Origin of the sequence: Kitasatospora sp. NPDC127111, assembly GCF_042677465.1 — a bacterium.
Lineage (GTDB): Bacteria > Actinomycetota > Actinomycetes > Streptomycetales > Streptomycetaceae > Kitasatospora.
This window is the reverse complement of sequence record NZ_JBHXTG010000056.1, coordinates 18,342-62,837: the sequence shown is the minus strand read 5'-3', so window position 1 is coordinate 62,837 and position 44,496 is coordinate 18,342. Positions and strand designations below refer to the sequence as shown.

The following is a 44,496-nucleotide window of genomic DNA, read 5'->3' as shown; positions in this document are numbered from 1 at the left end:
GGTGCGGACGGGAACACCCGTCCGCACCGGCCGCCCGTGCCGGTCACCGCCTCAGGAGGCCGGGATGGTCCCCAGCCGGCCGGCGTGGAAGTCCTCCATCGCCTGCTGGAGTTCGCGGTGGCTGTTCATCACGAACGGGCCGTAGTGGGCGACCGGCTCGCGGATCGGCTGCCCGCCGAGGAGGACGACCTCGAAGTTGGCGCTGCGGGTGTCCTGGGCGTCGTCGGCCCGGATGGTGAGCGAGTCCCCATCGCCGAAGACGACCGCCTGTCCCATGTGGAACGGGCGCCGCTCCGCCCCCGCCGAACCGCTGCCGGCGAGGCCGTACGCCAGGCCGTTGAAGTCGGCCCGCCAGGGCAGGGTGACCTGGGCGCCGGGGTTCACGGACACGTGGATCATCGTGATGGGCGTGTGCGTGGCGCCGGGGCCCCGGTGGCCGGCGATGTCACCGGCGATCAGCCGGACGAGCGCGCCGCCGTCCTCCGACGCGAGCAGCTTCACGCTGCCGCCCCGGATGTCCTGGTACTTCGGCGCGATCATCTTGTCCGCGGCGGGCAGGTTCACCCACAGCTGCAGCCCGTGGAACAGGCCGCCGGACATGACGAGCGACTCCGGCGGGGTCTCGATGTGCAGCAGGCCGGAGCCGGCCGTCATCCATTGGGTGTCGCCGTCGGTGATGACGCCACCGCCCCCGTGCGAGTCCTGGTGCACGAAGGTGCCGTCGATGATGTAGGTGACCGTCTCGAAGCCCCGGTGCGGGTGCCAGGGGGTCCCCTTCGGCTCTCCGGCCGCGTAGTCCACCTCGCCCATCTGGTCCATCATGATGAACGGGTCCAGGTACTTCTGGTTGATCTTGGCGAAGGCGCGGCGGACGGGGAAGCCCTCGCCCTCGAAGCCTTCCGGCGCGGTCGAGACGGCCAGCACCGGGCGCGGCCGGGCGCCTTCGGCGGGAGCCGCGACGCGCGGCAGAACGAGCGGGTTTTCGACGGTCACGGCGGGCATGTCGGCCTCCTCCGGGGGGTTCCTCTGGCCTACGTCCACGAGATTAGTTCAATCCTCAACAAGAAGCAAGTTGAACTTTGAACTATGTGGGGACGGCTGAGCCGCGCTGCACCTCCATGGTGGTCTAGCCGTACATCCGGCGCATGGTGAAGTCGACCATCTGCTCGACCGCCTTGGCGTCGAACACCATCCGGTGCTCGCCCTCCATGTCCAGCGCGAAGCCGTAGCCGGTCGGCAGCAGGTCGAGGACCTCGGCGCCGGTGACGGTGAAGTGCTTGGAATCCTTGCCGGCGTACCGGCGCAGCTCCTTCAGCGAGCTGAACATCGGGATGACCGGGGTCGGCGTGTTGTGCAGCGCCAGGAAGCCGGGCCGGTCGCCGCGCGGGCAGTGCACCTTCGAGGTGATGAAGATGGCCTGGAAGTCCTCCACCGCCATCGACCCCGTGGTGAAGGCCCGGACGGCGTCCGCGAGCGACGGCGGCGACGGCTCGGGGTAGAGGGACTGCTGCTGCGACGCCTGCGGCTGCTCGCCGTACGGGCCGGGGCCGGGCATGCCGTTCATTCCCGGCTGCGGTCCCGCCTGCTGCTGGTAGGGATCGCCCGGGTATGCGTTCTGGTCATAGCCGTACACACGGACAGGCTATCGGGAGCGCACCCGCCCGCGCTGGCGCCGATCCTGACAAGGAGTGGTCGCCCCGCCTTGTGGGACGTGACCACGTTCATAGCGGATTCACCGCCAGGGGCTTGAAACAAGTTACCGCTGGGTAGCATCATGATGCCTACTGGTGGGTACGGGGCGCCCGAACGCGGCGGTCTCCCGGAAGCGACGAACCGGAGAAAACGGCCATGGGTCACTACAAGTCCAACCTGCGGGACGTGGAGTTCAACCTCTTCGAGGTGTTCGGCCGCGACCAGGTGTACGGCACCGGACCGTTCGCCGACATGGACGTCGAGACCGCGAAGAACATCCTGAGCGAGATCGCCCGTCTGGCCGAGAACGACCTCGCCGCGTCCTTCGCCGACACCGACCGCAACCCGCCGGTCTTCGACCCGGAGACCAACACCGCGCCGATCCCGGCCTCGTTCAAGAAGAGCTACCAGACCTTCATGGACGCCGAGTGGTGGCGCCTGGGCATCCCGGAGTCGATCGGCGGCCAGGTCACCCCGAACTCGCTGATCTGGGCCTTCGCCGAGCAGATCCTCGGCTCGAACCCGGCCATCTGGATGTACTCCTCCGGCCCGGCCTTCGCCGGCGTCATCGCCGAGGAGGGCACCCCGGAGCAGCTGGAGATCGCCAAGCGGATGACCGACCGCCTCTGGGGCTCCACCATGGTGCTCACCGAGCCCGACGCGGGTTCGGACGTCGGCGCCGGCCGCACCAAGGCGATCAAGCAGGAGGACGGCTCCTGGCACATCGAGGGGGTGAAGCGCTTCATCACCTCGGGCGAGCACGACATGTCCGAGAACATCATCCACATGGTGCTGGCCCGCCCCGAGGGCGGCAAGCCGGGCACCAAGGGCCTGGGCCTCTTCATCGTCCCGAAGTTCGACTTCGACTGGGAGACCGGCGAGCTCGGCGAGCGCAACGGCGTCTACGCCACCAACGTCGAGCACAAGATGGGCCTCAAGGCCTCCAACACCTGCGAGATGACCTTCGGCGCCAAGCACCCGGCCAAGGGCTGGCTGCTCGGCGAGACCGTCGACGGCATCCGCCAGATGTTCAAGATCATCGAGTTCGCCCGCATGATGGTCGGCACGAAGGCCATCGCCACCCTCTCCGCCGGCTACCTGAACGCCCTCGAGTACGCCAAGGAGCGCGTGCAGGGCGCCGACATCTCGCAGTTCCTGGACAAGACCGCCCCGCGCGTCACCATCACCCACCACCCGGACGTGCGCCGCTCGCTGCTGACGCAGAAGGCCTACGCCGAGGGCATGCGCGCGCTGGTCCTGTTCACCGCGTCCACCCAGGACGACATGCTGGCCGCCAAGCTGCGCGGCGAGCGCGACGAGGCCGCCGAGCGCCTGAACGACCTGCTGCTGCCGATCGTCAAGGGCTACGGCTCCGAGAAGTCCTACGAGCAGCTCGCCCAGTCCCTGCAGACCTTCGGTGGCTCCGGCTACCTGCAGGAGTACCCGATCGAGCAGTACATCCGCGACGCCAAGATCGACACCCTGTACGAGGGCACCACCGCGATCCAGGGCCAGGACTTCTTCTTCCGCAAGATCGTCAAGGACGGCGGCCAGGCGCTCACCGCGCTGTCCGAGCAGATCCAGAAGTTCCTCGCCACCGCCGAGGGCGGCGACGCCCTGGCCGCCGAGCGCGAGCTGCTCGCCAAGGCCGCCGGCGACCTGGAGGCCATCGTCGGCAAGCTGCTGGCCGACCTCTCCTCGGTCGAGCAGGACGTCAAGAACATGTACAAGGTGGGCCTCAACACCACCCGCCTGCTGCTGGTCTCCGGCGACGTCGTGGTCGGCTGGCTGCTGCTGCGCCAGGCCGCGGTGGCCCTGGCCAAGCTGGAGGCCGGCGCCTCCGAGAAGGACGTCCCCTTCTACCAGGGCAAGGTCGCCGCGGCCCGCTTCTTCGCGAAGAACGTGCTGCCGACCATCACCCCGCAGCGCCTGATCGCCGAGGGCATCGACAACGAGATCATGGAGCTGGCGGAGGAGGCGTTCTGACGACGCCCGCCCGTCACGCGCGGCCCGCCCTTCCCGGGCGCGCCGCGCGCGGCACCTCCTCGACCGCCTGACCCACCCTCACGCCGGAGGGCCCGGTTCTCCGACCGGGCCCTCCGGCGTTTTCCGCGCCTCCGGAACGGCCGCCGTGAGGCGGCGTCAGCCGGCGCCGCGGGGCCTGCGGATGACCCTGTGCGACGGGTATGCACCGTTCGGTACGCGTACGTCTGGTGGAGGGAGTTCACGTTTCTGTCAGCGTTGTGCATCCGTTGGGGCGTTCCGAGTGTCATGTCCGTGTACGGGCATATGCTCAGGGGGCGAAGCCGACTCCCTGACCGGCTTTCGGCCCTCCCTCGACCCAGGAGCAGCATGTCGACCGCCGCCCGCCCGGCCTTCTTCGACCGGACGCACACCGATGACCTGATCGCCTTCCTCGGTACCTCACCGTCGCCGTACCACGCGGTCGCCAGCGCCGCGGAGCGGCTGGAGAAGGCGGGTTTCCGGCAGGTCGCCGAGACGGACGCCTGGGACGCCGTCGCCGGTGGCCGCTACCTGATCCGGGGCGGCGCGCTGATCGCCTGGTACGTGCCGGAGGGCGCCGGGCCGGAGACGCCGTTCCGCGTGGTCGGCACCCACACCGACTCGCCGAACCTGCGGGTCAAGCCGCTTCCGGACACCGGCTCCGCCGGGTGGCGGCAGGTCGCGGTGGAGATCTACGGCGGCGTGCCGCTGAACACCTGGCTCGACCGGGACCTCGGCCTGTCCGGGCGGCTCGCGCTGCGCGACGGCAGCCGCCGGCTGGTGCAGCTGGACGAGCCGCTGCTGCGCGTGCCGCAGCTGGCGATCCACCTCGACCGGCAGGTCAACGAGGGGATGAAGCTCGACAAGCAGCGCCACCTCACCCCGATCTGGGGCCTGGGCCCGGTCGACGAGGGCTCGCTGATCGCGTACGTCGCGCAGCGGGCCGGCGTCGAGGCCGCCGACGTGGCCGGCTGGGACCTCATGACGCACGACGTGCAGCCCGCCGCCTACCTGGGCCGCGACCGCGAGCTGCTCGCCGGTCCGCGGCTGGACAACCTGCTCTCGGTGCACGCCGCCACCGCCGCCCTGGCCGCCGTGGCCACCGCGGCCGCGACGGACGGCCTCGCGCTGCCGTACATCCCGGTGCTGGCCGCCTTCGACCACGAGGAGACCGGCAGCGAGTCGGACACCGGCGCGCAGAGCCCGCTGCTCGGCAACGTGCTGGAGCGCACCGTCCACGCCCGTGGCGGCAACCCCGAGGACCGCGCCCGGGCGCTGGCCGGCACCGTGTGCCTCTCCTCCGACATGGGCCACGCCGTCCACCCGAACTACAGCGAGCGGCACGAGCCGGGGCACCACCCGATGCCGAACGGCGGGCCGATCCTCAAGGTCAACGTCAACAACCGGTACGCCACCGACGGCGTCGGCCGGGCGGTGTTCGCGGCGGCCTGCGAGAAGGCCGGCGTGCCGTGGCAGACCTTCGTCTCCAACAACGCCATGCCCTGCGGGACGACGATCGGCCCGATCACCGCGGCCCGCCTCGGCATCGCCACCGTGGACTGCGGCATCGCGGCGCTCTCCATGCACTCGGCGCGCGAGCTCTGCGGCGCGGAGGACCCGTACCTGCTGGCGAGCGCGATCAAGGCCTTCCTGGAGGGCTGAACGGGCTGAAGGCGTGTCCGACGCGCCCAAGGACGGGGACGGGGCCCGCACGCGACGTGCGGGCCCCGTCCCCGTCCGGCTGTGGCGCTCCGGGCCTACTCCATGCCGGCCAGCACCAGCGGCAGCCGGCGCGCGCCGTCCGCGGCCAGCTTCACCGGCACGCCCCAGTCCTGCTGGTGGACGTGGCAGGCCGGGTACTCGATCTCCGGGTCGTCGTCGCAGGACGCGGCCATCGCCGAGACGTGCAGCACGCCCTCGGCCACCAGGTCGGAGAGCACCAGCTCGCGGGAGAGCGCGGAGTCCGCGCCGGCACCGGAGACCAGCAGCTCCGGCGGGGTGGAGCTGACCAGCAGCCGGGTGGACGGGCCGTAGCGCTCGTCCAGCTTCTGGCCGGTCGGCGCCCGGAACACCACGTCCAGCCGGAACGCGCCCGGTGCGACCTCGGTGGCGGCCCGCTGGGTGCGGTGCGCGACCGACTCGACCCGCACCGCCTCCTCGGGCAGCCGCAGCCTGGTCAGCCGGTGGCGGGCCGACTCGACCACCACGATGTCGCCGTCCACCAGGACGGCCCCGGACGGCTCGCGCAGGTCGGTGGCCAGCGTGCTGACCTCGCCGCTCGCCGGGTCGAAGCGGCGCAGCGCGTGGTTGTAGGTGTCGCTGACCGCGATCGAGCCGTCGGGCAGCACGGTGACGCCGAGCGGGTGCTGGAGCAGCGCCTGCCCGGCCGCGCCGTCGCGGTGGCCGAAGTCGAACAGGCCGGTGCCGACGGCGGTGTGGACGGTCCTCGTGTCCCGGGCGACCCAGCGGAGCGCCGAGGTCTCCGAGTCGGCGACCCAGAGCCGCTCGCCGTCCGCCGAGACGGCCAGGCCGGAGGGCTGGGCGAACCAGGCCTCGGCGGCCGGACCGTCGACCAGGCCCTCGTTGGTGGTGCCGGCCGCGACGCCGACGGTGCCGGCCTGCGGGTCGTACGCCCAGAGCTGGTGGACGCCGGCCATGGCGATCCACACCGTGCCGTCGAACCAGGCGACGTCCCACGGGGAGGAGAGGTCCACGTCGCGGGCCGGGCCCTCGGTGGCGGAGCCCTGCCACCACTGCTTGCCGGTGCCGGCCAGGGTGGTCACCCGGCCGTCCGCGAGCCGGACGCCGCGCAGCGCGTGGTTGACGGTGTCGGCGACGATCACGTCGAAGCCCAGCTCGTCACGGGCGGGGCCGGGCAGCAGGGCCAGCCCCTGCGGCTCGCTGAACCGGGGGTCGGTGCCGTCCACCAGCCCGCGCACGCCGTCACCGATCCGGCGGACGACCGTCTCGCCGTCCTCGGCCAGCTCGACCAGCGAGTGGTGGCCGGAGTCGGCCACCAGGTAGTGGCCGTCCGGCAGCCGGAGGGCCTTGCCGGGGAACTTGAGGGCGCCCTCGGTGGGCTCGGGCGCCACGTACGGGCCGTCGCCGCGGCGCAGCGTGCCCTTGGCGGCGTGCTCGGCCTCCAGCTCCTCCACCAGCCGCGCGATGGCGTGGGCGTGCCCCTCGCCGGCGTGCTGCGCGACCACGTACCCCTCCGGGTCGATCACCACCAGCGTCGGCCAGGCGCGGACCGCGTACTGCTTCCACGTCGCCAGTGCCGGGTCGTCCAGCACCGGGTGGTGCACCTCGTACCGCGCCACGGCGTCCACCACGGCCTGGTGGTCGGCCTCGTGCACGAACTTGGGGGAGTGCACGCCGACGATCACCACGGTGTCGCGGTGCTTCTCCTCCAGCTCCCGCAGCTCGTCCAGGACGTGCAGGCAGTTGATGCAGCAGAAGGTCCAGAAGTCCAGGATGGTGATCTTGCCCCGGAAGTCGGCGAGCGTCAGCTCCTTGCCGCCGGTGTTCAGCCAACCGCCTGCCCCGACCAGCTCGGGGGCGCGTACACGTGCACGAGATGCCATAACCCCATCAAACCGCACGGGGGGTGTTCGCATTCCGGGTGGCCGCCGCGAACCCCGCGCTCGGGAGCCCCGCGCTCGGGAGCCCCGCTCTACCGCGGGCGGCCGGCCAGGGCCGGTTCGGTGGGGGATCCGGTGCCGGGCTGCCGGGCGGGGGCGGCCGGGCGGTCGCCGGTGGAGCGGCGGTCGAGCCACGCGATCAGGCGGCGGCCGACCTCGATCATCGGCGTCTCCACCCGGCGGTGCAGCGCGTCGGCGGCGAACAGCGCGACCGCGCAGGCGGCGGCGGCGAACTGCGGGGTCTGCCCGGGGATCCACGGCGCCAGGGCGGCGGTGACGGGCACGGCGGAGGCCTGGAGCAGGTAGAGGCCGTAGGAGCGCTCGCCGACGAAGACCAGCGGGCGCTGCGAGAGGATCCAGCGGCCCGGACCGGGGCCCAGCAGGGTGGGCAGCAGGAGGGCGACGCCGATGCCGTAGAGGAAGATGGCGGGCGGTTCACCGCCGAAGTGGGCGGTCAGCCGCGGCAGGTTCCAGTGCAGGACGAGGAACCCGGCGCCGACCGGCAGCCCGACGGCCGGGTGGGTCAGCGGGCTCATGACCGCGAAGCCGCGACGGCTGTGCAGCACGACGGCGAGCAGGGCGCCGATCAGCAGCACCGAGTAGTGCAGCCCCATCCCCTTCCAGATCTCGTTGTACGGCACGAGGGTGAGGACGATGGCCGCCACGGCGAGCGGGATGCGCAGGCGGTGGGAGACCAGGCTGACCAGGATCAGCGCGAGCGGCCAGACCAGGTAGAACTTCTGCTCGATGCCGATGGTCCAGGTGTGCAGGTACGGGGTGTCCCCCGCCAGGTGGTACTCGTTCATGAAGCCGAGGTAGTGCGGCAGGTGGTCCATCAGGACGTTCCAGCCGTACCCGGACCGGTAGACCGCGATCATGGTGATCAGCAGTCCGATGTAGTACAGCGGCACTATGCGGAAGATCCGCCGGAGGTAGAAGTTCCGCAGCGAGATCCGCCCGGTCCTGTCCTTCTCACGGAGCATCAGCGTCGTGATCAGGAAGCCGGAGAGGACGAAGAAGGTGTGGACGCCGATCCAGCCGGAGAGGAACCGGGACTGCGGGCCGCCGTAGTGGAAGAAGACCACGATCACGGCGGCGATGGCGCGCAGGCCGTCCAGTGCGTCGAACCTCCTCATCGCGAGGAATTCGGCGTGGGTCAGTCTGCGCATGGCGGGTCTCCGGGCAGGACGGGGGCGCCGTCGGGGCACCTGCGGGGGGCGCCCTCGGTCAGGGCACCGACATCATGACCGACCCTGACGGTTCTTGACCATCCGGTGGTGGACTGTGACGGTTCCGTGTGCGGCGGACCGTCGGGCCGGGAGACCCGGGGAGGCGTCGGCCCTCGGCGGATGACGCGCGGGAGGAGGCGGCGCCCTCCCGGCCGAGCAGCGGCCCGGTACGGGAGGGGCCCCGGTTCCCTGCCCGGGCCGGGGTGCCATGGGATATGTTTTGCCGATCTTTGACCGACGGACCCCGGGGGCAGACAACCGTGAACGACATCCTGCACGGACTCGGCGTGGCGGCCGCCTTCGGCGGCGTCGGCGTGTTCCTGCTGCTCCTCGGCGTCGGCCTGGTGGACGTGCTGACGCCCGGGAAGCTGGGCCACCAGATCTGGGTCGAGCGCAACCGCAACGCCGCCGTGCTGCTCAGCTCGGCGCTGCTCGGCATCGGCGGCATCGTCTTCACCGCGATCCTCTACACCTACGAGGACTTCGGGAAGGGCCTGCTCTCCACCGTCTGCTTCGGCCTGCTCGGGCTGGTGCTGATGGCCGTCGCGTTCTGGGTGGTGGACCTGCTCACGCCGGGCAGGCTCGGCGCCATCCTGGTCGACCCCGAGCCGCACCCGGCGGTCTGGGTCTCGGCCAGCTGCAACCTCGCGGTCGCGGCCATCGTGGCCGCGGCGATCGCCTGACGGCACCCGCCTCCGAGGCTCTGCCTTCGAACCCCCGCCCGCGGGGCGCCGGGACGGACCCTAGCCCGCCGAGCGGTCGGTGACCGGGCGGCGGCGCTGGGCCGGGTCGCTGAGGGTGTGCGGCTGCCAGGCGCCGTCCGGGTGGTAGAGGTCGGTGCCGGGCGGGACGATCGCGTCGATCCGGTCGAGAGCGGCGTCGTCCAGGACGAGGTCGGCGCCCTTGAGGGCGGCCGCCAGCTGCTCCCCGGTCCGCGGGCCGATGATCACCGAGGTGACCGCCGGGTGGGCCAGCGGGAAGGCCAGCGCCAGCTCGGGCAGGGTCCGGCCGAGCTCCTCGGCGAGCGCGGTGAACTCCTCGACGGCGTCCAGCTTGGCCGCGTTGCCCGGCAGCGCCGGATCGAACCGGGCCGGGGTGAGGGCGGCCCGGCCGGTGCCGAGGTCGATCGGCCGCCCCTTGCGGTAGCGGCCGGTGAGGAAGCCGGAGGCGAGCGGGCTCCAGGTCAGCGCGCCCATGCCGAGCCGCCGCACCACCGGCAGCACGTCCCGCTCGACGCCGCGGGCGAGCAGCGAGTACGGCGGCTGCTCGGTGCGGAAGCGCGGCAGGCCGCGGCGTTCGGCGACGTGGTGGGCCTCGACCAGCTGCTCGGCGGGGAAGGTCGAGCAGCCGAAGGCGCGGATCTTGCCCGCCCGGACGAGGTCGCCGAGCACCGAGAGGGTCTCCTCGACGTCGGTCGTGTGGTCGGGCCGGTGGACCTGGTACAGGTCGATCCAGTCGGTCCGCAGCCGCCGCAGGCTCTCCTCGACCTCGCGGACGATCCAGCGCCGCGAGTTGCCGCCCCGGTTGCGGCCCTCGCCCATCGGGAAGTGCACCTTGGTGGCGAGCACGACGTCCTCGCGGTTGCCCCGGCTCTGCAGCGCCTTGCCGACGATCTCCTCGGACTCGCCGGCCGAGTACATGTCCGCGGTGTCGACGAAGTTGACGCCCTCGTCGAGGGCGGTGTGGATGATCCGGGCGCAGTCGTCGTGGTCGGGGTTGCCGACCGCGCCGAACATCATCGTGCCGAGGCAGTAGGCGCTCACCTCGATGCCGGTGCCGCCGAGGACGCGGTAGCGCATGGTTCAAGTCCCCCTGGTCTGGTGGTTGCCGCCCGTCCCGGTCGGGACCGCGGTGCTCAGGCCCCGACGCTAGAGGCTGGAGTGCGCTCCAGGGCAAGGCCGTTCCGCCCGGGCGCGGCCCGTCCCCCCGGAGGGGGAGCCGGTCCTCCGGGCGGCCGAGGTCCGGGCGGGGCGGCCGGTGCGAGCGTGGGGGCATGACGACGGGTCGGTGGCAGGCGGGACGGGCGGCGGGCGGCCGGGGCGCGCCCGGGTGGGCGGGGGACGGCTCGGGGCTGGCCGTTTGGGGCGGGGCGTACGCGGGCTTGGGGGCCGGCTACGCGGGGAGCGGGACGGCGCTGTTCGGCGCGGTCTGGACGGGGTGGGCGGTCGCGGCGGTCGGCGTCGCCGCCGCCCTCGCCGGGGCGGTGGTGCGGGTGCGGGGGCCGCGGCCACTGCTCCGGCCGGTGCTCTGGGCGCTCTGCGGGCTGGCCGTCGCGGGGGCGTTCGGCCTGCTGATGGACGTCATCACGCTGGTCTTCGGCCAGGGCGTGGACAGCGGGCCGGGCGCGGCCCAGCACGCGTCGTCCGCGCTCGGCGCCGTTCTGCTGGCGGCCACCGCCGGCACCGGCCGGCCGGGCGTTCGGACGGCCGCGGACCCGCACTCCGCCCTGGCCCCGGTGCCGACCGCGGCCCCGGTGCCGACCGCGGCCCCGGGGCCGGTCCAACTCGCGGCGCTGTCCGGGACCTTGGCCTTCGTGCCGTACATCGGGATGAAGCTGACCTGGGCGCTCGGCGGCACCTTCGCCGGCCTCAGCGGCGCCGAGACGCTGGCCGCTGCGAAGCGCAACGGCGCCTCCGGGCTCTGGCTCACCCTGCAGTCCTGGGGCGTGGACGGGACCGCGCTGCTGGCGGCGCTCGGCGTGTTCCTGCTCTGGGGCCTGGTCCGCCCGTGGGGGCTGGTCTTCCCGCGCTGGACCCTGCCGCTGCGCGGCCGCCGCGTCCCGCGCTGGCTGCCGCTCACCCCCGCTCTGCTCGGCGCCGCCACGCTCGCGCCGTACGGGATCTTCGGCGTCGGTTACTCGGCGCTCGCCACGACGGGCGTGGTGACCGTGCCGCGCGGGGACTTCCCGACCGAGGCGGACGTGCTGCTGGTCTGCTGGATCGGCCTCGGTGCCTTCGCCGTCTACGGCGTGGCCCTGGCGGTCGCCGCCCGCTCGTACTGGCGCCGCTCGGGCTGACGGCTTCGGCCTGACGCCGTCGGCCTGACCGCCGAGGCGACCGTTTTGCGGAACCGGCAACAAAGCTTGCCGCCGCCTCGGGGGCCGTCGCAGCCTGGCGGTGGAGGTGGCCGCCGCACGAGGACGTCGACCAGGCGCTCACCGCCGCCTCGCTGTGAAGCCGGCCCCGATCCGAACGGAGTACGCCATGCGCACCCCCGCCCAGCACCACGGCCACCAGGGCCACGCCCACCACGCCCACCCCGGCCCGCACGATCACCACGCGTCCTCGGCCGACACGGACTGGTCGGCGCTCGCCGTCCTCCTGGAGCGCGAGGGCGAGCTGCACACCCCCGCCTTCACCCGCGCCGCGCAGTGGCTGAGCGACCTGCTGGACGGCGCCCCCGTCGGCCGGGTGCTCGACGTGGGCAGCGGCCCGGGTGTGGTCGCGGGCCTGCTGGCCGACGCCTTCCCGGCCGCCGAGGTGGTCGCCGTCGACCGGTCGCCCGCCCTGTTGGAGCGCGCCCGGACCCGCTCCGGCGGCCGGCTCGCCACCCGTCAGGCGGACCTGCCGGCCGAGTTCGGCCTGCTCGGCACCGCCGACCTGGTCTGGTCGTCCAACGCCGTCCACCATCTCGGGGACCAGCAGGCCGCGTTGACCGCCCTGGCCGGCGCGCTGCGCCCGGGCGGTCTGCTCGCCGTCGCCGAACGCGGGCTGCCGCTGCGCTTCCTGCCGCGCGACATCGGCCTCGGCCGCCCCGGACTGCAGGCCCGGCTGGACGCCGCGCACGAGGACGCCTTCACCGCGATGCGCGCCGAACTCCCGGGTGCCACGGCCGAGGTGGAGGACTGGCCGGCCATGCTGGCCGGGGCCGGCCTCGTCCCGGCCGGTTCGCGCACCTTCCTGGTGGAGTGGCCGGCCCCGCTGCCGGCCGCCGCCCGCGAGCACCTGCACGCCCAACTCGACCGGCGCCGCGCGCAGGTGGCCGGGGGCCTGGACGCCGAGGACCTCGCGACCCTCGACGCCCTGCTGGACCGGGACGCCCCGACCGGCGTCCTCAACCGGCCCGACGCCTTCTACCTCACCGCCGTCACCGTGCACACCGGCCGGAAGGCGGCCGACGCGGGCTGAGCCGACGGCGGGGACGGGGTGGGCGCCGGCCGGGCCGCCCGCCGCCGTCAGAACCCGGACGCCAGCTTCAGCGTGACGGCGCCCGCGATGATCGAGGCGAAGGAGAGCAGCTTCGGCAGGGTGATCCGCTCCTTGTAGAGCAGGGCGCCGAAGACGACGGTGCCGATCGAGCCGAGCCCGGTCCAGATGGTGTACCCGACGCTGACGTCCAGCGTCCGCAGCGCGAGGCTGAGGGTGAAGATGCCGCCCGCGGCCGCGACCAGGGTGAGGACGGACGGCCAGAGCCTGGTGAAGCCGTGCGTGGCGTTGGTGCCGAGGGCGAAGGCGATCTCGAAGACGACGGCGATCGCGAGGAAGAGCCAGGCCATGGTGGTGCACTCCTTCGTGGGACGGGCGGGGCTTGGTGGTGGCGGGAGCCGGGGGTCAGCCGACGGGCTGGTGCCGGGGCGTCGGGCTCGCCGGCTGCTCCGAGGCCCGCCCGGTCGCCCGCGCGGCCGCCGGTCCGTCGGCCGCCGTGCCGAACCGGTCGGCGAGCTTCAGGCCGAGCACCCCGCCGATGATCAGGACGAAGGCGACGACCTTCCCGGCGTTCATCGATTCGTCGAAGATCACCGTGCCGAGGACGACGGTGCCGACCGAGCCGATCCCGGTCCAGACGGTGTAGCCGACGCCGACGTCGAGGGTCTTGAGGGCGAGGCTGAGGAAGAAGATCCCGCCCGCGGCGGCCGCGGCCGTCAGCAGGGACGGGCCCAGCTCGGTGAAGCCGTGCGTGGCGTTGGTGGCGAGCGCGAAGACCACCTCGAAGACCGAGGCGATGAGCAGGTAGATCCAGGCCATGGGAACGGAAACCCCCCGGGTCGCAGTCATTGCATGTATGTGCAAATTGTTTCCGGCTGGGCAAGAGCATGCATGTACAAGTAACCTGTGTCAACCGTCGCACCCGGTGAGGAGCCGCCCCCATGTCCACGGAACCCAGCCCCACCAGCGGTGATGCGGACGCCCGGATGTGGAGCCGGCTCACCGCTCTGCACGCCCACGTCGAGGGGCGCCTCGCCACCGCCCTCCAGCGCCGGCACGGCCTGGGGCTCTCCGAGTACCGCGCCCTCGGCTTCCTCGCCGAAGCCCCCAGGGGCGAGCTGCGCATGCAGGACCTCGCCGCCGGGCTCGGCCTCAACCAGAGCTCGGTCACCCGTCTGGTCGCCCGCCTGCACGCCGCGGACTTCAGCTACCGGGACTCCTGCCCCGACGACAAGCGCGGCGTCTACACCGTCATCACCGCCGCCGGCCGCGCCCGCCACCAGGAGGCCCGCACCACCTACGAGGAGACCCTCAGCGCGGCCCTGGACGAGGAGGTCGCCGCCGCCCCCGACCTCGCCCCGCTGCTCGGCACGGCCCGCAGCTCCCTGGGGCGGGGCTGACCGGCCCGCTGCTCCCCGGGGCGACCGGCGCGCGGTACCGTCGCGGCATGCCGGCAACCACCCCTGACGTCGTCGTGGTGACCACCACCCACGCAACCGAGGACCAGGCCCGCGCCCTCGCCGCCGCCGCCGTCCGCGAGCGCCTGGCCGCCTGTGCGCAGGTCCAGCCGATCCGCTCGCTCTACTGGTGGGACGGCGAGGTCCAGGACACGTCCGAGTGGCGCGTGGACCTGAAGACCCGCGCCGACCTCGCCGACCGCCTCACCGCCTTCATCGGGGCGCACCACGACTACGACACCCCGGAGGTGGTCGTCGTCCCGGTGACCGGCGGCAGCCCGGCCTACCTGCGGTGGGTCGCCACCGAGACCGCCGGCTGACCCCCGGCCACCCGGCCGGGGGTCGGTCACTCGCCCGATGCCGGCCGCCCGACGCCGGCCGCCCGACGCCGGCCGCCGGACGCGGGACGCCCGGCGCCAGAACGCCTACTCGCCGCCGCCGAAGCGGGCGGTCCAGGCGGCCAGGTCCTCGTCGGTGATCTTCGCGAAGAGCACCGGCGGAACGGTGAACGCCGTACCGGCCGGCACGAAGCCCAGCGCGCGCGCCTCCTCCGCGCTCACCCACGCCTGCGTACGCGTCGGCGCGTCGGCCGGCAGCGCGAAGGCCTCGCGCATCGCCCGCGCCGCGGCCGGGATGAACGGCTCGGACACCACCGCGTACAGGTGGATCAGGTTCATCGCCGTCCGCAGGGTGAGCGCGGCCGCCTCCGGGTCGGTCTTCACCTGGAGCCACGGCGCCTTCTCGTCCAGGTAGGCGTTGCCCGCGCTCCACAGCGTGCGCAGGCTCTGCGCCGCCTTGCGGAAGTTCAGCGCGTCCAGCTGGGCCTCGTAGTCGGCCAGCAGCTCGGCGATCTGCGCGCCCAGCCGCTCCTCCGCCTCGCCCGCCGCGTGCCCGGCCGGGACGTCGTCGCCGAACCGCTTCCGGCTGAACGAGAGCACCCGGTTGACGAAGTTGCCGAGGGTGTCGGCGAGGTCCTTGTTGACGACGGAGGCGAAGAGGTCCCAGGTGAAGCTGGAGTCGTCCGACTCGGGGGCGTGCGCCATCAGGAAGTAGCGCCAGTAGTCGGCGGGCAGCAGCTCCAGCGCGACGTCCGTGAAGATGCCCCGCTTCTGGCTGGTGGAGAACTTCCCGCCGTAGTACGTCAGCCAGTTGAAGGCCTTGACGTAGTCGACCTTCTTCCACGGCTTGCGGGAGCCGAGGATGGTCGCCGGGAACATCACCGTGTGGAACGGGACGTTGTCCTTGGCCATGAACTCGGTGTACCGGACGGTCTCGTCGGCCTCGTACCACCAGGACTTCCAGTCCCGGAGCTCGCCGGCCGGCGCCGCGTCCGCCCACTCCTTGGTGGCGCCGATGTACTCGATCGGGGCGTCGAACCAGACGTAGAAGACCTTGCCCTCCGCCGCCAGCTCCGGCCACACGTCGGCCGGCACCGGCACGCCCCACTCCAGGTCACGGGTGATCGCGCGGTCCTGCAGGCCCTCGGTCAGCCACTTGCGGGCGATCGAGGAGGCCAGCACCGGCCACTGGTCGCCGTGCGCGCCGACCCACTCCTCCACCTGCTCGGTCAGCTTCGACTGGAGGAGGAAGAGGTGCTTGGTCTCCCGCACCTCCAGGTCGGAGCTGCCGCTGATCGCCGAGCGCGGCTCCAGCAGGTCCGTCGGGTCGAGGACGCGGGTGCAGTTCTCGCACTGGTCGCCGCGCGCCTTGTCGTAGCCGCAGTGCGGGCAGGTGCCGACGATGTACCGGTCCGGCAGGAAGCGCCCGTCCGCGTTCGAGTACACCTGGCGGATCGCCCGCTCCTCGATGAACCCGTTGGCGTGCAGCTCGCGGGCGATCTCCTGGGTGATCTCCCGGTTCTGCGGCGACGAGCTGCGCCCGAAGTAGTCGAAGGACAGCCGGAAGCCGTCGTACACCGCCTTCTGCTGGTCGTGCGCCGCCGCGCAGAACTCCGCCACCGGCAGCCCGGCCTCCTGCGCGGCCAGTTCGGCCGGCGTCCCGTGCTCGTCGGTGGCGCAGATGTACAGCACCTCGTGCCCGCGCTGCCGCAGGTACCGGGAGTAGACGTCCGCCGGGAGCATCGACCCGACCATGTTGCCCAGGTGCTTGATCCCGTTGATGTACGGAAGGGCGCTGGTGATCAGGTGCCGAGCCATCCTCGGATGCTCCAATTTCTCCCGCACGCACCCCTACCCCGGAGTGCCGTGACAGGCGCAGGGTTCTGGGGCCGCAACGGGAGCCCGCCACACACGCCGGCTCCCGGGCTGCCGCACAGAGCGAAGGTCCACTGTGGGCGCCCCAATCGTATCGAAACCCGGCCCGCCCCCCGCCCTCCGTTCCACCAGCCGAACACCGGGCCGCCGGTCGCCCCCCTGGTCGGAGCCGGTTCGCCCGCTCGGAGCCGGCCGCCCCTCGCGCCGGGCGAGGGGTCACCGGAACGACTCCGCTACGCGGCGCCGAAGTGGTCGAACTCGCCGGCCTTGACGCCCTGGAGCCAGAGGGCGAACTTCTTCTGGGTGGTGACGACGACGGTGTCGGGATCGTCGGACTCGCGGATCTCGATCATGCCGTCGGCGCGCACGCGGACCTCGACCGCGTTGCCGCCGTCCTGCGTGCCGGTGCTCGGCTTCTGCCACTGCTGGGACATCGCTACCTCTCCGATTCCGGGCCGTGCTCGATGTGTCGGGCCACTCCCCGCGGCACCGGCAGTGTCGCGTGCCGGGGCCGGACCGCGCCACGTCCTCCGCCCGGCCCGGACGGCTCCCGTAGCGTCGGCCGGGGGCTTGACCTCGTGGAGGCGCTTGCCGATGAGTGGGGGTGTGGAACTCATCGGGGCGTACGGCGGAGCGGTGCGGGCGGTAGCGGCGGTCGCCACCTGATGGCCGTTCTGCTGCTGGCCGGGCTGTTCGTCTCGCTGGTCTTCGTGGGGTGGCTGGCCTGGGTGGTCAACTCCCAACCGCGCGCGGCCGGCGAGCGGCAGCGTCCCGCCGCTCAGCCGGCGGCGAGCCGCTCCGTCAGCCGCTCGCGCGCGGCAGGCCACTCGTCCCGCAGCATCGAGAAGTACGCGGTGTCGCGCCAGACCCCCGTGGCCCTCCGCTTCTCCCGGCGGTGGACGCCCTCGTACTGGGCGCCCAGGCGCAGGATCGCGTTGCGGGAGCGGTCGTTGAGCGCGTCCGTCTTCCAGAACACCCGGCCCATGCCCAGCTCCTCGAAGGCGTACGTGAGCAGCAGCAGCTTCGACTCCGTGTTGACCGCCGTGCGCCAGGCCGACCGGGCGTACCAGGTGCCGCCGATCTCGACCAGCTCGTCCTCCGCGTTGAACGCGTAGTACCCGGTGACGCCGACGGCGCGCCCGCTCTCCAGGTCGATCACCGCGAACTTCACCGCCGTGCCCGCCGCCACCTCCGCCAGCCGGATGTCGAGGATCGCCCCCAGCTCCTCCTCGTTCGTCGGCGCGGCGAACGGGATCCAGCGCCAGACGTCCGGGTCCGGGCCGACGGTGGCCCAGAGGTCGGCGAGGTGGTCGCGGACCAGCGGCTCCAGGCGGACGTGGCGGCCGGTCAGGGTCACGGGAGCGGGAAGCTTCGCAGTCATGATCCCGAAGGTAGCGGCACTCTGCACTAGATGCAATGAGATATTGCCTTAGTGCAAATGCCTCGGGGTAAAGGGAAGGCCCTGCGGGACGCGAACGTCCCGCAGGGCCTTCTCGCGGCACTCGGGCGGCTCAGATGAACGAGTTGATCTGGATCGTCTCGTCGCGGCCCGGGCCGACGCCGATCGCCGAGATCGGCGCGCCGGACATCTCCTCCAGCGCCTTCACGTACGCCTGGGCGTTCTTCGGCAGCTCGGCGAAGGACTTCGCCTTGCTGATGTCCTCGTTCCAGCCCGGCAGCGTCTCGTAGACCGGCTTGGCGTGGTGGAAGTCCGACTGGTTGTACGGGAGCTCCTCGACCCGCTGCCCGTCGATCTCGTAGGCGACGCAGACCGGGATCTGCTCCCAGCCGGTGAGCACGTCGAGCTTGGTGAGGAAGAAGTCGGTGAGGCCGTTGACCCGGGTCGCGTAGCGCGCGATCACCGCGTCGAACCAGCCGCAGCGGCGGTCACGGCCGGTGGTGACACCGCGCTCGCCGCCGATCCGGCGCAGGGCCTCGCCGTCCGCGTCCAGCAGCTCGGTCGGGAACGGGCCGGAGCCGACGCGGGTGGTGTACGCCTTCAGGATGCCGATGACGCGGTCGATCTTGGTGGGGCCGATGCCGGCGCCGGTGCAGGCGCCGCCCGCGGTCGGGTTCGAGGAGGTCACGAAGGGGTACGTGCCGTGGTCGACGTCGAGCAGGGTGCCCTGGCCGCCCTCCAGCAGGACGACCTTGTCGGCCTTCAGGGCCTCGTCCAGCACCAGGGTGGTGTCGGCCAGGAACGGCTTGATCTTGTCCGCGTAGCCGAGGTACTCCTCGAGCACCAGCTCGGCCGGGATGGCGCGGCGGTTGTAGAGCTTGACCAGCAGCTGGTTCTTGTCGTGCAGCGCGGCCTCGATCTTCTGCCGCAGGATCGACTCGTCGAAGAGGTCCTGCACGCGGATGCCGACGCGGTTGATCTTGTCCGCGTAGGTCGGGCCGATGCCGCGGCCGGTGGTGCCGATCCGGCGCTTGCCGAGGAAGCGCTCGGTGACCTTGTCCAGGGTGCGGTGGTACGGGGTGATCAGGTGGGCGTTGCCCGAGATCAGCAGCTTGGAGGTGTCGATGCCGCGCTCGTTCAGGCCGTTGAGCTCGGAGAGCAGCACGCCCGGGTCGATGACGACGCCGTTGCCGATCACCGGCGTCACATTCGGGCTGAGGATTCCGGAAGGCAGCAGGTGAAGTGCATACTTCTGGTCGCCGATGACCACCGTGTGACCGGCGTTGTTGCCACCCTGGTAGCGGACGACGTAGTCGACGGAGCCACCGAGGAGGTCGGTCGCCTTCCCCTTGCCCTCGTCCCCCCACTGAGCGCCAACGAGCACGAGTGCCGGCACAGGCGTACACCCCTTCCGGTTGGGGCATCCTGCGTAGGCCGCAGTCTGCCCCGAGATAGACGAAGCCCCTGGCGCAATAGCGCAAGGGGCTCTTGCACCGAGAGATTACCTGAGGAAGGACCGGTCGTGTCGTCCCTGTCCACGCCTGCGAACGGCGGCCCAGAGCCGCTCCTGCTGCTCCTCGACCCGGCGGCCCGGCAGACCGACGGCGAGTCCGTGCGGATCGCGAAGGACGTCCTCTGCGGAGGGGCGGACGTCAAGGTGGCCTACCCGGAGAGCCCGTCCGAGCTCGACCGGGTGCTTTCGCACCGGGGTCGGCGGCGACCGGTCGTGATCGGTTCCGATCTTGCACTGCAGCGGGTGCTCCAGGCCCTGTACCGGCAGCGTGAGCTGGGAGCGGACCCGGTGGGCATGGTCCCGGTGGGCCGGACGGGCGAGCTGGTGGCCGCCCGCGCGCTGGGCGTGCCGGGGGAGCCGGTGCCGGCCGCCCGGGCGGTGCTCTCGGGCGTGCCGCGGAAGCTGGACCTGCTGGTGGACGACGGTGGCGGGGTGGCGCTCGGCGCGGTGCGGATCTCCGGCAGCGGGACGCGTCGCACGGTGGGCCGGACGGGTGGCTGGCGTTCGCTATGGGCGAAACTGGCTGCGGCCGAGCAGGGGACCTCACTCACCTCCGGCGCCGGGCCGGCCGGGGGAGCGGAAGCGGCCGGGACGGGTGCCGGGAGGAGCGAGCAGAGTTCCCGCCTCCGGGTCGAGGCGGACGGGAAGCTGCTCGCCGACGTCCACCGCCCGGTCCGGGTGGTCCAGGTGGTCCTGCCGGCCGGCGAGGCGGTCGGCGCCGGCGTGATGGAGATCGTGGTCCGCGCGCCCGGCGCACTCGTGCGCGCCCGGGCGGCGACCCTCTCGGTGGCGGGGCGCGGATTCGGCTACGAGGTGGACGGCCGCCCGGTGGGCCCGGTCCGCGCCCGCACCTGGACGGTCCACCCGGGCGCCTGGGGCCTGCTGCTGCCGGCCTCCTAGCCGCCCGGACCGGCCCGGGTGAGCAGGCTCACGTTCCGCGCCGTCCACCCCGGCTCCGTCCGCACGCGAAACGCCCCAACGGGCGCGAACCACAAGGGCAAGCGCCGTCCCGCCGAATTCCGCGACCCCGAAATCCGCCCCGGGTAAGGGGTTTTGTCTACGCGCGTTGCCGGCCGATCGCCCAACAATCCCGGCCGCCCGGGTTCCGGAAGCCTGTGCCAACTGCCCTAGACTCGAAGGCGTGCCACGTGGTGACGGAAGACTCAACCACGATCTTCTTCCCGGCGAGAAAGGCCCCCAGGACGCTTGCGGCGTCTTCGGTGTCTGGGCTCCCGGCGAGGAGGTCGCCAAGCTCACGTTCTTCGGCCTTTACGCCCTGCAGCACCGCGGTCAGGAATCCGCGGGCATCGCAGTGAGCAACGGCTCCCAGATTCTCGTCTTCAAGGACATGGGACTCGTCTCCCAGGTCTTCGACGAGGCCTCGCTGGGGTCGTTGCACGGGCATATCGCCGTCGGACACGCCCGCTACTCGACCACCGGTTCCTCGGTCTGGGAGAACGCCCAGCCGACCTTCCGGGCGACCGTTCACGGTTCGCTGGCCCTCGGCCACAACGGAAACCTGGTGAACACCGCCGAACTGGCGGCCATGGTCGCCGAACTCCCCGGCGAGGAGCACGTCTCCCGCTCGGGCCGGACGGCCGCGACCAACGACACCGACCTGGTGACCGCGCTGCTCGCCGGCCACCCGGACCTCTCCATCGAGGAGACGGCCAAGGTCGTGCTGCCCAAGGTCAAGGGCGCGTTCTCGCTCGTCTTCATGGACGAGCACACGCTCTACGCCGCCCGCGACCCGCAGGGCATCCGCCCGCTGGTCCTCGGCCGGCTGGAGCGCGGCTGGGTGGTCGCCTCCGAGACGGCGGCGCTCGACATCTGCGGCGCCTCCTTCATCCGCGAGGTCGAGCCCGGCGAGCTCATCGCCATCGACGAGAACGGCATGCGGACCTCCCGCTTCGCCGAGGCCAAGCCCAAGGGCTGCGTCTTCGAGTACGTGTACCTGGCCCGCCCCGACACCTCCATCGCCGGCCGCAACGTGCACCTCTCCCGCGTGGAGATGGGCCGCAAGCTGGCCGCCGAGGCGCCCGTCGAGGCCGACCTGGTGATAGCCACCCCGGAGTCCGGCACCCCGGCCGCCATCGGCTACGCGGAGGCCAGCGGGATCCCGTACGGCTCCGGCCTGGTGAAGAACGCCTACGTGGGCCGCACCTTCATCCAGCCCAGCCAGACCATCCGCCAGCTGGGCATCCGGCTCAAGCTCAACCCGCTGCGCGAGGTCATCCAGGGCAAGCGCCTGGTCGTCGTGGACGACTCGATCGTCCGCGGCAACACCCAGCGCGCCCTGGTCCGGATGCTGCGCGAGGCCGGCGCCGCCGAGGTCCACATCCGGATCTCCTCGCCGCCGGTGAAGTGGCCGTGCTTCTTCGGCATCGACTTCGCCACCCGCGCGGAGCTGATCGCCAACGGCATGACGGTCGAGGAGATCGGCCGCACGCTGGGCGCGGACTCGCTCGCCTACATCTCGATCGACGGCATGATCGAGGCCACCAAGCAGCCCAAGGAGAAGCTCTGCCGGGCCTGCTTCGACGGGGAGTACCCGATGGAGCTGCCGGACCCGGCGCTGCTCGGCAAGCTCCTGCTGGAGGCCGAGATCAAGGGCGGGCAGCAGCCCCCGGCGGTCCGCGGCAAGCCGACGAGCGGCAGTGACCTGGACGGCGTCCAGTCCCTGCTCGGCGGTGCCGGCGCGGCCGACGCCCTGCGCCGCCCGTAAGAACCCACGGTGGGGTCCCGCGAACCGGGGCCCCACCGCTGTTCCAACCCCCACCAGACCCGAGAGGGCCGCACCGCAGTGACCACGAACCAGAACGGCGCCACCTACGCCGCCGCCGGCGTCGACATCGAGGCGGGCGACCGCGCCGTCGAGCTGATGAAGCAGTGGGTGAAGAAGGCCAACCGCCCCGAGGTGGTCGGCGGTCTCGGCGGCTTCGCCGGGCTCTTCGACGCGTCCGCCTTCAAGCGCTACGAGCGGCCGCTGCTGGCCTCGGCCACCGACGGCGTGGGGACCAAGGTCGCCATCGCCGCCGCCATGGACAAGCACGACACCATCGGCCACGACCTGGTCGGCATGGTCGTGGACGACCTGGTGGTGTGCGGGGCCGAGCCGCTGTTCATGACCGACTACATCTGCGTCGGCAAGGTCGTCCCGGAGCGGGTCGCCTCGATCGTCAAGGGCATCGCCGAGGGCTGCGCGCTGGCCGGCTGCGCCCTGGTGGGCGGCGAGACCGCCGAGCACCCGGGCCTGCTCGGCCCGGACGAGTACGACGTCGCGGGCGCCGGCACCGGTGTGGTCGAGGCGGACGCGCTGCTCGGCGCCGAGCGGGTCCGGGCCGGCGACGTGGTGATCGCGATGGCCGCCTCCGGCCTGCACTCCAACGGGTACTCGCTGGTCCGCCACGTGCTGCTGAACCAGGCCGGCTGGAAGCTGGACCGCGAGGTCGAGGAGTTCGGCCGCACCCTCGGCGAGGAGCTGCTGGAGCCGACCCGGATCTACTCGCTGGACTGCCTGGCGCTCACCCGCGCCACCGAGGTCCACGCCTTCTCGCACGTCACCGGCGGCGGCCTGGCGGCCAACCTGGCCCGGGTCATCCCGGACGGCCTGCACGCCCGCCTGGACCGCGGCACCTGGACCCCGCTGCCGGTCTTCCGGACCGTCGCCGAGGTCGGCAAGGTGGCCACCCTGGAGATCGAGAAGACGCTGAACATGGGCGTCGGCATGGTCGCGGTCGTCCCGCCGCACTCGGTGGACGTCGTGCTGTCGATCCTGGAGGACCGCGGCGTCGAGGCCTGGCTGCTCGGCGACATCGTCGAGCGCTCGGACGAGCACGAGGGCGGTGCGGCCCTGTACAACGCCTACGAGGGCTTCACGGCGGGCTGAGCCCGGCCGGTCCCGGCAACAACGGAAGGGCCCCTCCGGCGACGGCCGGAGGGGCCCTTCCCGCACGTCCGGGACTTCCGGGTGCCGACCTCGTGCGGGAACGCCGAAAACCGGCCCGGCGCTCAGGGCACCGGGGCCGGTCAGGCCAGACTGGGACTACGCGCGGCGGCGGGCCTGGGAGGGCCCGGTGCCCGAATCGGTATCGTCGTCCTCGTCGTCGTCGGCGTAGCGAGCCGCGTACTCCGCGTACGGGTCGTCGTCCTCTTCCTCTTCGATCGGCTCCGGCTCGATCGAAGCGGTAGAGGGCGATACGCCCAGCTCGTTGGACAGACGGTTAGCGTCGAAGCCGCCGCTGTTGTACTTCAGCTGGCGGGCGACCTTCGTCTGCTTGGCCTTGGCCCGGCCGCGCCCCATGGGTCGACCCCCTCAACGGTGGGGCTCACGGCCCCGAGTCTGACACGTGTTCATGTTCGGGATCGGCCTGCCCGGAGTAGGAGAAGCCGTCCCTTGGAGCATTAACGGTACCTGTTTCCGCCGCCGGACGGTACGTCGTCGGTGTGACGTGGCGCGCACCGGCCGCACCCGAGACCAGGTCTTCCCAGGTCAAGGGAGGGTTTGCGGCAGTTTGCACGCTGTTCGGAGGTGTCTCAGGTCCGTCGTTCCGGGATCGATTATCCCCCCAAGGGGGACCTCGGATCACCCGATCGGGCGCAGAAGTGAGAATCCGGTTCCACATTGTGATGCGCGGGGGACGGATGCCGACCGTCCCCCGCGCACCGCGGGCCGCAGCGGGCCGCTACCGGCCGGGATCAGGCGCGGCGGGCGCCGGGCAGGAGCACCGAGCGGAGCGCGCTGATCTCCCGCATCCGCTTCTCGGCCAGGCGGTCGGCGGCGACCGCCGGCGGGACGCCGTCGGTGGCGGCCCGGGTGAAGATCTCCAGCGTGGTGTCGAAGATCTTGGTCGCCTTGTTCTTGGCCCGGTCGAAGTTGAAGCCCTCGATCTCGTCGGCGACCTGGATCACGCCGCCGGAGTTCACCAGGTAGTCCGGGGCGTAGAGGATGCCGCGGTCCGCGAGGTCCTTCTCGACGCCCGGGTGGGCCAGCTGGTTGTTGGCCGCACCGCAGACCACGGAGGTGCCGAACTCGCCGAGCGCGGCCACCGAGGCGTCGGTCAGCGCGCCGCCGAGGGCGCAGGGGGCGTAGACGTCCAGCTTGGCCTGGAGCAGGGCGGCGGTGTCGGCGACGACCTCGACCTCCGGGTGGGCGGCGCGCACGCGGTTCACGGCGGCCTCGGAGACGTCGGTGATGACGACGGTGGCGCCGTCGGCGACCAGGTGGCCGACGAGGTAGTGGCCGACCTTGCCGACGCCCGCGACGCCGACCCGCTTGCCGCGCAGGGTCGGCTGGCCCCAGCGGGCCTGGGCGCTGGCGCGCATGCCCTGGAAGACGCCGAAGGCGGTCAGGATGGACGAGTCGCCGGCGCCGCCGTGCTCGGGCGAGCGGCCGGTGACGAACTCGGTCTCGCGGGCGACGACGTCCATGTCCTGCACGTAGGTGCCCACGTCGCAGGCGGTGATGTAGCGGCCGCGCAGGGACTCGACGAAGCGGCCGTAGGCCCGGAGCATCGCCTCGTTCTTGTCCTTGTTCGGGTCGCCGATGATGACGGCCTTGCCGCCGCCGAGGTCGAGCCCGGCCAGCGCGTTCTTGTAGGACATGCCGCGCGAGAGGTTGAGCGCGTCCTCCAGCGCCGCCTCCTCGGAGGCGTACGGGAAGAAGCGGGTGCCGCCGAGGGCCGGGCCCAGGGCGGTGGAGTGGATGGCGATGATCGCCTTGAGTCCGGAGCTGCGGTCGTGGCAGAGGACGACCTGCTCGTGGCCGTCGCCGGGGGCGCCGTCCTGCTCGGTACGGAAGATCCTGCTCAGCACGCCGGGTGCGGGGTGCGTGGCGGACGCGGTCTGTACGTCGGTCACTGTGGTGACTCCAGTATCGAAGGCCCGCTGCTGTGGTGCGGGCGCCTAAGGCGAAGCGTAGTCGCGCGGGCGCCTGGGATCTGCCCTCTTGCCCGAGCTTGGGCCGGTTGTCCGCGTGGTGAGACGGGGGCGTGCGGAGTGCGTCCGCGAACGGCGCCCGGGCGAAGCCCTCCCGGGGGAGCGCGGCGCGTGCGACGATGCAGCACGTGACCGTCGTACGCACCTCGGTACTGCCGCCCTACGCCGCCCACCTGCGGGTCTACGAGCCGCTGGCCGCCTACCCGGAGCCGGAGCGGGCGCGCTGGCAGGCCTACGCCGCGGAGCACGGCCCGGACGCGACCGAGGCCGGGCAGCCGGTGGCCGCCGCGGTGCTGGAGGAGCAGCGGGCCGCGCTGGCCGAGCTGGTCGGGCGCACGCCGCGGCCGCTGCCGGAGCGGGAGAGCGAGCGGGCCTTCGTGCGGGCGCTGGACGGGGTGCTGTACGTCTGTCCCTGGGCCACCAGGCTGCGCAGCTGGCAGGCGCTGGAGGAGCTGCGGGCGGGGGCTCCGGTGGCGCTGGTGGACACCGCGCTGCCGCCGGCCACCCGGGCGGCCGCGGAGTCGGACCGGGAGCGCTGGCGGGCCGATCACCCGGACGCCCGGCCGTGGATCCTGACCAGCCGGTGGGAGGTGCCGGTGCGGTGGTTCCTGCCGTTCGGGGAGGAGGACCGCTGCTTCGTGCCGGCCGGGGAGACCGGCGGGGCCGGGGCGCCCGCGCGGGGGGAGAAGGGGGAGGAGGCGGCCCTGTTCTACCTGACGCCGATGGCGCAGGCGCGCCGGCGGGTGGCCCGGGCGTACCGGGCGCTGCGCGAGGCGGTGCCGGAGGGGGAGCTGGTGCGCGGGGCGGAGCAGGTCGGGCGGTGGCTGGAGGAGTTCCACCCGCGCTCGCTGGTGGAGCTGGACTACGGGGGGCTGGTGCATCTGCTGGGGCCGGCGCGGCTGCTGGCGGACCGTTCGGCGGGGGAGCTGGAGGACGGGCTGCGGGCGCTGCGGGCGGGGGACGCGGCGGAGGCGCTGCGGGCGTACGAGGAGCTGACGGGGCGCTGGCGGTCGGTGCAGGCGCTGCGGTACGCGAACTGAGCGCGGGGGCGGGCTGGGGCGGGGCCGCCTGAGTGGGCGTCACCGCTGGCCGGCTCGGGTGTCGGTGGTACTTGTAAGACTGGGAGGGTCCTAGGGCCTGATCGGTATGACCAAGGTCCTGGTTCGGGTCAATAGCTGCCGAACGTGACACTACTCACCGTTGACGCGAACTTACCCCTATGTGCAAAAATGGGACAACCAGCCCAAGTTCACGTGAGCGTGCCCACTTTTGGGTGGTTCTGGATCCGATGCGTGCTTTGCGAGGAAATGGCGGGTCTGGTCCTCCTGTAACCGGATGTTACTGTCGAGTGACTGTCCGTTATGGGGTGGTCCATCGCCATCCGTCGGCCTTGAACCCGTGAGGGGTCAATTTTGGCGGTTTGGTCGATAGGGCTGGACGGATGGTGTAGTTGTAGACACCAGGACAAGCCGTTCGTCCTATAACCGACTCGACCCGTCTATGCCATTTCGGGCATCGCGGGCCAAGGTGCAGAATTTGAAGGATAGAACCGCCCTGGTTCGGTTCTCCCGAGGAGGCCGCTCATGACCGCTCGTACCCCTGATGCTGAACCCCTGCTGACGCCGGCAGAGGTCGCCACCATGTTCCGCGTGGACCCCAAGACGGTTACCCGTTGGGCCAAGGCGGGCAAGCTCACGTCCATTCGCACGCTCGGCGGGCACCGCCGATACCGCGAGGCGGAGGTGCGCGCTCTGCTGGCCGGTATTCCCGCTCAGCGCACCGAGGCCTGATCGGCCGAAGGCTCTTTCAAAGGGGCCGCTTACCGGACTCCGCCGGGTCCGGTAAGCGGCCCCTTTGTCGTGCCCGCCTACCGGCCGCCCGGTCGGAATGTTGAACTCCAGATAACGATTTGATGCCCGTGAGGCGGGGGGGATTTACAGTTAATAGATGTACAATTTTACATATTAAATTACTGCCATCTTGGCGGGGGTGCCGAGGAGGGGCTTCCAGGAAAACCCGAGTGACGACGATCACACGGACGGTTACTTGTGGTCTAGACCTAGTCGGGTGTATAGGGGCGACCGGCCAAACGGCGAGAGGCCCGGAACCAAACGGTTCCGGGCCTCTCGGCAACGGCGATCCCGACGGGACTTGAACCCGCGACCTCCACCTTGACAGGGTGGCGAGCTAACCAACTGCTCCACGGGACCAGAGTTTTCTGATCCGTTCGCTTTGCTTGCCGCGCTGCGAACAAGACAGATCGTAGCCCATGTGGGGCCCCCAGGTCGAACTGGCTCCTGAGGGCCCCCGGCCCGCTGAGCTGGGCGGCCTCACAGCGTCGCCCGGGCCGCCTCCATCGCCTTGGTGATCCGCTTCTCGGAGACCGGCGTCGGCGTGCCGAGCGACTGGGCGAAGAAGCTGACCCGCAGCTCCTCGATCATCCAGCGGATCGCCCGCACCTCAGGGGACGGCTCCCGCCCGGCCGGGACGGCCGCCAGCAGCTCCCCGTACTCCTGCTGCACCTGCTGGACCTTCAGCAGCTGCTGGGCGTCCCGCTGCGGGTGGTTGGGCAGCGCCTCCAGCCGGCGGTCCACCGCCAACAGGTAGCGCTTGAGGTCCGGCAGCCGCTGCCAGCCGGTCTCGGTGACGAAGCCCGGGTGCACCAGTGAGGCCAGGTGCAGCCGGATGTCGTTCACCGCGGACAGCAGCACCGGGCTGCTCACCGTCTTCAGCCGGGTCGACGCCCTGTGGAAGGCGATCAGGGCCGTCGCCGTCTTCAGCGTGGTGTCCGCCGAGAGGTCGTACAGGTCGGCCCGGACCTTGTCGTGCAGCTTGCCGAAGGCCGCCTCGTCCCAGGCCGGCCCGCCGGCCAGGGTCATCAGCCGGTCGGTGGCACAGGCCACCACGTCCTCGAACAGCGCCGGGACCGAGCCGTGCGGGTTGTACGAGAGCGCCAGCTTCGCCTGGTTGCCCAGCCGGCCCTGGATCGACTTGGCGGGCGAGGTGGTGGTCAGCACCAGCAGCCGCCGGGTGCCCTCCCACATCGCCTTGGCCTGCGCCTCCGGGGTGTCGAACAGCTTGATGCCGACCGCGTCCCGCTCGTCCACCAGCGCCGGGTAGGCGCGCAGCGAGTGGCCGCGCGAACGCTGCTCGAAGGTGCGCTGGAGGACGGGCAGGGAGGACGGCCAGGCGGTCAGCCCGGACTGCTCGATGCCCCGGCCCGAGGCGGCCGAGGAGAGGGTCTCCTTCAGCTTGGGCTTCAGCCGGAGCCGCAGCTCCTCCAGGTCCTTGGACTCGGCGAGCTTCTTGCGGCCGTCCACCACCCGGAAGGTCACCTTGAGGTGGTCCGGCACCCGGGCGTCGTCCCAGGCCTCCGGCGGGACGGTGACCGCCGTCAGCCGCTTGAGGACGTGCTCCAGGGTCGGCAGCAGCGGCTCGGCGGAGCCGAACGTGTTCGCCGCCTGGCGCTCCCTCACCTCGCGCAGCGCCGCCTTGGCGAAGTCCGGCGCCGGGACGAAGTTGCGCCGGATCGCCTTCGGGAGGGACTTGATGTAGGCGGTCACCAGCTCCTCGCGCAGGCCCGGGATCTGCCAGTCGAAGCCCTCGGCGGTGACCTGGTTGAGCACCGGCAGCGGGATGTGGACGGTCACGCCGTCCGCGTCGCTGCCCGGCTCGAACTGGTAGGTCAGCTTGAAGCGGAGCTTGCCCTGCTGCCAGTGGTCCGGGTAGTCCGCCTCGGTGACGCCGTCGGCGGCGTCGTTGATCAGCATCGACTTCTCGAAGTTGAGCAGGTCCGGCTGGTCGTGCCGGGCCTTCTTCCACCAGGAGTCGAAGTGCCGGGTGGAGACGATGTCGTCCGGCAGCCGGCCGTCGTAGAAGTCGAACAGGGTCTGGTCGTCGACCAGGATGTCCCGGCGGCGGGCCCGGTTCTCCAGCTCCTCGACCTCGCTGAGCAGCTTGCGGTTCTCGGCGAAGAACCGGTGGTGGGTCTCCCAGTCGCCCTCGACCAGCGCGTTGCGGATGAACAGCTCGCGGCAGAGCTCGGGGTCGATCCGGCCGTAGTTGACCTTGCGCTGGGCGACGATCGGCATCCCGTAGAGGGTCACCTTCTCGTAGGCCAGGACGGCGCCGGCCTTCTTCTCCCAGTGCGGCTCGCTGTAGCTGCGCTTGGTCAGGTGGCCGGCCAGCGGCTCCACCCACTCCGGCTCGATCTTCGCGTTGATCCGCGCCCAGAGCCGGGACGTCTCCACCAGCTCGGCGGACATCACCCAGCGCGGCGGCTTCTTGAACAGGCCGGAGCCCGGGAAGACCGCGAACCGGGCGCCGCGGGCGCCGCCGTACTCGCGCTTCTCCACGTCGAACAGGCCGATGTGGGAGAGCAGGCCGGCCAGCAGCGACTGGTGGATCCGGTCGGCGTCCGGCTCGGCGTCGGGGTGCGGCTCCTCGATCGTCACGCCGAGCTGCTTGGCCACCGTGCGGAGCTGGGAGTAGATGTCCTGCCACTCCCGTATCCGCAGGTAGTTGAGGAACTCGGCCTTGCACATCCGGCGGAAGGCCGAGGAGGAGAGCTCCTTCTGCTGTTCCCGGACGTAGCGCCACATCGCCAGGTAGGAGAGGAAGTCGGAGGTCTCCGACTGGAAGCGGCGGTGCCGGTCGTCGGCGGCCTGGCGCTTCTCGGTGGGGCGCTCGCGCGGGTCCTGGATGGAGAGGGCGGCGGCGATCACCATGACGTCGCGGACGCAGCCGTTCCGGTCGGCCTCCAGGACCATCCGGGCCATCCGCGGGTCCACCGGCAGCTGGGCCAGCTGCCGGCCGAGCGGGGTGAGGCGCCGGCGGACGTCCTTCTCGTCGGGGTTCAGCGCGCCCAGCTCGTGCAGGAGGTGGACGCCGTCCTTGATGTTGCGGGAGTCCGGCGGGTCCAGGAACGGGAAGGCGGCGATGTCGCCGAGGCCGGCGGCGGTCATCTGGAGGATGACCGAGGCCAGGTTGGTGCGCAGGATCTCGGCGTCGGTGAACTCGGGGCGGGAGAGGAAGTCCTCCTCCGAGTACAGCCGGATGCAGATGCCGTCCGAGGTGCGGCCGCAGCGGCCCTTGCGCTGGTTGGCGCTGGCCTGGCTGATCGCCTCGATCGGGAGCCGCTGCACCTTGGTGCGGTGGCTGTAGCGGGAGATCCGGGCGGTGCCCGGGTCGATCACGTACTTGATGCCCGGGACGGTGAGGCTGGTCTCGGCGACGTTGGTCGCCAGCACGATCCGGCGGGAGTTGGAGCGCTGGAAGACCTTGTGCTGCTCGGCCGAGCTCAGCCGGGCGTACAGCGGGAGGACCTCGGTGGACTTCAGCTTCAGCCGGTTCAGCGCGTCCGCCGTGTCGCGGATCTCGCGCTCGCCGGAGAGGAAGACCAGGATGTCGCCGGGGCCCTCGGCCTGCAGCTCCTCGGCGGCGTCGCAGATCGCCTGGATCTGGTCGCGGTCCCGGTCGGCGTCGGAGGAGTCGGCGTCGTCCACGTCCTCGCCGTCGTCGACGAGCGGCCGGTAGCGGACCTCGACCGGGTAGGTGCGGCCGGACACCTCGACGATCGGGGCGTCGTCGAAGTGCCGGGCGAAGCGCTCCGGGTCGATGGTCGCCGAGGTGATGACGACCTTGAGGTCCGGGCGGCGGGGCAGCAGCTGCTTGACGTACCCGAGGATGAAGTCGATGTTGAGGCTGCGCTCGTGCGCCTCGTCGATGATCAGGGTGTCGTACTGGCGCAGCTCGCGGTCGGTCTGGATCTCCGCGAGCAGGATGCCGTCCGTCATCAGCTTGACCAGGGTGTCCTGGCCGACCTGGTCGGTGAACCGGACCTTCCAGCCGACCGCCTCGCCCAGCGGCGTCCGCAGCTCCTCGGCGACGCGCTCCGCCACCGTCCGGGCGGCGATCCGGCGGGGCTGGGTGTGGCCGACCAGGCCGCGGACGCCGCGGCCCAGCTCCAGACAGATCTTCGGGATCTGGGTGGTCTTGCCGGAGCCGGTCTCGCCCGCCACGATCACCACCTGGTGGTCGCGGATCGCGGCGAGGATCTCGTCCTTCTTCTGGCTGACCGGCAGCTCGGCGGGATAGCTGATCTCGGGGACGGCGCCCCGGCGCCGCTCGACCAGCAGCGCGGCGCGGTCGATGTCGGCGGCGATCTCGGCGGCGATCTGCTGACGCGCCTCGGGCTTGCGGACCCGGCGGGCCCCCTCCAGCCGGCGCCCGATCCGCACCTCGTCGCGCAGGGTCAGCTCGGGGAGACGGGCGGCCAGCTCGCCGATGCTCGGTCCCTGGGCGGGGGCGTCGGCGGACTGGACTGCGGGAGAACTCACTGCGGGCATCCCTCTAGGTTCGCAAGGAGGCGGGGTGGAGCGCACCCCGGTTTTCGAGCCCCTCCAGTGTCACAGCCGCCGCCGGGGATGTGCGAACCCCGTCCGGGGCGGCGTGGGGGTCGGGGCGGGCGGGTGCGGGGCGGTGCGGGGCCGGTCCGGGGTGGGTGGGGGCGGGTGCGGCCCGCGGGGGGATGGTGCGGCCCGGCGTCCGGGGGCGGGCAACGGTTTCGGGGGCCGGTGGGCTCTGGGGGAGTGAGGAGGTGCTCATGGGAGCCCAGAAGATCGTGCGGGACGAGGAGTTCCGCGCGTTCACCGGCGGTGCCTGGACGCGGCTGCTGCGGACGGCCTACCTGCTGGCGGGGGACCGGTACTCGGCGGAGGACCTAGTCCAGCAGGCCCTGGAACGGGCGTACGTCGCCTGGGGACGGGTCCGGGCGGCCGACGACCCGCACGCGTACGTGCGCCGGATCCTGGTCAACGAGCACGCCCGGCGGTTCCGCCGCAAAGCGTCCGAGGAACTGGTCGTCGCCGTCCCCGACCGGGCCGCGCCCGAGGGGGCCGACGGCTACGCGCGGCTGGACGAGCGGGCCGCGCTGCTCGCCGCCCTCGGCTCGCTGCCGCCCCGGCAGCGGCAGGCGGTGGTGCTGCGGTACTGGGAGGACCTCAGCGAGTCCCAGACCGCGGACGCCATGGGCTGCTCGGTCGGGACGGTGAAGAGCCAGGCGGCCAAGGGCCTGGCCAAGCTCCGGGTCGCCTCCTCACTCAGCGGGCTGACGAGCATGGGAGGCAGGAAGTGAACTTCGAGGACATCACCGGGGGCGTGGGCGGGAGCGGGGAGCCGGTCGGCGGTGACGCCGCGGCTGTGCGCGGACTGGGCGAGCTGGCCGAGAGCGCCGAGTTCGGCCCGGCTCCGTACGACCGGCTGATCGCCGGGGGCCGGCGGCGGCTGCGGCGTCGGCGGCTGCTGACCACCGGGGCGGTCGCGGTGCTGGTCGCGGCGGCCGTCGGCGGGGGGACGGCGCTCGGCGGGCTCGGCGGGGGCCGGGCCGGGGGAACGGCGGTGGCGGCCGGGCCGGCCGCCACCGGGTCCGTGCCGGCTGCCTCCACGTCGGCCGCTTCCGCTGTCGCGACCGCGACCGCGGCCGTTCCCGCGCGGGACCCGTTCACCCCGGTCCGGGTCATGGTCGGCCACGGCACCGCGAACGGGAAGGAATGGCAGGCCTGGGCCGCCCTCTGGCCCGCCGCCGACAAGGAGCAGGCCTTCCGCCAGGCGCAGCTGGAGTGGGAGGACCGGCACGCCGCCATCCCGCAGCTGCCGCCGCCCACCGAGGCGGACGCGCTCCGGCGCTGGAAGGCGTCCGTGGACCACGTGAACCTGTACCTCACCGTGGACGGGAAGCGCCAGGTCAGCGACACGGCGCACGACACGCCCGCGCCGTCGGCCCCGGGCGCCGGCTCCCTCACCGGCGGCGTGTCGCCGCAGGGGGCGCTGCTCGGGTTCAAGGGCGGGGAGATGGGCTCCTCGCCGGTGCTGGTGGCCGGTGTCCGGCCGGACGTGGTGCGGGCCGTGGCCACCTGGGCCGACGGCAGCACCACCGAGGGCACCTCGGTCGCGGCCGGCGACTCCCCCGTGCGCTGGATCGCCATCGCCAAGAAGCCCGGCGTCGAGGCCGAGAAGATCACCTTCTACGGCGCGGACGGCGCGGTGCTGGGCACGGATCACAACTGGTTCCACTGATCGCCGGTGGTGTGCCGCCGCTCCGGCCGTGACGGCCGGTCAGTGGATCGGGGGGCGGCCTCGGCGCGTTGGTCCAGCGACCCGGCCGAGGGCCGTCCGCGCCTTCGGGGGCCAGCCGGCCCTCCGAAGGGGCGGACGGCTGACGGCGCGTCCGGTGCGTCCGGCTGGTGCGGGCCGGGCTAGTCGTCGAGTGCGGCCTGGTCGGGGCCGGGCAGCCAGTCGCGGGCCGGGTCGTACTCCAGCCACCGGCTGCGCCGGGCCTCCGCGCCGAACGCCCGGAGCAGCGGCTCCAGTTGGGGGTGCGGCTGCTCGTCACCCGCGCCGTCGCCGGCCCGCCAGAGCAGCGACCAGGCGTACAGCGGGGTCGGGTCGGCCAGCGGGACGGTCCGCACGCCGGGGCGCCCGGGCGCGGCGGGCAGGTCGGGGACGGGGCAGTCGGCGGGGAGGAGGGAGAAGCAGGTCGGGTCGGTGCGGACCCGCTCCACGAAGTGCTCCAGGCCCAGGTTGGTCGAACCCGTCCGGGCGGCGATGCCGAACTGCTCGGCGAACCGGGTCAGGAAGTCCAGCCGGTCCACCGCGGCCGGGTAGCGCAGCACGCTGTCCCGCAGGTCGGCGGGGCGCAGCACGTCCCGGCCGGCCAACGGGTGCTCGGTGCTCAGCAGCGCGTCCACCGGCTCCAGCCGCACCAGCCGGTGCGCCAGCCCCGCGTCGCGGCCGTCCGGCAGCGGGTGCACCCGGCCGAAACCGGCGTCGCTCTCGCCCCGCAGCAGCGCCGCCGCCACCGAGGGCAGGTCCCGCCCCGGAACCGGCTCCACCTCCAGGCCCGGCACCCCCTCGACGGCCTGCGCGACCGTCCGCATCGGCGCGTACAGGTGCCCCCAGACGTCGATCCGGAGCGGGCGCCGGGTGCAGGCCACCGCCGCCACCGCGTGGTCACCGTGGACGAGCAGCCGCCGGGCCGGCTCCAGGAACCGCCGCCCGGCCTCGGTCAGGCCGACCCCGCGCGCGTCCCGGTCCAGCAGCCGCGCCCCGAGCGCCGCCTCGAGCCGGGCCACCCGCTTCGACAGCGCCTGCTGGCTGATCGCCAACCGCGTGGCGGCGCGCCCGAAGTGCAGCTCCTCGGCCGCCACGGCGAACGCCCGGACCTGGGCGAGATCGAGATCCATGGGGGTTCAGCGTACGGGCTCCTGTTCCGGTGGCGGCCGTGCCGGTGGGTGGTCCGTGCCGGTGGGCGGCCGTGCCGACAACGATCGGTTGTCGTGCCGGCCGGGCGGTTGTTGGACCGGGTGCGGGCGGCAGCGGTCTGCTGGGGGCAGCGCCTCGGCCGGACCGGCCGGCGAGGGGCCGAGGGAGGGCGAAGGAACGTGAAGGCACTGACACCGACCGGACGGGCGGACGAGACGGTCGGGTTCGCCGAGGTGGACCAGCCGCGGCCCGGGCCGGGCGAGGCACTGGTGAAGGTCGAGGCGTTCTCGGTGAACCGCGGCGAGACCTTCCAGCTGGAGGCTCCCCGGCCGGGCTGGCGTCCCGGCAAGGACATCGCCGGCCTGGTCGTGCAGGCCGCCGCCGACGGGTCCGGCCCGGCGGTCTGCCGCCGGGTGGTCGGCCACCCGCCCGCCGGCGGCTGGGCCGAGTACGTGTGCGTGCCGACCGGCTCGCTGGCCGAGCTCCCGGACGAGCTGGACAGCGTCCGCGCGGCCGCCCTCCCGCTGGCCGGGCTGACCGCGCTGCGGCTGCTGCGCACCGCCGGCGCGCTGGCCGGCCGCCGGGTGCTGCTGACCGGCGCCTCCGGCGGCGTCGGCCACTACCTCACCGAGCTGGCCGCCGCCGCGGGCGCCGAGCTCACCGTGGTCACGGCCTCGGCCGAGCGCGGCCGGCGGCTGGCCGAGCTGGGCGCGGCGGAGGTCGTGCACGAGGTCGGAGCGGCGCGCGGCCCGTACGACCTGGTGCTGGAGTCGACGGGCGGCCCGAACCTGCCACTGGCCCTCGCCCGGCTCGCCAGGCGCGGCACGCTGATCTGGTTCGGCCAGGCCTCCCGGACGCCCGCGACGCTCGACTTCTTCGGCTTCTTCGCGGGCCCGGAGTCCGCCACGCTGCGGCATTTCCACTACGCCGACTCGGACGTCGCGGACGGGCCGGACCTCGCCACCCTGGTGCGCCTGGTCGGGGAGGGGAGGCTCACCCCGGAGATCGGCCGGGTCGCGCCCTGGACGGAGACCGCCGCCGTCCTCACCGACCTCCGGGAGCGCCGGATCCGCGGCAAGGCCGTGCTCACCCTGTCCTGATCCCGTGCCCGTGCCCGTGTCCGTGCCCGTGTCCGTGCCCGTGGCCGTGCGCGTCCCCGTGCGCGTCCCCGTGTCCGTGCCCGTGCCCGTGCGCGTCCCCGTTCCCGTCCTCGTGGCCGTCGCCCGAGGCTGACCTCCCCCACCCCGCGAGCAGAGAGCGCCACGCCATGACCGCCGCCCCCGACCTGTCCTTCCTCGACCACCCCGCGCTGCTGCCGGCCTTCGTCGAGGAGAACCGTCCGCGTGCCACCGGCGCCGGGCTGGACCCGTACGAGTACACCCGCGTCACCGCCGCCCTGCCGTCCCTGCTCGCGTGGCCCGAGGCCTGCCGCGCCGCCGCCCTGCGCCACCTCGCCGCCGCCGACCGGGCCGCGGCCGAGGGCCGCCAGCGGACGGCCGGCGAGGCGTACCGGACAGCCGCCCGCTGGTTCCACTTCGCCGCGCTGCTCCCGCACCCCGACCGGGCCCTCGCCGCCCGCGCCGCCGGCGAGGCGGACGAGGCGATGCGCCGCGCGCTGGCCCACCTGGAGCCGGCCGCCGAGCGGATCGAGGGCGAGGCGTTCGCGGGCTGGCTCCGCCGCCCGGCCGGGCCCGGGCGGCCGCCGGTGGTGGTGGTCGTGCCGGGCATGGACTCCGGGAAGGAGGAGTTCCACGCCGTCGCCGAGGCGCTGCTGGCGCGCGGCACGGCCGTGTTCGCCCTGGACGGCCCGGGCCAGGGCGTCCTCGCCGCGACCAGCACCCCCGAACCGGACTACCACCGCGTGGTCGGCCGGGCGATCGACGCCCTGACGGCCCGGGACACCGTGGACGCCACCCGGGTCGGCGTGATCGGGCTCAGCCTCGGCGGCTACTACGCCGCGGTCACCGCCGCGCACGAGCCCCGGGTCCGCGCCACCGCCGTGGTCAGCGGGCCGTACCGGCTGGACTGGGACGCCCTGGTCCCCTTCGTCACCGCGACCCTGACCCAGCGCTGCGGCGGCCCGGAGGCCGCGCGCGCCTTCGCCGACCGCGTCGACCTGACCGCCCTGGCCCCGGCGATCAGCGGCCCGCTGCTGGTCGTCGAGGGCGGCGAGGACCGGATCCCCGGCGTCACCACCGCCGAATCCCTCGCCCGTCGCGCCCCCGACGCCACCCTCCTCCTCGTCCCCCACGGCAACCACCTGCTCGGCAACGCCCTCGCCGACTGGCTCCCCGCGACCGCCGACTGGCTCACCACCCGGCTGGCCGGCGGGGGCGCGACGGACAGCGCGGGTCAGTAGGGCAGCAGCCCGTCCGTGACCAGCTCGAAGCCGAACGGCGCGGGGACACGCAGCGTCTCGCCGAACTCGATGTCCTCGCGCCGGTGGTACCTCGTGCCGTCCGGCCGGCTGAACAGCGTGACGGTCTTCTGCCGGGCGTCCACCAGCAGGTTCAGCGGGATCCCCATCAGCGGGTAGTCGCGGACCTTCCCCACCCAGTTGTTCTCCGGGTTGGAGGGGGACCACCAGCTCGACGGCGATGGCGGCGAGCTCGGCGGGGACGTGGTCGTCGGTCGTCTCCAGCGCCTCCCCGGCGAGCCGACCTTCGTCGGCGTACCCCAATCACCCGAAAGGAACGCGCCGGTACCCACCGTCCATTCCTGACGAGCAGTCAGCAATGCTCCAATCCCGGCCGTTTCGCGGCCGAGGCCGGAAGCGTAATGTGCGTGTTGTGATCGAGCTGAACTTCCGGGCGATGGATCGGAATCGCCCGGCAAAGTCGTACGTGGTGCTGGCGTTGGTCGTCCTGGTCGTCGAGGGGTCCGCCGCGTTCACCCGGCTCGGCGCGGTGGGATTCTCTTGGCTGACGGGTGGGATCATCGCCCTCCTCGCTCCGATAGTCATCGTGTCGAACCGGAGCTGGAGCAGGGTCGGGGCCGACGGAATAACCATCTGTTGGGGCCTCGGGCGCGGCCGCACCTACCCCTGGCGCGAGATCCGGTGGATCGACGTGCGCGAGACCAAGGGCCAGAGCTCGTCGTCGTACGCGGTCCGGATGTTCCTGGAGGGCGGGCGGCGTCGTTCGCTGCCCGGGCTCTATCGCAGCGACGCGCATCCCGCCCCCGACTTCGACGAGCAGTTCCAACGGATCGTGAATTGGTGGGAGCTGAGCACGGACCAGGCCGCGCGGGTCCGGCCCCCGAAGCAGTTCCGGGACCGGCTGACTCCTACCGTGCTCGCCCTCGTCTTCGTCTTCGTACCCGTCGTCGTCGTGGCGGTCGTCGCTCTCGTGATCCTCGCGCCGCACTAGTCTCCTGCGCCAGGCGCACCCTGCAACGTGGGCGCTTGCGCCTACGACTCCGAACCGACGGCGGCAGGCTCACCGCCCAACACTTCCATGATCGCTTCCCTGGTCCAGGCCCCGGCGACGCCGGGCTGGGCGCTCAGGTCCCTAGCCGCATCCTCCATGGACCACCCGTGCGCCTCGCTCAGCCCAGACGTGAAGTTGCGGAGGTAGGCGGCGGACGGGCGGGTCACCACAGCGTCCACGCGGGTACGAGAAGATCACCGCGCTGAAGGCGCGGGACCACCAGGAGATCCCGACGCCCGACACCATCGTGAAGGCGGCCGACTACCTGAGCTACTGGCTGGCCACGGTCGTGAAGGTGAACCGGCGCCCGAAGACCCACCAGGGGTACGAGAGCGTCGTCCGGGTGCACCTGGTCCCCGGGCTCGGGAACAAGAAGCTCCGGACGCTGCGCGCCGCCGACGTCCGGACGTGGCTCGCACGGGTCGCCGGCACCTGCCAGTGCTGCAAGAACAGGTGGGATGCGGCCCGGCCGAAGCCGGAGTGCTGCGCGGCGGGCGAGTGCTGCGAGACGCGGCTCTCGCGCCGGATGGTGCAGTCGATCCACGCCGTCTCGCGGAACGCGCTGGAGAGTGCGTTCGGGAGGAGCTGATCTTCCGGAACGTCGCCAGGCTGGTGCAGGTGCCCACGCCCGGCTATGGCACCGGGAAGGGGCTCACCGTCCCGCAGGCACGCCTTCTCCTGAAGCGGCCGCCCCGGACCGCTCGCACGCCCTCTACGTCCTCGCCCCGGACCCTGCCGCTCCCGCCGCGCGTCCAGGAGGCACTGAGCGCCCCGGGAGCGGCAGGCTCAGGAGCGGGTGGCGGCCGGTGAGCGGTGGACGGAGTCGGGGCTCGTGTTCACGAGCAAGGTCGGGACGCCGATCGAGCCGGACAACCTCCGGCGAAGCTGGTACCCGATCCGGGACCGGCTCGGGCTCGCGCTCCGCTTCCATGATCTACGCCACACGTGCGTGACCCTGCTGCTGGACCTCGGGGTGCCGCCGCACGTCGTCCGGCAGATCGCCGGCCACAGTGACATCGGGGTGGCCATGAAGATCTACGCCCACGCGCCCCTGGACGAGCAGCGGAAGGCCCTCGGGTCGCTCAGCGACCGGCTCTCCTGAGCCGTTGGCGTACCTGCTGGCGTACAAGACATGAAAACGGCCCCGGAGAGTGATCTCTCTGGGGCCGTTTTGCCTTTTCAGGCGCCTGTGGCCAGGGCCGGGGTCGAACCGGCGACCTTCCGCTTTTCAGGCGGACGCTCGTACCAACTGAGCTACCTGGCCGTACTGCACCGTCTCCTGCGAGACGAGCGATCCCGACGGGACTTGAACCCGCGACCTCCACCTTGACAGGGTGGCGAGCTAACCAACTGCTCCACGGGACCTTGTGTGGCGTTGTTCCACTAGGTCTTGCGGCACTGCACTTTACTACGGTACTGCGTGCCCCCAACGGGATTCGAACCCGTGCTACCGCCTTGAAAGGGCGGCGTCCTGGGCCACTAGACGATGAGGGCTTGTGGTCCGTTCGGCTGTTTCCAGCGTTCCGGGGACGTCGAGAAGCATATGGGATGGCGAGCCGAACGCCAAAACGGGTTTCGGCCGACCGGGCGGGCGGGGCCGGAGCCCGGTCAGGACCAGCCGAGCTCGTCGAGTTCGTGGTCGTCGAAGCCGAAGTGGTGGGCGACCTCGTGGATGACGGTGGTGCGGACCTCGTCGACCACCTGTTCGCGGGTGTCGCAGTGGCGCAGCGTCGGGCCCAGGTAGACGATGATCCGGTCGGGCAGGACGCCGGCGTACCACTCGCCGCGCTCGGTGAGCGGGGTGCCCTCGTAGAGGCCGAGGAGTTCGGGGTCGGAGGGGTCGGGTTCGTCCTCGACGAAGACCGCGACGTTGTCCATCATGGCCGCGAGCTGCGGGGGAATCTGGTCCAGGGCGTCGCTGACCAGCGTCTCGAACTCTTCCCGGGTCATCTCCACCGGATCATTGTCGGGTCTCGGGTGACGGTGTGCCAGGCGGTCGGGCCCGGTGTTTCATGGGCCCATGACGACCTCGGACGGCGCCGTGGGCGGCGCGGTGGGCGGTGCGGTGGGCGGGTCGGGCGGTGCGGTGGGCGGCTCGGGCGGTGCGCCGCGGGTGGCGTCCCGGCCGCCGGTGCCGCGGCGCCCGCCGGTGCTGCGCGGGCAGGGGCCGGCGGTGGCGGTGGTGGCGCTGGGCGGGGCGATCGGGGCCTCGGCCCGGTACGGGGCCGGGCTGCTGTGGCCGGGCGGGCCGGCGGACTTCCCGTGGACCACGTTCGTGGTGAACGTGCTGGGCTGCGCGGTGATCGGCGTGTTCCTGGTGGTGGTCACCGAGGGGCGTCCGGCGCACCCGCTGCTGCGGCCGTTCTTCGGGACGGGCGTGCTGGGCGGGTTCACCACCTTCTCGACGTACGCCGTGGACGTCCGGCGCCTGCTGGTGGAGGGCCGGCCGGGCCCGGCGGTGGCCTACCTCGGGTTGACGCTGCTGGCGGCGCTGGCGGCGGTCTGGGCGGCGGCCGGGCTGACGCGGCGTCTGATGTCGCTCGGCGGAAGGGAGGAGCGATGACCGGGTTGACCGGACCCGCGCTGCGGCTGACCGTGCTGGTCGGCGAGAACGACCGGTGGCACCACCGCCCGCTGTACAGCGAGATCGTGCACCGGGCGCGGGCCGCCGGGCTGGCCGGGGCGAGCGTGTTCCGGGGGATCGAGGGGTTCGGGGCCTCGTCGCTGGTGCACACGGCGCGGCTGCTGTCGCTGAGCGAGGACCTGCCGGTGGCGGTGGTGATCGTGGACACCGAGGAGCGGGTGCGGGCCTTCCTGCCGCAGCTGGACGAGCTGGTGGCGGAGGGGCTGGTGGTGCTCGATCCGTGCGAGGTGATCCGGTACGTCGGGCGCGGCGCGGACGGCGCGGACGGCGCGGACGGCGCGGGCGGCGCGGGCGGCCCGGACGGCGCGGACGGCCCGGACGGCGCGGACGGGCGGCCGGCCGCCGGGTCCGGCGGGGGCGGACGGCCCGGGGCGGGGGGCACGGAGTGAACTGGCTGCTGGTGGTGGCCGGGGCGGTGATCGGTGCGCCGCTGCGCTACCTGACCGACCGTGCGGTGCAGTCCCGGCACGACTCGGTGTTCCCGTGGGGCACCTTCGTGGTGAACGCGTTCGGCTGCCTGGTGCTCGGCCTGGTGACCGGGGCGGTGACGGCGGGCGCGGCGTCCTCGCAGGTCCAACTGCTGCTCGGGACGGGGTTCTGCGGGGCGCTGACCACGTACTCGACCTTCTCGTACGAGACGCTGCGGCTGGCCGAGAGCGGGGCCGGGCGGTACGCGCTGGCGAACGTGGCGGGCAGCGTGGTGGTGGGGCTGGCGGCGGTGTACGCGGGGGCGGGGCTGGCCTCGGCGCTCTGGGGCTGAGGCGGGCGGTCGGCGGGGTCCGGCCGGGGGGTGCCCGGGGCTGCTGGGGTGCCTGTGGCTGCTGGGGCGTCTGTGGCCGTTGTGGCTGTCGGGGCTGCTGGGTGGGCGGTTTGGGCTGGTTCGCCCCCGTACGGCTGCGCCGGCCGGATGGCGCCGGGTGGCTTCCTGGCGGGCGGACCGTGTCCCGTGGCCCCGGGCGCGCGTTGGGCACCGGAAGTGGCCGGGCACGGTGCGCGGCCGGTGAACGGCCCGGGTGGGGCGGCGGAGAGGGAGCACGGTGGCGGCTATGCGTGCGGTGCGTGAGGTGCCTTCGGCGCGTGAGGCGCGTTCGGCGCGCCCGGTGGGTCCGGTGCGCCCGGCGGTGGCGCGTCCGGCGGTGGTGCGGGCGGTGGCGGTCCGGGAGGCCGCGCCGCGGGCGGTGGCCGTGCGGAACGGCGTGGTGCGGGCGGCGGCGGTGCTGGCGGTGGCCGGGCTGGGCCTGACCGGATGCATGTCGGTGGGCCCGGCGACGGACCAGAAGCACGGTTCGGCGCCGGTGGGGCAGGCCGGGACGCCGGGCAAGGCCGCGGGCGGCGGGTCGGCCTCGCCGAGCGGGGGCGCCCACCAGGGTGGTGCGTCCGGGCGGCCGGAGCGCACCGGGGGCGCGCAGGCGGGAATCACGCCGGGGGCGGGCCTGACCCCGACGCCGGGCGGGGCGGTCGTCGGCGCGAACGGCGCGTCCGACGGCGCGGGGACGATGCCGGGCGCGGCGCCCGGCGAGGTCGCGCCCGGCGCGAACGGGGCCGCCGGGGGCGTGAGCGCCGGTACCGGGCCGCATCCGGGCGGCGGGTCCTCCTCGGGCGGGGCGAGCGGCGGGGCCGGGGCCACCGGCGGCACCGCCGGTACCGGGGGCGGGACCGGCGAGGGACGGTCCGGCGGGGGCACGGCCACCAGCCCGGCCGCGAGCCCGAGCGGACGGCCGTCGCCCACCCCCGAGCCCGGGCACACCACGCCCGCGCCCACCGACCGGCCGACCCAGGAACCCTCCGCCGGGAGCTCCGGATCTTCGGTCCCGAGCCCCGGACCGGTCGGGCATTAGCGGCCTGGCCAGCACGTTTGCCTCCGATCCCGAGGGTCCTCTATGGTGGTAGATCGTTCGTTTGATTCATTTGACTGGCGCCCTACTCCCATCTGGCGCCCTTGGCGCGTTCCGGCGATCCGTGGCTGACCGCATAGAGGCGGTTGTGAAACAGAACCCCGGACTTTGGCGCGTGCCACTTCCGGAAGGTTTTGCATGTCTCTCGTTGACGACGCCCGCTTCGCCATGCCCGCGAACGAGTCCGCCGCCGATGTCACCACCCCCGAGACCGACGCCGAGCTGATCGACGTCACCGTCGACGCCGCCTCCGCCGAGGTCGTCGCCGAGGCCACCGAGGCCGTCGAGCGCGCCGCGGAGGCCGAGTCCGCCGCCGAGGCCGAGGAGGCCGCGGAGGACGCCGAGCCCACCGTCACCTTCGGCGACCTGGGCCTGCCGGACGAGGTCGTCCGGGCCCTCGCCAAGCGCGGTGTGACCACCCCGTTCCCGATCCAGGCCGCGACCATCCCGGACGCCCTGGCCGGCAAGGACGTGCTGGGCCGCGGCCGCACCGGCTCCGGCAAGACCCTCAGCTTCGGCCTGCCGCTGCTGACCCGCCTCGCCGACGGCGAGCGCACCCGGGCCAAGCACCCGCGCGGCCTGATCCTCGTCCCGACCCGCGAGCTGGCGATGCAGGTCGCCGACGCCCTGGAGCCGTTCGGCTCGGTGCTCGGCCTGCGCCTCAAGGTCGTCTGCGGCGGCACCTCGATGTCCAACCAGATCTACGCGCTGGAGCGCGGTGTCGACGTCCTGGTCGCCACCCCCGGCCGACTGCGCGACCTGATCAACCGCGGCTCCGCCAAGCTCGACGACGTCCAGGTCGCCGTCCTCGACGAGGCCGACCAGATGGCCGACATGGGCTTCCTGCCCGAGGTCACCGAGATCCTCGACCAGGTGCCGGCCGGCGGCCAGCGCCTGCTGTTCTCCGCCACCCTGGAGAACGAGATCGACACCCTGGTCAAGCGCTACCTGAACAGCCCGGTCACCCACGAGGTCGACCCGTCGGCCGGCGCGGTCACCACCATGACCCACCACATCCTCGTGGTGAAGCCCAAGGACAAGGCGCCGATCACCAACGCGATCGCCGCCCGCAAGGGCCGCACGATCATCTTCGTCCGCACCCAGATGGGCGCCGACCGCGTCGCCGAGCAGCTCATCGAGGCCGGCGTGAAGGCCGACGCGCTGCACGGCGGCATGACCCAGGGCGCCCGCACCCGCGTCCTCGGCGACTTCAAGGACGGCTACGTCAACGTCGTCGTCGCCACCGACGTCGCCGCCCGCGGCATCCACGTCGACGGCATCGACCTGGTCCTCAACGTGGACCCGGCCGGCGACCACAAGGACTACCTGCACCGCTCCGGCCGCACCGCGCGCGCCGGCCGCTCCGGCACCGTCGTCACCCTGGTGCTCCCGCACCAGCGCCGCGGCGTCTTCCGCCTGATGGAGGACGCGGGCGTCGACGCCTCGCGCCACATCCTCGACCACGCCTTCGACGCCGAGGTGGCCCGGATCACCGGCGCCCGCTCGCTGATCGAGGTCCAGGCCGAGAGCGCGGCCGGCATCGCCGGTGCCGCCGAGCGCGAGCTCGCCGAGATGACCCGCCAGCTGGAGCGCGCGCAGCGCCGCGCCACCGAGCTGCGCGAGGAGGCCGACCGCCTGGCCGCCCGGGCCGCGCGCGAGCGGGCCGAGCTGGGCATCGAGGACGAGGCGCCGGCCGCCGAGGCCGACTCCGCCGAGGCCGCGGAGGCGCCCGCCGAGACCGCCGCGCCGGCGGTCGAGGAGCGCACCCCGTCGTACCGCGAGGTGCGGACCGAGCGCCCGGCGTTCAGCCGTGACCGTGACCGTGACGACCGTGGCGGTCGTTCGGGTGGCTTCGGTGACCGTGACCGTGGTTTCGGTGGCCGTGACCGCGATGACCGTGGTGGCCGTTCCGGTGGCTTCAACCGTGACGACCGTGGCGGCCGTTCGGGTGGCTTCGGTGACCGTGACCGTGGTTTCGGTGGCCGTGACCGCGATGACCGTGGTGGCCGTTCCGGTGGCTTCAACCGTGACGACCGCG

Annotated in this window: 40 protein-coding genes, 4 tRNA genes and 1 pseudogene; 24 read left to right on the top strand and 21 right to left on the bottom strand. The window is 72.8% G+C overall.

Annotation, left to right across the window (positions count from 1 at the left end; all coding sequences use genetic code 11):
- Window positions 1–51 precede the first annotated feature (51 nt).
- Window positions 52–1,002, bottom strand: coding sequence for a pirin family protein (locus ACFVHB_RS28400; RefSeq protein ID WP_380327899.1), 951 nt, complete (start codon window positions 1,000–1,002; stop codon window positions 52–54).
- Between the two features lie 124 nt (window positions 1,003–1,126).
- On the bottom strand, window positions 1,127–1,633 hold the full coding sequence (locus ACFVHB_RS28395; protein ID WP_380327897.1) for an SseB family protein: 507 nt from the start codon (window positions 1,631–1,633) through the stop codon (window positions 1,127–1,129).
- Window positions 1,634–1,848: 215 nt separating this feature from the next.
- Here ACFVHB_RS28395 and ACFVHB_RS28390 point away from each other — a divergent pair, with 215 nt between their 5' ends.
- Both ACFVHB_RS28390 and ACFVHB_RS28385 read left to right on the top strand, forming a co-directional pair.
- Entirely contained in the window at window positions 1,849–3,678 is a 1,830-nt protein-coding gene (locus tag ACFVHB_RS28390; protein WP_380327895.1) for an acyl-CoA dehydrogenase, read from the top strand.
- Between the two features lie 366 nt (window positions 3,679–4,044).
- Window positions 4,045–5,358 carry a M18 family aminopeptidase gene (locus tag ACFVHB_RS28385; protein ID WP_380327893.1) on the top strand — a complete coding sequence of 438 codons (1,314 nt, stop codon included), beginning with the start codon at window positions 4,045–4,047 and terminating at the stop codon, window positions 5,356–5,358.
- Window positions 5,359–5,453: 95 nt separating this feature from the next.
- Here ACFVHB_RS28385 and ACFVHB_RS28380 read toward each other — a convergent pair whose 3' ends face one another.
- Window positions 5,454–7,280 carry an NHL domain-containing thioredoxin family protein gene (locus ACFVHB_RS28380; protein ID WP_380327891.1) on the bottom strand — a complete coding sequence of 609 codons (1,827 nt, stop codon included), beginning with the start codon at window positions 7,278–7,280 and terminating at the stop codon, window positions 5,454–5,456.
- 89 nt (window positions 7,281–7,369) lie between these two features.
- Window positions 7,370–8,506 carry an acyltransferase family protein gene (locus tag ACFVHB_RS28375; RefSeq protein WP_380327889.1) on the bottom strand — a complete coding sequence of 379 codons (1,137 nt, stop codon included), beginning with the start codon at window positions 8,504–8,506 and terminating at the stop codon, window positions 7,370–7,372.
- A 320-nt stretch (window positions 8,507–8,826) separates the two neighbouring features.
- On the opposite strand from ACFVHB_RS28375, the gene ACFVHB_RS28370 reads away from it, so the two are divergent.
- Complete coding sequence (locus tag ACFVHB_RS28370) at window positions 8,827–9,249, top strand: DUF350 domain-containing protein (protein WP_380327887.1); 423 nt, start codon at window positions 8,827–8,829, stop codon at window positions 9,247–9,249.
- Between the two features lie 60 nt (window positions 9,250–9,309).
- Here ACFVHB_RS28370 and ACFVHB_RS28365 read toward each other — a convergent pair whose 3' ends face one another.
- Entirely contained in the window at window positions 9,310–10,365 is a 1,056-nt protein-coding gene (locus ACFVHB_RS28365) for an aldo/keto reductase (RefSeq protein ID WP_380327885.1), read from the bottom strand.
- Window positions 10,366–10,559: 194 nt separating this feature from the next.
- Here ACFVHB_RS28365 and ACFVHB_RS28360 point away from each other — a divergent pair, with 194 nt between their 5' ends.
- Window positions 10,560–11,582 carry a hypothetical protein gene (locus ACFVHB_RS28360; RefSeq protein WP_380327883.1) on the top strand — a complete coding sequence of 341 codons (1,023 nt, stop codon included), beginning with the start codon at window positions 10,560–10,562 and terminating at the stop codon, window positions 11,580–11,582.
- A gap of 187 nt (window positions 11,583–11,769) precedes the next feature.
- The gene (locus tag ACFVHB_RS28355; RefSeq protein WP_380327881.1) at window positions 11,770–12,693 is read left to right on the top strand and encodes a class I SAM-dependent methyltransferase; all 924 of its coding nucleotides are present in this window, start codon (window positions 11,770–11,772) and stop codon (window positions 12,691–12,693) included.
- Window positions 12,694–12,740: 47 nt separating this feature from the next.
- Here ACFVHB_RS28355 and ACFVHB_RS28350 read toward each other — a convergent pair whose 3' ends face one another.
- Window positions 12,741–13,061, bottom strand: a complete 321-nt coding sequence (locus ACFVHB_RS28350; protein WP_380327879.1) for a DMT family transporter — start codon at window positions 13,059–13,061, stop codon at window positions 12,741–12,743.
- Between the two features lie 55 nt (window positions 13,062–13,116).
- A complete protein-coding gene (locus ACFVHB_RS28345) occupies window positions 13,117–13,530 on the bottom strand; it encodes a DMT family transporter (protein WP_380327877.1) in 414 nt (137 codons plus the stop codon).
- 122 nt (window positions 13,531–13,652) lie between these two features.
- Between ACFVHB_RS28345 and ACFVHB_RS28340 the strand changes: the two genes are divergently transcribed.
- Together ACFVHB_RS28340 and cutA are read left to right on the top strand one after the other, a co-directional pair.
- Complete coding sequence (locus ACFVHB_RS28340; RefSeq protein ID WP_380327875.1) at window positions 13,653–14,111, top strand: MarR family winged helix-turn-helix transcriptional regulator; 459 nt, start codon at window positions 13,653–13,655, stop codon at window positions 14,109–14,111.
- Between the two features lie 47 nt (window positions 14,112–14,158).
- On the top strand, window positions 14,159–14,488 hold the full coding sequence (gene cutA / locus ACFVHB_RS28335; RefSeq protein ID WP_380327873.1) for a divalent-cation tolerance protein CutA: 330 nt from the start codon (window positions 14,159–14,161) through the stop codon (window positions 14,486–14,488).
- Window positions 14,489–14,593: 105 nt separating this feature from the next.
- Here cutA and metG read toward each other — a convergent pair whose 3' ends face one another.
- From metG to ACFVHB_RS28315, 4 genes are all read right to left on the bottom strand, one after another.
- Window positions 14,594–16,324, bottom strand: coding sequence for a methionine--tRNA ligase (gene metG, locus ACFVHB_RS28330; protein WP_380327871.1), 1,731 nt, complete (start codon window positions 16,322–16,324; stop codon window positions 14,594–14,596).
- Window positions 16,325–16,614: 290 nt separating this feature from the next.
- The gene (locus tag ACFVHB_RS28325; RefSeq protein WP_380327869.1) at window positions 16,615–16,815 is read right to left on the bottom strand and encodes a DUF397 domain-containing protein; all 201 of its coding nucleotides are present in this window, start codon (window positions 16,813–16,815) and stop codon (window positions 16,615–16,617) included.
- 344 nt (window positions 16,816–17,159) lie between these two features.
- Window positions 17,160–17,762, bottom strand: a complete 603-nt coding sequence (locus ACFVHB_RS28320) for a GNAT family N-acetyltransferase (RefSeq protein ID WP_380327867.1) — start codon at window positions 17,760–17,762, stop codon at window positions 17,160–17,162.
- A 130-nt stretch (window positions 17,763–17,892) separates the two neighbouring features.
- On the bottom strand, window positions 17,893–19,176 hold the full coding sequence (locus ACFVHB_RS28315; protein ID WP_380327865.1) for an adenylosuccinate synthase: 1,284 nt from the start codon (window positions 19,174–19,176) through the stop codon (window positions 17,893–17,895).
- Window positions 19,177–19,302: 126 nt separating this feature from the next.
- On the opposite strand from ACFVHB_RS28315, the gene ACFVHB_RS28310 reads away from it, so the two are divergent.
- The 3 genes from ACFVHB_RS28310 (at window position 19,303) to purM (ending at window position 23,182) form a co-directional block, all read left to right on the top strand.
- Complete coding sequence (locus ACFVHB_RS28310) at window positions 19,303–20,193, top strand: diacylglycerol kinase (RefSeq protein ID WP_380327863.1); 891 nt, start codon at window positions 19,303–19,305, stop codon at window positions 20,191–20,193.
- 241 nt (window positions 20,194–20,434) lie between these two features.
- Window positions 20,435–22,018 carry an amidophosphoribosyltransferase gene (gene purF, locus ACFVHB_RS28305; RefSeq protein ID WP_380327861.1) on the top strand — a complete coding sequence of 528 codons (1,584 nt, stop codon included), beginning with the start codon at window positions 20,435–20,437 and terminating at the stop codon, window positions 22,016–22,018.
- Between the two features lie 78 nt (window positions 22,019–22,096).
- Window positions 22,097–23,182: a phosphoribosylformylglycinamidine cyclo-ligase gene (gene purM / locus ACFVHB_RS28300; RefSeq protein ID WP_380327859.1), complete on the top strand. Its 1,086-nt coding sequence runs from the start codon at window positions 22,097–22,099 to the stop codon at window positions 23,180–23,182.
- 156 nt (window positions 23,183–23,338) lie between these two features.
- Here purM and ACFVHB_RS28295 read toward each other — a convergent pair whose 3' ends face one another.
- Together ACFVHB_RS28295 and ACFVHB_RS28290 are read right to left on the bottom strand one after the other, a co-directional pair.
- Window positions 23,339–23,596: a DUF3073 domain-containing protein gene (locus tag ACFVHB_RS28295; protein WP_360183192.1), complete on the bottom strand. Its 258-nt coding sequence runs from the start codon at window positions 23,594–23,596 to the stop codon at window positions 23,339–23,341.
- Window positions 23,597–23,991: 395 nt separating this feature from the next.
- Window positions 23,992–25,152: a Glu/Leu/Phe/Val dehydrogenase dimerization domain-containing protein gene (locus ACFVHB_RS28290; protein WP_380327858.1), complete on the bottom strand. Its 1,161-nt coding sequence runs from the start codon at window positions 25,150–25,152 to the stop codon at window positions 23,992–23,994.
- Between the two features lie 197 nt (window positions 25,153–25,349).
- Between ACFVHB_RS28290 and ACFVHB_RS28285 the strand changes: the two genes are divergently transcribed.
- Window positions 25,350–26,270: a hypothetical protein gene (locus ACFVHB_RS28285; RefSeq protein ID WP_380327856.1), complete on the top strand. Its 921-nt coding sequence runs from the start codon at window positions 25,350–25,352 to the stop codon at window positions 26,268–26,270.
- A gap of 543 nt (window positions 26,271–26,813) precedes the next feature.
- A complete protein-coding gene (gene bldC, locus ACFVHB_RS28280) occupies window positions 26,814–27,020 on the top strand; it encodes a developmental transcriptional regulator BldC (RefSeq protein ID WP_014137253.1) in 207 nt (68 codons plus the stop codon).
- Between the two features lie 346 nt (window positions 27,021–27,366).
- Here bldC and ACFVHB_RS28275 read toward each other — a convergent pair.
- Window positions 27,367–27,440, bottom strand: a tRNA-Asp gene (locus ACFVHB_RS28275).
- 120 nt (window positions 27,441–27,560) lie between these two features.
- The gene (hrpA, locus tag ACFVHB_RS28270; protein WP_380327854.1) at window positions 27,561–31,577 is read right to left on the bottom strand and encodes an ATP-dependent RNA helicase HrpA; all 4,017 of its coding nucleotides are present in this window, start codon (window positions 31,575–31,577) and stop codon (window positions 27,561–27,563) included.
- Window positions 31,578–31,834: 257 nt separating this feature from the next.
- Here hrpA and ACFVHB_RS28265 point away from each other — a divergent pair, with 257 nt between their 5' ends.
- Together ACFVHB_RS28265 and ACFVHB_RS28260 are read left to right on the top strand one after the other, a co-directional pair.
- A complete protein-coding gene (locus ACFVHB_RS28265; protein ID WP_380327852.1) occupies window positions 31,835–32,365 on the top strand; it encodes a SigE family RNA polymerase sigma factor in 531 nt (176 codons plus the stop codon).
- Window positions 32,362–33,306, top strand: a complete 945-nt coding sequence (locus ACFVHB_RS28260) for a hypothetical protein (protein ID WP_380327850.1) — start codon at window positions 32,362–32,364, stop codon at window positions 33,304–33,306. Before ACFVHB_RS28265 ends, ACFVHB_RS28260 begins: the two co-directional genes overlap by 4 nt.
- A gap of 179 nt (window positions 33,307–33,485) precedes the next feature.
- Here ACFVHB_RS28260 and ACFVHB_RS28255 read toward each other — a convergent pair whose 3' ends face one another.
- A complete protein-coding gene (locus ACFVHB_RS28255) occupies window positions 33,486–34,472 on the bottom strand; it encodes a LysR family transcriptional regulator (protein WP_380327848.1) in 987 nt (328 codons plus the stop codon).
- A gap of 198 nt (window positions 34,473–34,670) precedes the next feature.
- On the opposite strand from ACFVHB_RS28255, the gene ACFVHB_RS28250 reads away from it, so the two are divergent.
- Window positions 34,671–35,591 (top strand): zinc-binding dehydrogenase, encoded by a 921-nt coding sequence (locus ACFVHB_RS28250; protein ID WP_380327846.1) that lies wholly within the window; start codon window positions 34,671–34,673, stop codon window positions 35,589–35,591.
- 167 nt (window positions 35,592–35,758) lie between these two features.
- Window positions 35,759–36,850, top strand: coding sequence for an alpha/beta hydrolase family protein (locus ACFVHB_RS28245; protein WP_380327844.1), 1,092 nt, complete (start codon window positions 35,759–35,761; stop codon window positions 36,848–36,850).
- Here ACFVHB_RS28245 and ACFVHB_RS28240 read toward each other — a convergent pair.
- Window positions 36,844–37,044: a Uma2 family endonuclease gene (locus ACFVHB_RS28240; RefSeq protein ID WP_380327842.1), complete on the bottom strand. Its 201-nt coding sequence runs from the start codon at window positions 37,042–37,044 to the stop codon at window positions 36,844–36,846. The two genes, ACFVHB_RS28245 and ACFVHB_RS28240, sit on opposite strands and share 7 nt — an antisense overlap.
- 236 nt (window positions 37,045–37,280) lie before the next feature.
- Here ACFVHB_RS28240 and ACFVHB_RS28235 point away from each other — a divergent pair, with 236 nt between their 5' ends.
- The 3 genes from ACFVHB_RS28235 (at window position 37,281) to ACFVHB_RS28225 (ending at window position 39,021) form a co-directional block, all read left to right on the top strand.
- Window positions 37,281–37,859: a hypothetical protein gene (locus ACFVHB_RS28235; protein ID WP_380327840.1), complete on the top strand. Its 579-nt coding sequence runs from the start codon at window positions 37,281–37,283 to the stop codon at window positions 37,857–37,859.
- Window positions 37,860–38,166: 307 nt separating this feature from the next.
- Window positions 38,167–38,508 (top strand): hypothetical protein, encoded by a 342-nt coding sequence (locus ACFVHB_RS28230; RefSeq protein WP_380327838.1) that lies wholly within the window; start codon window positions 38,167–38,169, stop codon window positions 38,506–38,508.
- A gap of 207 nt (window positions 38,509–38,715) precedes the next feature.
- The gene (locus ACFVHB_RS28225) at window positions 38,716–39,021 is read left to right on the top strand and encodes a tyrosine-type recombinase/integrase (protein ID WP_380327836.1); all 306 of its coding nucleotides are present in this window, start codon (window positions 38,716–38,718) and stop codon (window positions 39,019–39,021) included.
- 88 nt (window positions 39,022–39,109) lie between these two features.
- On the opposite strand, the gene ACFVHB_RS28220 is transcribed toward ACFVHB_RS28225, so the two are convergent.
- The 4 genes from ACFVHB_RS28220 to ACFVHB_RS28205 all read right to left on the bottom strand — a co-directional run bounded on the left by ACFVHB_RS28220 (window position 39,110) and on the right by ACFVHB_RS28205 (window position 39,869).
- Window positions 39,110–39,183 (bottom strand) — tRNA-Phe (locus ACFVHB_RS28220).
- 27 nt (window positions 39,184–39,210) lie between these two features.
- Window positions 39,211–39,284 (bottom strand) — tRNA-Asp (locus tag ACFVHB_RS28215).
- Between the two features lie 56 nt (window positions 39,285–39,340).
- A tRNA-Glu gene (locus ACFVHB_RS28210) sits at window positions 39,341–39,413 on the bottom strand.
- Between the two features lie 114 nt (window positions 39,414–39,527).
- Window positions 39,528–39,869 carry a metallopeptidase family protein gene (locus tag ACFVHB_RS28205; RefSeq protein WP_360181235.1) on the bottom strand — a complete coding sequence of 114 codons (342 nt, stop codon included), beginning with the start codon at window positions 39,867–39,869 and terminating at the stop codon, window positions 39,528–39,530.
- A 70-nt stretch (window positions 39,870–39,939) separates the two neighbouring features.
- Here ACFVHB_RS28205 and crcB (ACFVHB_RS28200) point away from each other — a divergent pair, with 70 nt between their 5' ends.
- The 5 genes and pseudogenes from crcB (ACFVHB_RS28200) to ACFVHB_RS28180 form a co-directional block, all read left to right on the top strand.
- Window positions 39,940–40,482 (top strand): fluoride efflux transporter CrcB, encoded by a 543-nt coding sequence (gene crcB / locus ACFVHB_RS28200; RefSeq protein ID WP_380327834.1) that lies wholly within the window; start codon window positions 39,940–39,942, stop codon window positions 40,480–40,482.
- A pseudogene (locus ACFVHB_RS28195) lies at window positions 40,479–40,811 on the top strand (DUF190 domain-containing protein); the annotation flags it as partial. The gene crcB (ACFVHB_RS28200) and the pseudogene ACFVHB_RS28195, both read left to right, overlap by 4 nt.
- Window positions 40,812–40,948: 137 nt before the next feature.
- A complete protein-coding gene (gene crcB / locus ACFVHB_RS28190; protein WP_380327832.1) occupies window positions 40,949–41,323 on the top strand; it encodes a fluoride efflux transporter CrcB in 375 nt (124 codons plus the stop codon).
- A 361-nt stretch (window positions 41,324–41,684) separates the two neighbouring features.
- Window positions 41,685–42,401 (top strand): hypothetical protein, encoded by a 717-nt coding sequence (locus tag ACFVHB_RS28185; protein WP_380327830.1) that lies wholly within the window; start codon window positions 41,685–41,687, stop codon window positions 42,399–42,401.
- A 195-nt stretch (window positions 42,402–42,596) separates the two neighbouring features.
- Window positions 42,597–44,496 (top strand): DEAD/DEAH box helicase (locus ACFVHB_RS28180; protein ID WP_380327829.1); only part of this gene is annotated, 1,900 nt, incomplete at its 3' end.

What these genes read in the sequence shown, in the direction of transcription:
- ACFVHB_RS28400 (WP_380327899.1), bottom strand. Translation starts at nt 1,002, where the DNA reads ATGCCCGCCGTGACCGTCGAAAACCCGCTCGTTCTGCCGCGCGTCGCG.
- ACFVHB_RS28390 (WP_380327895.1), top strand. Translation starts at nt 1,849, where the DNA reads ATGGGTCACTACAAGTCCAACCTGCGGGACGTGGAGTTCAACCTCTTC.
- ACFVHB_RS28385 (WP_380327893.1), top strand. Translation starts at nt 4,045, where the DNA reads ATGTCGACCGCCGCCCGCCCGGCCTTCTTCGACCGGACGCACACCGAT.
- ACFVHB_RS28380 (WP_380327891.1), bottom strand. Translation starts at nt 7,280, where the DNA reads ATGGCATCTCGTGCACGTGTACGCGCCCCCGAGCTGGTCGGGGCAGGC.
- ACFVHB_RS28375 (WP_380327889.1), bottom strand. Translation starts at nt 8,506, where the DNA reads ATGCGCAGACTGACCCACGCCGAATTCCTCGCGATGAGGAGGTTCGAC.
- ACFVHB_RS28365 (WP_380327885.1), bottom strand. Translation starts at nt 10,365, where the DNA reads ATGCGCTACCGCGTCCTCGGCGGCACCGGCATCGAGGTGAGCGCCTAC.
- ACFVHB_RS28360 (WP_380327883.1), top strand. Translation starts at nt 10,560, where the DNA reads ATGACGACGGGTCGGTGGCAGGCGGGACGGGCGGCGGGCGGCCGGGGC.
- ACFVHB_RS28355 (WP_380327881.1), top strand. Translation starts at nt 11,770, where the DNA reads ATGCGCACCCCCGCCCAGCACCACGGCCACCAGGGCCACGCCCACCAC.
- ACFVHB_RS28350 (WP_380327879.1), bottom strand. Translation starts at nt 13,061, where the DNA reads ATGGCCTGGCTCTTCCTCGCGATCGCCGTCGTCTTCGAGATCGCCTTC.
- ACFVHB_RS28345 (WP_380327877.1), bottom strand. Translation starts at nt 13,530, where the DNA reads ATGGCCTGGATCTACCTGCTCATCGCCTCGGTCTTCGAGGTGGTCTTC.
- ACFVHB_RS28340 (WP_380327875.1), top strand. Translation starts at nt 13,653, where the DNA reads ATGTCCACGGAACCCAGCCCCACCAGCGGTGATGCGGACGCCCGGATG.
- cutA (WP_380327873.1), top strand. Translation starts at nt 14,159, where the DNA reads ATGCCGGCAACCACCCCTGACGTCGTCGTGGTGACCACCACCCACGCA.
- metG (WP_380327871.1), bottom strand. Translation starts at nt 16,324, where the DNA reads ATGGCTCGGCACCTGATCACCAGCGCCCTTCCGTACATCAACGGGATC.
- ACFVHB_RS28325 (WP_380327869.1), bottom strand. Translation starts at nt 16,815, where the DNA reads ATGTCCCAGCAGTGGCAGAAGCCGAGCACCGGCACGCAGGACGGCGGC.
- ACFVHB_RS28320 (WP_380327867.1), bottom strand. Translation starts at nt 17,762, where the DNA reads ATGACTGCGAAGCTTCCCGCTCCCGTGACCCTGACCGGCCGCCACGTC.
- ACFVHB_RS28295 (WP_360183192.1), bottom strand. Translation starts at nt 23,596, where the DNA reads ATGGGGCGCGGCCGGGCCAAGGCCAAGCAGACGAAGGTCGCCCGCCAG.
- ACFVHB_RS28285 (WP_380327856.1), top strand. Translation starts at nt 25,350, where the DNA reads ATGCAGCACGTGACCGTCGTACGCACCTCGGTACTGCCGCCCTACGCC.
- bldC (WP_014137253.1), top strand. Translation starts at nt 26,814, where the DNA reads ATGACCGCTCGTACCCCTGATGCTGAACCCCTGCTGACGCCGGCAGAG.
- hrpA (WP_380327854.1), bottom strand. Translation starts at nt 31,577, where the DNA reads ATGCCCGCAGTGAGTTCTCCCGCAGTCCAGTCCGCCGACGCCCCCGCC.
- ACFVHB_RS28265 (WP_380327852.1), top strand. Translation starts at nt 31,835, where the DNA reads ATGGGAGCCCAGAAGATCGTGCGGGACGAGGAGTTCCGCGCGTTCACC.
- ACFVHB_RS28255 (WP_380327848.1), bottom strand. Translation starts at nt 34,472, where the DNA reads ATGGATCTCGATCTCGCCCAGGTCCGGGCGTTCGCCGTGGCGGCCGAG.
- ACFVHB_RS28245 (WP_380327844.1), top strand. Translation starts at nt 35,759, where the DNA reads ATGACCGCCGCCCCCGACCTGTCCTTCCTCGACCACCCCGCGCTGCTG.
- ACFVHB_RS28205 (WP_360181235.1), bottom strand. Translation starts at nt 39,869, where the DNA reads ATGACCCGGGAAGAGTTCGAGACGCTGGTCAGCGACGCCCTGGACCAG.
- crcB (WP_380327834.1), top strand. Translation starts at nt 39,940, where the DNA reads ATGACGACCTCGGACGGCGCCGTGGGCGGCGCGGTGGGCGGTGCGGTG.